The sequence below is a fragment of the Amycolatopsis sp. genome, assembly GCF_025464955.1.
Classification (GTDB): Bacteria; Actinomycetota; Actinomycetes; order Mycobacteriales; family Pseudonocardiaceae; genus Amycolatopsis.
The window spans coordinates 1-57,671 of sequence record NZ_JAODNM010000109.1; the positions used below are offsets into that span (position 1 = coordinate 1).

At 67.5% G+C, this 57,671-nt stretch carries 45 protein-coding genes (1 of these 45 running past the window's edge); 20 read left to right on the forward strand and 25 right to left on the reverse strand.

Going from position 1 to position 57,671, the window contains the following annotated elements; genetic code table 11:
- The first annotated feature begins 231 nt into the window (after positions 1-231).
- Entirely contained in the window at positions 232-1,470 is a 1,239-nt protein-coding gene (locus tag JWQ81_RS25810) for an IS4 family transposase (protein ID WP_297545512.1), read from the forward strand.
- Between the two features lie 129 nt (positions 1,471-1,599).
- On the opposite strand, the gene JWQ81_RS25815 is transcribed toward JWQ81_RS25810, so the two are convergent.
- The 4 genes from JWQ81_RS25815 to JWQ81_RS25830 form a co-directional block, all read right to left on the reverse strand.
- Positions 1,600-2,883: an HNH endonuclease signature motif containing protein gene (locus JWQ81_RS25815; protein ID WP_297545403.1), complete on the reverse strand. Its 1,284-nt coding sequence runs from the start codon at positions 2,881-2,883 to the stop codon at positions 1,600-1,602.
- Positions 2,884-3,312: 429 nt separating this feature from the next.
- Positions 3,313-4,137 carry an alpha/beta fold hydrolase gene (locus JWQ81_RS25820; protein WP_297545405.1) on the reverse strand — a complete coding sequence of 275 codons (825 nt, stop codon included), beginning with the start codon at positions 4,135-4,137 and terminating at the stop codon, positions 3,313-3,315.
- Positions 4,134-5,438 (reverse strand): aminotransferase class I/II-fold pyridoxal phosphate-dependent enzyme, encoded by a 1,305-nt coding sequence (locus tag JWQ81_RS25825; RefSeq protein WP_297545406.1) that lies wholly within the window; start codon positions 5,436-5,438, stop codon positions 4,134-4,136. The genes JWQ81_RS25820 and JWQ81_RS25825 overlap by 4 nt, the downstream gene beginning before the upstream one ends.
- Positions 5,435-6,439: a 2-oxoglutarate and iron-dependent oxygenase domain-containing protein gene (locus JWQ81_RS25830; RefSeq protein WP_297545407.1), complete on the reverse strand. Its 1,005-nt coding sequence runs from the start codon at positions 6,437-6,439 to the stop codon at positions 5,435-5,437. The genes JWQ81_RS25825 and JWQ81_RS25830 overlap by 4 nt, the downstream gene beginning before the upstream one ends.
- 69 nt (positions 6,440-6,508) lie before the next feature.
- Here JWQ81_RS25830 and JWQ81_RS25835 point away from each other — a divergent pair, with 69 nt between their 5' ends.
- The gene (locus JWQ81_RS25835; protein ID WP_297545408.1) at positions 6,509-7,651 is read left to right on the forward strand and encodes a CapA family protein; all 1,143 of its coding nucleotides are present in this window, start codon (positions 6,509-6,511) and stop codon (positions 7,649-7,651) included.
- A gap of 21 nt (positions 7,652-7,672) precedes the next feature.
- On the opposite strand, the gene JWQ81_RS25840 is transcribed toward JWQ81_RS25835, so the two are convergent.
- The 3 genes from JWQ81_RS25840 to JWQ81_RS25850 are packed head-to-tail and all read right to left on the reverse strand — an operon-like array spanning position 7,673 to position 11,541.
- Positions 7,673-8,719, reverse strand: coding sequence for a family 2 encapsulin nanocompartment cargo protein polyprenyl transferase (locus tag JWQ81_RS25840; RefSeq protein WP_297545409.1), 1,047 nt, complete (start codon positions 8,717-8,719; stop codon positions 7,673-7,675).
- 13 nt (positions 8,720-8,732) lie between these two features.
- The gene (locus JWQ81_RS25845) at positions 8,733-10,127 is read right to left on the reverse strand and encodes a family 2B encapsulin nanocompartment shell protein (RefSeq protein WP_297545410.1); all 1,395 of its coding nucleotides are present in this window, start codon (positions 10,125-10,127) and stop codon (positions 8,733-8,735) included.
- A 1-nt stretch (position 10,128) separates the two neighbouring features.
- A complete protein-coding gene (locus tag JWQ81_RS25850) occupies positions 10,129-11,541 on the reverse strand; it encodes a family 2B encapsulin nanocompartment shell protein (protein WP_297545513.1) in 1,413 nt (470 codons plus the stop codon).
- Between the two features lie 588 nt (positions 11,542-12,129).
- On the opposite strand from JWQ81_RS25850, the gene JWQ81_RS25855 reads away from it, so the two are divergent.
- Complete coding sequence (locus tag JWQ81_RS25855) at positions 12,130-12,891, forward strand: DUF4239 domain-containing protein (RefSeq protein WP_297545411.1); 762 nt, start codon at positions 12,130-12,132, stop codon at positions 12,889-12,891.
- 2 nt (positions 12,892-12,893) lie between these two features.
- Entirely contained in the window at positions 12,894-14,156 is a 1,263-nt protein-coding gene (locus JWQ81_RS25860; protein WP_297545412.1) for a hypothetical protein, read from the forward strand.
- Between the two features lie 599 nt (positions 14,157-14,755).
- Here JWQ81_RS25860 and JWQ81_RS25865 read toward each other — a convergent pair.
- Positions 14,756-15,403 (reverse strand): DsbA family oxidoreductase, encoded by a 648-nt coding sequence (locus JWQ81_RS25865; RefSeq protein ID WP_297545413.1) that lies wholly within the window; start codon positions 15,401-15,403, stop codon positions 14,756-14,758.
- A 155-nt stretch (positions 15,404-15,558) separates the two neighbouring features.
- Between JWQ81_RS25865 and JWQ81_RS25870 the strand changes: the two genes are divergently transcribed.
- Positions 15,559-17,154 carry an esterase-like activity of phytase family protein gene (locus JWQ81_RS25870; RefSeq protein WP_297545414.1) on the forward strand — a complete coding sequence of 532 codons (1,596 nt, stop codon included), beginning with the start codon at positions 15,559-15,561 and terminating at the stop codon, positions 17,152-17,154.
- 73 nt (positions 17,155-17,227) lie between these two features.
- On the opposite strand, the gene JWQ81_RS25875 is transcribed toward JWQ81_RS25870, so the two are convergent.
- The 6 genes from JWQ81_RS25875 to JWQ81_RS25900 all read right to left on the reverse strand — a co-directional run bounded on the left by JWQ81_RS25875 (position 17,228) and on the right by JWQ81_RS25900 (position 26,292).
- Positions 17,228-18,241 carry an autoinducer 2 ABC transporter substrate-binding protein gene (locus JWQ81_RS25875; RefSeq protein WP_297545416.1) on the reverse strand — a complete coding sequence of 338 codons (1,014 nt, stop codon included), beginning with the start codon at positions 18,239-18,241 and terminating at the stop codon, positions 17,228-17,230.
- A 145-nt stretch (positions 18,242-18,386) separates the two neighbouring features.
- A complete protein-coding gene (locus JWQ81_RS25880; protein ID WP_297545417.1) occupies positions 18,387-18,668 on the reverse strand; it encodes a metal-sensitive transcriptional regulator in 282 nt (93 codons plus the stop codon).
- 62 nt (positions 18,669-18,730) lie between these two features.
- Positions 18,731-19,951 carry a glycoside hydrolase family 88 protein gene (locus JWQ81_RS25885; RefSeq protein ID WP_297545418.1) on the reverse strand — a complete coding sequence of 407 codons (1,221 nt, stop codon included), beginning with the start codon at positions 19,949-19,951 and terminating at the stop codon, positions 18,731-18,733.
- Between the two features lie 125 nt (positions 19,952-20,076).
- The gene (locus tag JWQ81_RS25890) at positions 20,077-21,477 is read right to left on the reverse strand and encodes an FAD-binding oxidoreductase (protein WP_297545419.1); all 1,401 of its coding nucleotides are present in this window, start codon (positions 21,475-21,477) and stop codon (positions 20,077-20,079) included.
- A 142-nt stretch (positions 21,478-21,619) separates the two neighbouring features.
- The gene (locus JWQ81_RS25895) at positions 21,620-22,849 is read right to left on the reverse strand and encodes a hypothetical protein (RefSeq protein WP_297545421.1); all 1,230 of its coding nucleotides are present in this window, start codon (positions 22,847-22,849) and stop codon (positions 21,620-21,622) included.
- A gap of 485 nt (positions 22,850-23,334) precedes the next feature.
- Positions 23,335-26,292, reverse strand: a complete 2,958-nt coding sequence (locus JWQ81_RS25900; protein ID WP_297545422.1) for a BTAD domain-containing putative transcriptional regulator — start codon at positions 26,290-26,292, stop codon at positions 23,335-23,337.
- A gap of 140 nt (positions 26,293-26,432) precedes the next feature.
- On the opposite strand from JWQ81_RS25900, the gene JWQ81_RS25905 reads away from it, so the two are divergent.
- The gene (locus JWQ81_RS25905) at positions 26,433-27,062 is read left to right on the forward strand and encodes a TetR family transcriptional regulator (RefSeq protein WP_297545423.1); all 630 of its coding nucleotides are present in this window, start codon (positions 26,433-26,435) and stop codon (positions 27,060-27,062) included.
- A gap of 280 nt (positions 27,063-27,342) precedes the next feature.
- On the opposite strand, the gene JWQ81_RS25910 is transcribed toward JWQ81_RS25905, so the two are convergent.
- Entirely contained in the window at positions 27,343-28,668 is a 1,326-nt protein-coding gene (locus JWQ81_RS25910; RefSeq protein ID WP_297545425.1) for a trehalase family glycosidase, read from the reverse strand.
- 123 nt (positions 28,669-28,791) lie between these two features.
- Between JWQ81_RS25910 and JWQ81_RS25915 the strand changes: the two genes are divergently transcribed.
- Complete coding sequence (locus JWQ81_RS25915) at positions 28,792-29,988, forward strand: ROK family transcriptional regulator (RefSeq protein ID WP_297545426.1); 1,197 nt, start codon at positions 28,792-28,794, stop codon at positions 29,986-29,988.
- A 292-nt stretch (positions 29,989-30,280) separates the two neighbouring features.
- Complete coding sequence (locus tag JWQ81_RS25920; RefSeq protein WP_297545428.1) at positions 30,281-32,245, forward strand: S53 family peptidase; 1,965 nt, start codon at positions 30,281-30,283, stop codon at positions 32,243-32,245.
- 76 nt (positions 32,246-32,321) lie between these two features.
- On the opposite strand, the gene JWQ81_RS25925 is transcribed toward JWQ81_RS25920, so the two are convergent.
- Together JWQ81_RS25925 and JWQ81_RS25930 are read right to left on the reverse strand one after the other, a co-directional pair.
- Positions 32,322-33,065, reverse strand: a complete 744-nt coding sequence (locus JWQ81_RS25925; protein ID WP_297545431.1) for a peptidylprolyl isomerase — start codon at positions 33,063-33,065, stop codon at positions 32,322-32,324.
- Between the two features lie 157 nt (positions 33,066-33,222).
- A complete protein-coding gene (locus JWQ81_RS25930) occupies positions 33,223-33,660 on the reverse strand; it encodes an SRPBCC family protein (RefSeq protein WP_297545432.1) in 438 nt (145 codons plus the stop codon).
- A 203-nt stretch (positions 33,661-33,863) separates the two neighbouring features.
- Here JWQ81_RS25930 and JWQ81_RS25935 point away from each other — a divergent pair, with 203 nt between their 5' ends.
- The 8 genes from JWQ81_RS25935 (at position 33,864) to JWQ81_RS25970 (ending at position 40,936) form a co-directional block, all read left to right on the forward strand.
- A complete protein-coding gene (locus JWQ81_RS25935) occupies positions 33,864-34,919 on the forward strand; it encodes an ABC transporter substrate-binding protein (protein WP_297545433.1) in 1,056 nt (351 codons plus the stop codon).
- 22 nt (positions 34,920-34,941) lie between these two features.
- Positions 34,942-35,733, forward strand: a complete 792-nt coding sequence (locus JWQ81_RS25940; RefSeq protein ID WP_297545434.1) for an ABC transporter ATP-binding protein — start codon at positions 34,942-34,944, stop codon at positions 35,731-35,733.
- The gene (locus tag JWQ81_RS25945) at positions 35,720-36,598 is read left to right on the forward strand and encodes an ABC transporter permease (RefSeq protein WP_297545435.1); all 879 of its coding nucleotides are present in this window, start codon (positions 35,720-35,722) and stop codon (positions 36,596-36,598) included. The genes JWQ81_RS25940 and JWQ81_RS25945 overlap by 14 nt, the downstream gene beginning before the upstream one ends.
- A gap of 106 nt (positions 36,599-36,704) precedes the next feature.
- A complete protein-coding gene (locus tag JWQ81_RS25950; protein WP_297545437.1) occupies positions 36,705-37,634 on the forward strand; it encodes an acyl-ACP desaturase in 930 nt (309 codons plus the stop codon).
- A gap of 38 nt (positions 37,635-37,672) precedes the next feature.
- On the forward strand, positions 37,673-38,077 hold the full coding sequence (locus JWQ81_RS25955; RefSeq protein ID WP_297545439.1) for a helix-turn-helix transcriptional regulator: 405 nt from the start codon (positions 37,673-37,675) through the stop codon (positions 38,075-38,077).
- A 52-nt stretch (positions 38,078-38,129) separates the two neighbouring features.
- Positions 38,130-38,534 (forward strand): VOC family protein, encoded by a 405-nt coding sequence (locus JWQ81_RS25960; RefSeq protein WP_297545441.1) that lies wholly within the window; start codon positions 38,130-38,132, stop codon positions 38,532-38,534.
- Between the two features lie 269 nt (positions 38,535-38,803).
- Positions 38,804-39,727, forward strand: coding sequence for a LysR family transcriptional regulator (locus JWQ81_RS25965; protein ID WP_297545442.1), 924 nt, complete (start codon positions 38,804-38,806; stop codon positions 39,725-39,727).
- A 45-nt stretch (positions 39,728-39,772) separates the two neighbouring features.
- A complete protein-coding gene (locus JWQ81_RS25970) occupies positions 39,773-40,936 on the forward strand; it encodes an alpha/beta fold hydrolase (RefSeq protein ID WP_297545443.1) in 1,164 nt (387 codons plus the stop codon).
- A gap of 45 nt (positions 40,937-40,981) precedes the next feature.
- On the opposite strand, the gene JWQ81_RS25975 is transcribed toward JWQ81_RS25970, so the two are convergent.
- Both JWQ81_RS25975 and JWQ81_RS25980 read right to left on the reverse strand, forming a co-directional pair.
- Entirely contained in the window at positions 40,982-41,590 is a 609-nt protein-coding gene (locus JWQ81_RS25975; RefSeq protein WP_297545444.1) for a hypothetical protein, read from the reverse strand.
- 193 nt (positions 41,591-41,783) lie between these two features.
- Positions 41,784-43,394 carry a DEAD/DEAH box helicase gene (locus JWQ81_RS25980; protein WP_297545446.1) on the reverse strand — a complete coding sequence of 537 codons (1,611 nt, stop codon included), beginning with the start codon at positions 43,392-43,394 and terminating at the stop codon, positions 41,784-41,786.
- Positions 43,395-43,635: 241 nt separating this feature from the next.
- Between JWQ81_RS25980 and JWQ81_RS25985 the strand changes: the two genes are divergently transcribed.
- The gene (locus JWQ81_RS25985; protein WP_297545448.1) at positions 43,636-45,366 is read left to right on the forward strand and encodes an acyl-CoA dehydrogenase; all 1,731 of its coding nucleotides are present in this window, start codon (positions 43,636-43,638) and stop codon (positions 45,364-45,366) included.
- A gap of 213 nt (positions 45,367-45,579) precedes the next feature.
- Here JWQ81_RS25985 and JWQ81_RS25990 read toward each other — a convergent pair whose 3' ends face one another.
- Both JWQ81_RS25990 and JWQ81_RS25995 read right to left on the reverse strand, forming a co-directional pair.
- On the reverse strand, positions 45,580-46,356 hold the full coding sequence (locus JWQ81_RS25990; RefSeq protein ID WP_297545450.1) for an alpha/beta hydrolase: 777 nt from the start codon (positions 46,354-46,356) through the stop codon (positions 45,580-45,582).
- 11 nt (positions 46,357-46,367) lie between these two features.
- Positions 46,368-47,243: an NAD-dependent epimerase/dehydratase family protein gene (locus JWQ81_RS25995; protein WP_297545452.1), complete on the reverse strand. Its 876-nt coding sequence runs from the start codon at positions 47,241-47,243 to the stop codon at positions 46,368-46,370.
- Between the two features lie 338 nt (positions 47,244-47,581).
- On the opposite strand from JWQ81_RS25995, the gene JWQ81_RS26000 reads away from it, so the two are divergent.
- Complete coding sequence (locus JWQ81_RS26000; RefSeq protein WP_297545453.1) at positions 47,582-48,355, forward strand: fumarylacetoacetate hydrolase family protein; 774 nt, start codon at positions 47,582-47,584, stop codon at positions 48,353-48,355.
- Positions 48,356-48,418: 63 nt separating this feature from the next.
- Here the strand turns inward: JWQ81_RS26000 and JWQ81_RS26005 are convergent, their stop codons facing one another.
- A complete protein-coding gene (locus JWQ81_RS26005) occupies positions 48,419-50,776 on the reverse strand; it encodes a Tex family protein (protein WP_297545455.1) in 2,358 nt (785 codons plus the stop codon).
- A gap of 154 nt (positions 50,777-50,930) precedes the next feature.
- Between JWQ81_RS26005 and JWQ81_RS26010 the strand changes: the two genes are divergently transcribed.
- Positions 50,931-52,427 (forward strand): glycosyl hydrolase family 18 protein, encoded by a 1,497-nt coding sequence (locus JWQ81_RS26010; protein WP_297545457.1) that lies wholly within the window; start codon positions 50,931-50,933, stop codon positions 52,425-52,427.
- Between the two features lie 113 nt (positions 52,428-52,540).
- Positions 52,541-53,023, forward strand: a complete 483-nt coding sequence (locus tag JWQ81_RS26015) for a cupin domain-containing protein (RefSeq protein WP_297545459.1) — start codon at positions 52,541-52,543, stop codon at positions 53,021-53,023.
- An 8-nt stretch (positions 53,024-53,031) separates the two neighbouring features.
- On the opposite strand, the gene JWQ81_RS26020 is transcribed toward JWQ81_RS26015, so the two are convergent.
- The 3 genes in view from JWQ81_RS26020 to JWQ81_RS26030 are tightly spaced (at most 23 nt apart) and all read right to left on the reverse strand, a layout consistent with a single transcriptional unit that may run on beyond the window.
- The gene (locus tag JWQ81_RS26020) at positions 53,032-55,881 is read right to left on the reverse strand and encodes a glycoside hydrolase family 2 TIM barrel-domain containing protein (RefSeq protein WP_297545461.1); all 2,850 of its coding nucleotides are present in this window, start codon (positions 55,879-55,881) and stop codon (positions 53,032-53,034) included.
- 21 nt (positions 55,882-55,902) lie between these two features.
- Positions 55,903-56,703 carry a carbohydrate ABC transporter permease gene (locus JWQ81_RS26025; protein ID WP_297545463.1) on the reverse strand — a complete coding sequence of 267 codons (801 nt, stop codon included), beginning with the start codon at positions 56,701-56,703 and terminating at the stop codon, positions 55,903-55,905.
- Between the two features lie 23 nt (positions 56,704-56,726).
- A protein-coding gene (locus JWQ81_RS26030; RefSeq protein WP_297545465.1) for a carbohydrate ABC transporter permease crosses the window boundary here: on the reverse strand, positions 56,727-57,671 show its 3' portion. It continues 15 nt past the right edge of the window; the window shows 945 of its 960 coding nt (coding positions 16-960); its start codon lies beyond the right edge, outside the window; its stop codon occupies positions 56,727-56,729.

The window sequence follows — 57,671 nt, forward strand, 5'->3', positions numbered from 1 at the left end:
GGGGAATGCAGTCAGGGCTCGTCAGTGTCGCGGCCGGGTGATCCGGTCGCGGCACTCACGAGCCCTGGAGTGGGTCGGTATTCTGTTACAGGTGAACGGTGTTGCGCCTGGGTCTTCGAAGCGGATCAAGATCAATGCCGCTAACTTAAGAAATTAGATAACAATTCTTCACGCAAGAAGTGTGTCGATTTGACATTCGTGCCATTTGCCACATCGCATACGATGCTTTAAATTGAGACGGTGAGAGAAGCAAGCAGGAGTCATGAACGCCGTTTCGCGGATGGTGTGTCCATTGGTGTCCTGACTCGAATCTTCCATAGAGACTTGGTCGACGAGGTTCTCGCTGACACGGATCGCGTAGAGCGACGCTCGCGGTTACTGCCGGCTCGAGTGGTCGTTTACTACGTGCTGGCGTTGTGCCTGTTCTGCGAAGACGCCTACGAAGAAGTGATGCGAAAACTGGTCAACGGCCTGCGATTTCTCGGGACCTGGACCGACGACTGGCACGTGCCGACGACCAGCGCGATATCGCAAGCTCGCCAGCGGCTTGGCGAGGCACCGCTGCGAGAACTCTTCGACAGGGTTGCTCGGCCGCTGGCTGTTCCGGGGACGCCGGGAGCGTGGTTTCATGGTCTGAGGGTTATGGCAGTCGACGGAGTAATCCTCGACACCCCGGACACCCCTGGAAACCTTGAGGCGTTCACCAAAAAATCTCATGGTAGCGGCGAAAGCCCGTTCCCTCAGGTGCGGGTTGTAGGCCTGGGAGAATGTGGAACCCATGCGATTGTCGCGGCAGAAATCGACTCCTGGAAAGTCTACGAACGCGAGATGCTCGGACGCCTGCTGCCTGCTTTCGAACCCGGCACAATCGTGTTGGCCGACCGTGGCTTCTTCGGGTACGACCTCTGGTCGGCTGCACGCGACACCGGTGCTGATCTGCTCTGGCGCCTGTCTGCCACGGTCGATGTGCCAGTGTTGGAGTCCTTGTCGGACGGCTCCTACAGGTCAGAATTGGTACCCAAGAACATGAAAGCAGATTTCAAACGCGGCAAACGGCGTAGTATACCGACTGAGGTTAGGATTCCCATCCGCGTTGTGGAGTACACGATCACGAACCGTGGCGATGAGGCGGAGACCGTCCGGTTGATCACAACCCTGATGGATCACGAACTTGCCCCGGCTATCGAGTTGGCCGCCTTATATCGAGAACGATGGGAATTCGAGCTTACGCTCGACGAGATCGAAACCCATCAAATGGCGCAGTCCAGAGTTCTCCGCTCCAAATCTCCCGAGCTTGTCCGCCAGGAGATATGGGCACTCCTACTCACTCACTACGCCGTCCGATCTTTCATGCGAGACGCCGCAGACGATGGTGACGACCCGCTTGACGTCGACCGGCTGTCGTTCACCCGCAGCCTTCACGTCATCCGCCGTCAGGTCACTGGCCAGGCGGGTTTTCCCCCCTCGTAGACTTCAGCAAGCAATCCACGAAACCTTGACTGAGATCCGGGAACGTCGCCTCCCGCTGCGTCGAAAACGAACCTACCCTCGAGTTATCAAGCGCTGCCGCTCCGGTGAAAAGGTAATCAAAAGAAGCTTTCACGCGCAACGTCGATACCACGACGAGCCAGCAATACGCATCTTCGTGCGGCCCGCTAAGTAAGCGGCATTGGGATCGAGATAAGCGGGCGGGATGAAGTCCGGTCTCCCGTCACCACCCATGCGTACTTCCCAACCACCACAATGCACCAACCTATGGTGCCGTTCACACAGGAGGGTCAAGTTGTTCAGGTCGGTTGGCCCACCGAGGATCCAAAAAATAATGTGGTGACCCTCGGTGTGTTTGGCGTGTTTGTTGCAACCGGGAAAGGCGCATCCGCGGTCTCTCATGACGAGTCGTCGCCGTTGTCCGGTGGTGATGATTCGCTTGGACCGCCCCAGATCCATCTGCTCGCTCTCGGTGCCGAGAACAGCGGGGATCACCTTGCAGTCACAGGCGAGCATCCGTGCTTCGGCGGCGGTGATGACGCCGCCGTAGTCGAGCATCGCGGTCCCGATCCCGGACTTCAGTGTCTCGTAGTCCACGGTGATCGCCACATGGACACGGTCACCGCCGTGGGTCGGGATCTCGTCGACGGTCATGGCGAGGCGGACGAGGTCGACGAGGGCGTCGGCGTGGCGTTCCCATTGACTGCGGGTGTCGCGGCCTTCCTCTTTCGTCGAGTGCGGCTTCGCCAACGGATCGAGGGCTGCGCGGAGTTGAGCGTAGGACAGGTTGTCCAGCTTGCCTTTCAGTGTGGCGGAGCCGTCGCGGTGTTCCTGGAACGACAGCTCCCGCTCCGGTCGCTCCGGCGGGTCCTTCGGCTCCGGCCCATCCGGGTCGAGGGTGTCGAGGATCCGGTCGCCGGCTTTCTTCACCTCAACCGGGGACGCGGCACGGGCCACACCGATGAGGATTTTCTCCGCCGCCACCCGATCCTCCTCCGACACCGTCGCGGGCATGGCCGTCATCGCTTTTACGATCACGTCGACGTGGGCGGGGGTGAGGGCACCGGCCAGTGCGGCGAGACCGGTCAGGGGTGCGACGGCGGGGACCTCTGTCCCGTCGATGGTGTAGGCGGAGTTGGTGCCGCGGGCGCGGACGACGATCTGGCGTGCGGCGGGCTCGGTCATCCCCGTCGTATGCATCAGCCAGTGCACCGCGGAGGTGTACTGGTGGGTGGTCTTGATGCCGTCGGTCTCGGTTTTGGTGACCACGAGCCCCAGCAGTGCGGTGTAACGGTTCATTTCCCGGGTGATCGCCCGGGCGTAGTCGACCAGCGTCGCCGGATCGGCACGGCGGATATCGGCGGGATCGGGGAGGGTGGTCGTTACGCTGGGCACTCCTTTATTCTACTACGGATCGAACGTTTATTCGGAACACGTTCAGGTGATAGGAGTTACTGCGGAACGTGATCATCGATAGATCGCGAAATCCACTTTCACGGCGAATTACGTTACGAGAAGCGGATTTCGCGACAACTGCTCGCAAAGCGTGTCACTCACTCATGCATCAGCCTTGCGAGGTCGTTGCTTAACGTGAGTGGCGAAGCGCGAACGGCGTTATCCGTGCGTTCACCGCAAGGAAAATCCCTTTCGGCCACTCGCGAAACGCAATCACCAAGGCAACAGAACAGGCCTTCGGGATCCGGGCCTCGCCTACCTTCGCCCCAGTCTTTGCTGCAGTAGGCCGACACGACCCACCGCAACTCGACGGCGACTTGCGGTCTCTTGGAAACTAAGAGACCGCACAAAAGCGCAAAAGTGCGACGCCTACGGGACTTCCGCCGTAGCCGAGCGGACGAAGTCCACGAGGACGGTGTAGACCGCGTCCCGGTCGATTTCGTTCAGGATGTTGTGCCGGTCCAGGGGGAAGATCACCGCCCGCGCGTTCGGCAGTAGGTTCGCCGCTTGTCGCGCGTCTTCGGCCGGCGCCAGGTCGTCTTCTTCCCCGTGCAGGAGAAGTACCGGCAGGGTAAGGGCGCCCGATTCGACGACGGCTTCCAATCGTGCGCGCCCTTCGGTCAGTGCGGTGATTGTCTCGAGGCGGATGCCGCCGTCCCAGGTCAGCGGGTCTTCGCGGATCTGCCGGGCGTAGGCCTCGTCGCGGGTCAGCTCGATCGGATCCTTGCGCAACTCCATCAGGTCGATGCCGCTGGCGATCACCTTGGCCAGTCCGCCTGCCGCGTCGACCGGCATCAGCGACGAGCCCGCGAGCACCAGGCCGGCCGGGGTGAAACCGTTGGGCAGCAGGCGTTCGGCGGTCAGCATGGTCACCACGGCGGAGCCGAGTGAATGGCCGGCGAGGATCACCGGCAGGTCCGGATGTGCCGCTCGCGCGAGACGCAGCAGGTGTTCGGCGTCGTCGACGAGGTCGTCGACCCGGTTGATCAGGACGCGGACCCCTTCACTGAGTCCGTGTCCTAAGTGGTCGGACGCCCACAACGCGAAACCGGCCGCGTTCAGGGTTTCGGCGAGCGGCCGGTAGGAGCCGATGTGCTCACCGAGGCCGTGGAAGAAGACGACAAGCGCCAGTGGTTCCTCGGGCTCCCAATGGTCGTAGTGGATCTTGCCTGTCGCGCCGTCGAACTCGCTCATCCGCTGCTTCCGTTCGCCAGGCCGAGTGAGAGATCGGCTATCAAGTCCCCGACGCCTTCCAGTCCAACGGAAAGCCGGATCAGGCCGGGGGTCACACCGCTCGCGCGCTGCTGTTCGGAGTCGAGTTGGGCGTGGGTGGTGGACGCCGGGTGGATCACCAAGCTGCGGACGTCCCCGATGTTCGCGAGGTGGCTGAACAGGCGCACACCGTCGACGAACCGCCGCCCCGCGTCGAGACCGCCCTTGATCTCGAACGCCAGCACAGCGCCGACGCCGTTCGGCAGGTACTGCTTCGCCGCCGCGTGCCACGGGCTCGCGGGCAGCCCGGCGTAGTGCACGTGCTCGACCTGCGGTTGCGCGTCGAGCCACTCTGCAACGGCCTGCGCGTTGGACACGTGCCGTTCCATCCGCAATGACAGCGTCTCGATCCCTTGTAGCAGAAGGAAGCTGTTGAACGGCGACACCGCGGGACCCAGATCCCGCACCAGTTTCGTCCGCAGCCGCAGCGCGTAGCCGAGCGCGCCGAACTCCTCACCGAACACCAGACCGTGGTAGCTCGGGTCCGGTTTGGTCAGTTGCGGCCAGCGGTCCGGTTCGGCCTGGAAGTCGAACTTCCCGCCGTCGACGACCATTCCGCCGATCGCTGTCCCATGCCCGGCCAGGAACTTCGTCGTCGAGTGCACGACGATGTCGGCGCCGTGGTCGAGCGGACGCAGCAGGTACGGCGTCGGCACGGTGTTGTCGACGACCAGCGGGACACCGGCGTCGTGCGCGATCCCCGCGACCATGGCGAGGTCGAGGACCGAGCCGCCGGGATTTCCCACGGACTCGGCGTAGAGCGCTTTCGTGCCAGGACGCAACGCCGCCCGCCAGGCGTCCGGGTTGTCGGTGTCCGTGACGAAGTCGACGGTGATCCCGAAGTCCGCGAACGTGTACGCGAACAGGTTGTATGTTCCGCCGTACAGCGTCGCGGCCGAGACGATGTGGTCGCCCGCCCGCGCGATGTTCAGCAACGCCAGCGCGGACGCCGCTTGTCCACTTGCGACAGCGACGGCGGCCAACCCGTTTTCGAGGTCCGCCAGCCGTTCCTCGACGACCGATGTGGTCGGATTGGACAGCCGCGTGTAAGCATGGCTTTCCAGGTCGCGTAGGGCGAAGGCGTCTGCCGCGTGGTCGGCGTCACGGAACGTGTACGAGCTGCTCTGGTAGATCGGCGTCGCGCGCGCCCCGGTGGCCGGATCCGGGCTCGCGCCCGCATGGATCTGCCGGGTTTCGAACGACCTGCGTGGGGGTTCGGTCACTCCGCCACGTCCGACCACCAGCGCGCGGCGACCCGCGGATGCGAGCGCAGCCACCCGACGAGCGCGTTCTCGCCGAACGCGGCGAGCAGCGGGTTGCCTTTCTCCTGACTGACCCCGCGTGACGCCGCCGCGAGCTCCGGCGGCAGTTGGAGCGGTTCGACGACGGCGTCGAGCCGCGGCCCGAGGAAGAACGGCACCGACAGCCGCTTGACGCCGACCGGCGGGCTGACCACCCGGTGCCGGGTCGCGGTGAGGTAGCCCTGCGTGGCGATCTCCAGCATCTCGCCGATGTTGAACACGAACGCCCCCGGCACCGGTTTCGCGTCGATCCAGCTGCCGTCGGACGCTTGGACCTGCAGCCCGCCGACGTCGTCCTGCTGCAGCAGCGCGAGGTACCCGTAGTCCTTGTGGACGCCGACGCCCTGATCCGAGTTTTCGTCCGGTCGGCCCGGGTACTGGACGATCTTCACGTGCGTGGACGCCTCGGCGTCGAACCACGTGTCGAAGTAGTCCTCGCCCTGGCCCAGCGCCGCGGCGAGCGCGCGCAGGACCTCGCGGCTGACCCGCAGCGCCTCGGCCTGCCAGGCCAACGTCGTTTCCCGCAGCTCAGGCAGCGCCGCGGGCCACTGGTTCGGCCCGATGAGCCCGGTCCAGGCGGGATCGCCGGGCTCGAGCCGTCGCGCGGCGCGTTCCGGTCCGATGTCGATCTGCTCGCGCCAGTCCGGCGAGCCGCCGGTGTGCTCGGTGCCGACCCGGGTGTACCCCCGGAACTGCGGCGAGCTCACGTTCTCGATGGCGAGCCGCTGACCGAGCGGCAGCGCGAAGAAGTCGCGGGCGACGTCGAACATCGACGTCATCAGGTTTTTGGGCACCCCGTGCCCCACGACGTAGAAGAACCCCACGTCATGGGCCGCGTGGCGGAGTTCGGCGAGGAACTCGGCCCGGGCACCGGAAACTCGGAAGCGCGAGATGTCGATCAGGGGAAGCGTCGTCTCACTCACCCTCTCGAGCATAGGACGTCCTGGTGGGTTCATCCCATCCTGCGGACGTCATGAGGCAGGATGGCCCGGGTGGCCGGAACCAAGAAACTGTGGACTGGGGTTCTACTCGCGACTGTGCTGCTCGCCGGGGCCTGCACCAGCACCCCGTCACCGGCTCCACCTGCTTCCGCGCCCGCTCCGGCGAGTTCTTCCACGAAGGCCCCGGACAACGGGTTCACCGTGGTCGCCGCGGGGGACATCCTGATCCACCCGGCGCTGACCGACCAGGCCACCGCAGACGCCCAGGCGGGCGGGGGCGGCGCGCTCGACTACCGCCCGATCCTGGCCGGGTTGAAACCGATCATTTCCCAGGCTGACCTGGCGATCTGTCATCTCGAGACGCCGCTAGCGCCGGAGGGCGGGCCGTACAGCGGGTACCCGTCGTTCAGCGCGCCGCCCGAGATCGCCGACGCGCTCAAGGACACCGGGTACGACACCTGCTCGACGGCGTCGAACCACACACTGGACCAGGGCGCCGCCGGAATCACGAGGACGCTCGACAAGCTCGACGCGGTCGGCATCAAGCACACCGGGTCCGCGCGGTCGGCGCCGGAGGCCGCCACCCCGAACATCCTCGACGTACACGGGGTCAAGGTCGCGCAGCTGTCCTACGCGTTCGGGTTCAACGGCATCAAGGTGCCCAGTGGCAAGCCGTGGCTGGCGAACCTGATCGACGGCAACAAGATCATCGCCGCGGCCAAGGCGGCCCGCGCTGCCGGCGCCGAAGTGGTCATCGTCAGCCTGCACTGGGGCATCGAATACCAGCACGACGTGACGCCGGACCAGAGCGCGCTGGCGAAGAAACTGCTGGCGGACCCGTCGATCGACCTCATCGTCGGCCACCACGCGCACGTCGTGCAGCCGATCGAGAAGATCGGCGACAAGTGGGTCGCCTACGGCATGGGCAACCAGATCGCCCGCCACGATGAGCCCAAGGGTGACACCGAAGAGGGCATCATCACGCGCTTCCACTTCGCCAAGACGGCCGGCGGGTGGAAGGTCGACAAGGCCGAGTACCTGCCGACCCTGATCCAGCTCGGGCCGCCCATCCGGCTGATCGACCTGACCTACGGCACCCCTGGCGCGCGCGGTCAGGAGGCGTTGACCGCGACCGACAAGATCGTCCTCAGCCGGGGCGCCGCAGCCGACGGGCTGACTCGGCCCGGCAGCTGACGGCTCGGCTCGCACCCACCCTCAGCGGTCCCGGTGGGTGGCGAGTTCGGCGAGTGCCCGCAGTTCGGCGGTGACCTGCGGGCCCGAGTTCGCCGCAGCCAGGTGGGCGAGCGCGGCGGCCAGCAGGCTGTCGCCCTGCGCCTGGCTCCACGTCCGCCCGCCCGCCAGGTCGATCAGCTCGGCGGCACGGACCAGTTGGACGTCGGACAGCGACTGTTCCTGCTGGTAGAGCTTGCCCAGCTCGTTGCCGGCAGCGGTCCCCGAGGTGAGCGCGGCGACCACCGGGAGCGACTTCTTGCGGTTCTGGAGGTCCGAGTAGATCGGCTTGCCCGTCACCGCGGAGTCGCCCCAGATACCGAGCAGGTCGTCGACGTGCTGGAAGGCGAGCCCGAAGTTCTCGCCGAACGCCGTGAACCGCTCGACCTGTTCGGCGCTTCCACCGCCGAACAGCGCCCCGAGCCCGCACGCGGCACCCAGGAGCGCCCCGGTCTTGCCCCGGGCCATCTCGACGCACTCGGCCAGGGCGACCTCATCCCGGTCCTCGAACGCCACGTCCGCGCTCTGGCCTTCCAGCAGACGCAGCACCGCCATGCTGAGTGCCTGCATGGCCCGCTGCGCGTTCGGGTGCCCGCTGGCGGCGAGCACGTCGTACGCGAGGGTCAGCAGCGCGTCCCCGGCGAGGATCGCAGGCCCGGTGCCGAACACCGACCACGCCGTCCGGCGGTGACGCCGGGTCAGGTCACCGTCCATGACGTCGTCGTGCAGCAACGAGAAGTCGTGGACGAGTTCCACCGCCGCGGCCGCGGGGACGGCCAGCGCCGGGTCGGCGCCGCACGCCTTCGCGGCGAGCAGCACCAACGCCGGCCGGATCGCCTTGCCACCATCGCTGTCGATGCGGGCGCCGTGCTCGTCCCACCAGCCGTAGTGGTAACCGGTGATATGCCGCATCGAACCGGGCAGCCGGTCGGCCGCCTCCCGCAGCGCCGGGTCGATGGCCGCCCGGCTCCAGCTCAGCACCTCGCGCGCGGGCCGCGCGCCGGCAGTCGCCGGCAGGTCGATGGTGGTCATTCTCGGGCCTCCTTTATCGGCCGATTTCGACGTTCTCGAGCACACCGAGCGCGTCCGGGACGAGCACGGCGGCCGAGTAGTACGTGCTGACCAGGTACGAGATGACGGCACGGTTGTTGACGCCCATGAACCGGACGTTCAGCCCCGGCCGGTACTCGTCGGGCAGCCCCGTCTGGTGCAGCCCGATCACCCCGTGATCTTCCTCGCCGGTACGCATCGCCAATATCGAGCTCATCCCGGTCTCGCTGATCCGGATCTTGTCGCACGGCAGCAGCGGTACCCCGCGCCACGACGTGGCCCGCTTGCCGTTGACCTGCGTTTCCCCCGGGTAGAGGCCCCGGTTGGTGCACTCCCGGCCGAACGCCGCGATCGTTTTGGGGTGGGCCAGGAAGAACCTGGTCTTGCGGCGACGGCAGAGCAGTTCGTCGAGGTCGTCGGGGGTCGGCGGACCGGTGCGGGTCGAGATGCGCTGCTGGAGGTCGGCGTTGTGCAGCAGGCCGAACTCGCGGTTGTTGACGAGGTCGTCCTCCTGGCGTTCCCGCAGGGCTTCGATGGTCAACCGCAACTGCTGGTCGAGCTGGCTCATCGGCTGGTTGTACAGATCGACGACCCGGCTGTGGACGCGCAACATCGTCTGCGCGACGTTGAGTTCGTACTCACGCGGGGCAAGTTCGTAGTCGACGAAGGTGCCCGGCAGCGACGGCTCTCCGTCGTGGCCGGAAGCGAGGTCGATGGTCGCCTCGCCGCTCTTGTTCCGCGGTTTGTCCGGGGAGGCCAGGAGGTCCCGGATATGCGCCCGCACCGGGTCGGACTGGCCGTTCATCTCCTGGAAAGCCTGCCACCGCAAGGAAAGCACGGTGACCGGCGTGACGGCCTTGACGGTGAACTCCCAGTTCGAGCTCGACCCGGCGAGTACCTGGTCGCCGAAGTAGTCCCCGTCGGAGAGCACCCCGAGTTCGATCTGCGTGCCGTACTCGCCTGTGCCGAGCTTGGCGACTTTCCCGTGCGCGATCAGGAACACCTGATCCGCGCCCGCGCCGGACTCGACGATCACGTCGCCGGCGGCGAACTCCTGCTGGACGAACCGATCGGCCAGCGCACCCAGCGCGGCTTCGTCGTCGAACCCGCGCAGCAGTGGCAGTTCACCGAGCTCGGCCGGGACGACCTTGACCGCCGCACCGATGTTGGTGAACGTCACGCGGCCGTCGCCGACGGTGTAGCTGAGCCGGCGGTTGACGCGGTACGCACCGCCGCTCGCTTCGACCCACGGCAGCATCTGCAGCAGCCAGCGCGGGGTGATTCCCTGCATCTGCGGGACGGATTTGGTCGTCGTGGACAGGTTGCGCGCCGCCGCGGTGCTGAGACTCAGCCGCGCATCGGCTTCCATCCCGGAATCGGTGACGGTCATGTCAGCCCTCCCGGCCGATCTCGGCGTTCTCGAGGATCGCCAGCGCGTCGGGCACGAGGACGGCTGCCGAGTAGTAGGTGCTCACGAGGTAGGAAATGACCGCCTTCTCGTTGAGACCCATGAACCGCACGTTGAGGCCGGGTTCGTACTCGTCGGGCAGGGCGGTCTGGCGCAGGCCGATGACGCCCTGGTTCTCCTCGCCGGTCCGCATCAGCAGTATTGAGCTGGTGCGGGTGCTGGTGACCGGGATCTTGTTGCAGGGGAAGATCGGCACGCTGCGCCAGGCCGGGATGAGGTGCCCGTTCACGTCGATGCTGTTCGGGTAGATCCCGCGGCGGCTGCACTCGCGGCCGAACGCGGCGATCGTCTTGGGGTGCGCCAGAAAGAACCCGGCGTCCTTCCACACCAGCGAAAGCAGGTCGTCGAGGTCGTCGGGGGTGGGCGGGCCGGTGCGGGTGTGGACGCGCTGGGAGAAGTCCGCGTTGGTGAGCAGGCCGAAGTCGGAGTTGTTGATCAGCTCGTGTTCCTGGCGTTCGCGCAGGGCTTCGATGGTCAGCCGCAACTGCTGCTCGATCTGGTCCATCGGCTGGTTGTAGAGATCGGCGACGCGGCTGTGCACCTGGAGCACGGTCTGGGCGACGCTCAGCTCGTACTCGCGCGGTTTGGCTTCGTAGTCGACGAACGTGCCTGGCAGCCGGGGTTCTCCGTCGTGCCCGGAGGCGACGTCGATCGCGGCTTCACCGCTGCTGTTCTGCGACTGGTCGCCGTCGGCCTGCGCGTTCTCGAGGTGGCCGCGCAGTGCGTCGGACTGGCCGAGTACCTCGTCGAAAGCCTGACGCGGCATGGCAAGCACGGTGCACCCGGTGACCGCCTTCGCGGTGAACTCCCAGATCGAGTCGGCGTCGGCGAGCACCTGGTCGCCGAAGTAGTCGCCGTCGGCGAGGACTCCGAGGACGGTCTGGTCGCCGTACTCTCCGGCGCCCACCTTGTTGATCTTCCCGTGCGCGATCAGGAACACCTGGTCGGCCTGGTGGCCGAATTCGACGATGACGTCGCCGGCGGAGAACTCGCGCTGGACGAACCGGCCGGCGAGCGCTTCGAGCGTCAACTCGTCGTCGAAGCCACGTAACAGCGGTAATTCGCCCAATTCCGGCGGGATGACCCGGACCTCGGAACCGGTCGTGGTGAAGGTGATGCGGCCGTCGCCGACGGCGTAGCTCAGCCGGCGGTTGACGCGGTACGCACCGCCGCCCGCTTCGACCCAGGGCAGCAGCTTCAGCAGCCAGCGGGAGGAGATCGCCTGCATCTGCGGGACGGACTTGGTCGTGGTGGCGAGGTTCCGCGCGGCGGCGCGGCTCAGGCTGAGCAGCGGGGATTCTCCCGAAACTTCCGGATCCGGTGAGGCCGACGACAATGGCTCCGTCACAGTCACTGCGAAAACCGCCAATCGCTAGTTCTTGGTGAGCAGATAACTTGATTGCCGCTATCCGGAAAATAAATTTCCCGATCCGCCAATTCGGCCCGCGAAGCCGCGAAAACAAGATAGCAACTGGTCGGGGCCGCACAATCACTCAAAAGTGTTCCGGCTGGCACAATCACCTGAACGCCAGTCGTCGGACGATTGACTCGGTGCCAATAGTTTTGACGGTGAATTCAGGTAACGGAGAATGATCATGACTGTGTCACTTCGAGTTACACCCGTTTGCTCGTTTGGACCAGTCGCTGTACCAAAGGGTTCCTCGCGGTGACGACGAATCCGGTGCTTGCGTGCCTAGACCTGGGGATCTGGTCCGATTTGGCGACCATTCGGGGTCCTGCAAAGCCGCATGGATGAATTGTGCGGCCCGGTCTTGTTGATGTGATCTTCACTGGCTAGCTTGATCGGGGGCTTCGGCGGCGGCCGGATTCCCCCGGGGGTGAATTCCCCACGGGGCCGATTCGCCACTGGCGTGTACTCCGCCGGGCACGAATTTCTCATAGCACAGTATCCGGAGGAAAATGAATGAACATCTACCTGGCCGGAATCCTCTGGGTCGCCGGTGCGGCGGCGACCGGGGCGCTCATCGGGTATCTGGTGAGGCGGTTCGGCTGGGATGAGGGCCGTCGGGACAACAACGACGCGGCGGGCCAGGTCTTCACCATTGTCGGCGGACTGAACGCGGTCCTTGTCGCGTTTGTCCTTATTTCGCTGTTCGACTCGGTCAGTACCGCACGCGACAGTTCGTACACGGAGGCGGACAGCCTGGTCGCGGCATCCTGGGCCGCGGATTCCCTGCCTGCCGCCACCGCCGGCCAGGTCAAGCAGCTGAGCCAGGCATACGCCGCCACGGTCGCCAAGGAGGAATGGCCGCAGATGCAGACCGGGGGAACGATCCCGGACACCGGCTGGACGCAGCTGGACCAGCTGCGCAAGGCTGTCGCCGGGGCAGACACCCAAAGCGACTGGGCGAACGAGCGCAAAACCGAGGCCACGAACCAGCTTTGGCAGGTCTACCAGTCGCGGCAGGCCAGGTTGACTGCCGCGGCCAGCAATGGGGTCGGCGGGGTTGTGTGGTTCGCTCTGATCCTTGGCGGCTTCATCTCGGTGCTGCTGCCGAACCTGTTCGGTGGGACCAGGCTGGGCGCGCACATCATCATTGTGTCCACTTTGGCCGGCACGATGGCACTGCTACTCTTCGCCATCTTCCAGCTACAGGACCCGTTCAGCGGGGGAGCGAAGATCGGGCCGGACGCGTTCACCTCGGTGCTCGCCCGGTTGTCCTGATCGTGAAGCTCGGCGCGCGCAAGGCGCGGTGGTACATTGCCTGCCTGGTCGCGCTTCTGGCCGGGATGACCGTCCTGTTCGGACTGCTCCCGTCGTCGCCTCCGGCGTCGGGGGCGAACGGCGGAGTGTGTCAGGTACTCGAAGTGGCCAATGTCCGTCCTGGCGCGTCGTCGTCGCTGACGCTGCGGGAGCTCCCCGGCACCACGGTCACCCAGCTCGGTAACGTCGGATACTGGCTCAACGCGCTCGGGTACTCCAGTGCGCAACACCTGGGCTACGCCGTCGCCGATGGAAACGCGCAGGGCCGGTTTCATGACGGCGCCCACGCGGTGACCGTCGCGGAGGACGGGACGGTCGCCGATCTCGGGCCGATCCGGCGCCAGGGCGCGAGAAGGGTCCCGTGGAGTCTCGTCACCGGCGCCACTGCCGGCGCGATCTCCGGGAACAGTTGGTACATCAGGAAAGACAGCGATCTGTACACAGTGGACGTCGACCCGGCGAGTCCGGACTACCTCAGTGTCGTCAGCCGGGTCCCGCTGCGGCTCACGTCGCTCGCGGTCGGGGTCGACGACTTCGACTTCGATCCCGCGGACGGGTTGCTGTACGGCGTGTCGACTTCGTGGCGTGGCAACGGATCCGTGGTCACGATCGATCCGACGACCGGCTGGGTGCAGGTCGTGCCCGGGCCGCGGGTGCCACGCGGCGGTGCGGTCGGTTCGGTGACGATCGGCGGCGACGGCGCGCTGTACGTCACCGCGAACGAGGACGGGCACCACAGCGTCAGCTATCGGGTACCGCGGGACGGTTCCGGTCCGGTGACAAAGCTCGGTACAGGCCCGGCGCTGGTTAGCTCCGACTCGGCGGGCTGCTTCTCGCCAGCGCCACCGCCCCCGTCGCCCACTACGTCAACTCCTCCGCCGACGACGTCAAGCAGCCCGACCCCCACGCCGACTCCGACACCCAGGTCGGTCCCGGTCCCGACCCCGACACCCACGCCTACCCCGACGCCTCCGCCGCCTCCGGCGCCGCTGCCGATCGAGTCACCCCCGCCCGCGCCGACGACTCCCGTTGTCACGCCTACGGTCACCCCGTCGCCGACGCCTCCACCACCGGCCCCGACGTCCAAACGGCCTCCGACCCCGCAGTTCGTCGCGGCGGTCAAGAAAGATCAACAGACCGCCGTCAAACGCCGCTGGAGTCTCACCGTGCTCATCCTCGTCCTCGGCAGCGGTGCCGCCATGCACTCCCTCCGCCGCCACCGCTGACCCCGCTGCGCCAGCAACTCGCCGTCGAGTTGTGGTAGTTCGCGTCCGCAACCATCGCAACTCGCCGTCGAGTTGCGATGGCGACCGCTGCCCACCCGACACCCCAAGGGCACTTTTGGACAAGAGTGCTGTGGACTGGCTGCGTTTTACCGCAGCAAGGGCCGGGTCGTGTCCGGTGTATGGCGAATGCCGGTGTCCGGAGCTGGGTGTGGGACTCGCCGGTCTGAGTGTGGGACTCGCCCTCGCTGAGTGTGGGACTCGCAGAGCGCGTCGGCGAGTCCCACACTCCGGCCCGGCGAGTCCCACGTTCACGCCGACGAGTCCCACATTCACCGACAGCCGACCACACCCACTGACCTCAGGAACCTCACCAGCCACACCGACACCACCCAGCCACCCCAACCGGCCTTCAGAATCCCTTCCCCACGCCACCCGCCCCTACCGCGGTAAAACGGAGCCAGCACCCAGCACCCGGCACCCACTGAGGCGTCGCGGACCCACACATACGACACAAGCGCCACAAAAGCAACCTCGTTGCGGACGCCGAATACCCGCGTGTGCAACGACCCCGCAAAAGCGCAAAAGTGGGAGAGTGCGGGCTAGGCGGAGGCGTGGGTGTCGGACCAGGCGCGGTCGAGGGCTTGCGCGAAGAGTTCCGTCGGCTGGGCGCCGGAGACGCCGTAGCGCTCGTCGAGCACGAAGAACGGCACACCATTGGCCCCCAGCGAACGCGCCTGCTGGCCATCGGCTTCCACCGCGGCCGCATACGTGCCCTCGGTGAGGACGCGCCGAGCCTCCTCAGCGTCGAGACCGGCGTCCGCGGCCAGTTCGACGAGCGAGTCGTGGTCGAACAGCGACCGGCCCTCGGTGAAGTGCGCGCGATACAGGCGCTCCATGACAGTGTCGGCGATGCCGTGTTCGGCGCCCAGGTGGACGAGCTGGTGCGCGTCGACGGTGTTGCCCATCCGCAGCCCCGCCATGGTGTACTCGAGACCGTCCGCGGCCGCGCGCTCCTCCATCTCGACGCCCGACTTCTTCGCCTGCTCCGGCGTCATGCCGTACTTCTCGATCAGCACTTCGTTGGTGTCGCGGACTTCGCCGCGAGGGAACGTCGGATCGAGTTGGAACGAGTGATGCACGACCTCGACCTCGTCGGCGTGCTCGAACTCCGCCAGCGCGCGCTCGAACCGCCGCTTGCCGAGATAGCACCAGGGGCACACCAGATCGGCCCAGACATCCACGCGCACGAAATCACTCCTCGCCAAGACGAAACACATCGAGCACCCCTGTCACGAAGGTGCTCATCAGTTAACGGCCTGTCCGCCTGGAAGATTCCGCCTGGCCATCCCGATGGCGGACACTCCGGCGGGCGTGTCAAGCGACCGCCGCACAAGGAGGACGCATGGCTCGCTCGAAGTTCGTACTGCTTGCCGGGATTCTGCTGTTTCCGCTGGTCATGGCCGGAACCGCGGACGCGCACCCCGCGCCGCTCAAGGCCCGTGACGACGATTACCGCATCCCGGCCGGACAGGTACTCAGCGTGACAGGCGACGGTCTGCTGGACAACGACCGGGGCAGACCTACCGCGCTCGTGGCGCACACCGCGCCGTCGCACGGCTCGCTGGACGTCGGCGCGTCCGGTTCGTTCCGCTACACGCCGGCGGCGGGGTTCACAGGCACCGACTCGTTCACCTACACCGTCAGCGACGCCGTCCGCCTCTACTCGACCCACCTCCCACCGCTCGCGACGATCGGCGGGGTACCGGTCACCGCCGCCGCCTACGGATCGAGCCTCGCGCCCGTGCCTGGCTCGCCCGGCGAGTACTACGGGCTGACCGACCGTGGCCCCAACGTCGGCGGGCCGGACGGCGAGAAGGTCGAGCCGCTGCCCGCGTTCGACCCGGCGATCGGAAAATTCCGCCTGTCCGGCCCGAACGCGGTGCTGGAAAAGGTGATCCCGCTGCGCGCGGGCGACGGCACACCGTACTCGGGCCGGGTGACCGTGCAGGCGAACACCGGCGAGAAGATCGTCGACCTCAACGGGAACACCCTCGCCCCTGACGTGAACGGTTACGACTCCGAAGGTCTGGTCGCCCTGCGCGACGGCAGCTTCTGGGTGTCCGACGAATACGGCCCGTACATCACGCACTTCGCCCCGAACGGCCGCGCGATCCAGCGCCTGTCGCCGTTCGACGGCTCGCTGCCCGCCGAACTCGCCAACCGCGTGCCCAACAAGGGGATGGAAGGGCTGACCGTCACCCCGGACGGCCGGACGCTGGTCGGGATGATGCAGTCGGCGCTGCAGCAGCCGGACCTGACCAAGAAGCCGGGCAACGTCACCACGTTGCGGATCGTCACCTACGACCTGCGAACGCACGCCACGCACGAGTACCTGTACCTGCTCGACGACCCGAAGGCGACCAGCACCGCGGTCAGCGAGATCACCGCGCTGTCGGACTCGACCTTCGTCGTCGACGAGCGTGACGGGAAACTGGAACCGGGCGCGAACAAGAAGCTCTACAAGATCGACCTGACCGGCGCGACCGACGTCGGTCCGAAATCGGCGGTGGCGGGCGCGACCTACGACGCCGCCAAAGGCGGGCTGCTCCTCGGCGGCCGTTCGATCGAAGCCACCGTCGGTACCGACGACACCGTGACCTCGATCGCCGACCTTGCCGCGGCCGGCGTCAAGACCGTGTCGAAGAAGCTGGACGTCGACGTCGGCGGCCTCCTGACCAGCCTCGATCCGACCGGCGGGTTCTTCGGTCATGACAAGGTCGAGGGTGTCGCCACCACCGACGGCGGCCGGACGTTGCTGCTCAGCAACGACAGCGACTTCGGCATCGACGGCATCACGAACTCCGCCCCGCCGTTCCAGCTGCACGAAAAGCTGACGCCGTCCGGTAAGCAGGACGACGGCGAGTACCTGGCGATCGACACCACCAAGCTGGCCGACGGCACGAGCACGGCGACCGTCACCATCACCGTCCGCAGCTAGCCCGTTCAGCAACTCGCCGTCGACTTGCGGTAGTTGACGATCGCAACGATCGCAACTCGACGGCGAGTTGCGCTCAGTACTTGAACTGGTCGACGTTGGCGCTGGTGATCTGCAGAGGATCGCCCAGCAGCAACGTTCGCGTGTCCGGGTTGTAGCGCACGGCCGGCAGTTCCCCGCTGACCTTGTTGACCTGTGCGAGGGGCTTGCCGGTCGCGAGCTGGTCGGCGGCCCAGGCGGTGAGGTACCCGAGCGATTCGACGTTCCACAGCACGGACGCCGAGGAGGAGCCGTCGCTGAGGTACGGCTTGATCGCCTGCGGGGTGCCGACGCCGACGGTGTACACCTGCCCGATGTTCTGTGTGTCACGGACGGCTTGGGCGACCCCCGGCGCGGACGTCGTGCACTCGCCGACGAGGCCGGTCAGGTCCGGGTGGGCGGCCATCAGCGACTTGGCCATCTCGGTCGCCTTCGCGGGATCCTCGCCGGCGTAGACGGTGTCGACGAGCTGAGCCTTCGGGTACTTCACCGCGGCATACGCCTTCTGCGCGGTGATCCAGGAGTTGAGGTTCTCCGCGGATTCGCCGCAGGACACGATCGCGTACTTGCCGGCGCCGCCCATCTTGGCCATCAGCGCGTCGGTGAGGGCTACGCCGACGCCTTCCGCGGTCGCCTGGTTCACGAACAGCTCACGCTGTGACGCGGGGGCGTCGGTGTCCGAGGTCATCACGTGGATGCCTTTGCTTCGCGCCTCGGCGAGCACGGGCGCCACCGCGGCGGGGTCGTTGGGCGCGACGACGATGACGTCGACGTGCTGGGCGATGTACCCGCGGATGATGGCGACCTGCGCGCCCGGATCCACCGTCGGCGGGCCCTGGGACATCCAGTCGACGCCGAGTTGCTGGGCGGCTTCCTCGCCGCCGGTGTCCATCGCCTGGAAGTACGGCAGGTCCCGGACCTTCGGCACGAACGCGATCCGGATGGGCGCCGGTGGGCGCGCCGATTCCTTGCCGGCGCAGCTGGCGAGGCCGATGATCGCGAAGAGCACCACCACGATACCCATCACGAGCATCTTCGTCGGCCCTCGCATCCCACCATTCCTTCAGCGCTCGTTTCCGGCGAAGGTAGGGGAAGCTGATCTCCAAGGTCAACGGAACCGGGGAATGGTTGCCGAAGCGATTTCATGCAGGACTGTGCATGCTTCCGGGTCGCCGGCGACTCGGGGTGAAAAATGACTAACTACGGACGAGCCGGGCGATCGCCTCCGAGGCTTCGCGGACCTTGTCCTCGGCCTCCTGGCCGCCCGCGGCGGCCGCGTCCACCACGCAGGTGGACAGGTGCTCGTCGAGCAGTTCGAGGGAGAACGACTGCAGTGCCTTGGTAGCGGCGGACACCTGGGTCAGGATGTCGATGCAGTACTTGTCCTGCTCGACCATCCGCTGCAGGCCGCGGATCTGCCCTTCGATCCGGCGAAGACGCTTGAGGTACGCCTCTTTGTCCCCGCTGTAGCTCGCCATGGCACGTCCGTCCTCTCGATTCCGGTACCCCCAGCATACGGGGTATCGGTATACGACGGCGCCTACAGCGCGAGGGCCTTGGCCACCTCCGCCGGCTTCATCAGCCGCATGAGTCCTTCGAGCAGGTAGTAGTCGGCGTACGGGAGCGAGACCTCGATCCCGTCCTCCGCCGGCCGGTTGCGGGTGCAGCGCGCGACGATGGCGTCGGCGCGGGTGGACTTCGTGGTCAGGCACGTCTTGGACAGGCCGGTGAGTATCCGCACCGCGGCGTCGGAGTAGTCCGGGCGCCGAGCGACCTTGGCGAGGTCGAGCAGGCCGCATGCCATCACCGCGCCCGCCGAGGCGTCCTTGATGTCGTTCGGAGCCTGCGGGGCGCGGTAGTCCCAGACCGGCACGTGGTCCGGGGTGAGCACGCTGAGCGCGAAGTCGGCCAGCCGCTTCGCCGTGGTCAGGAACAGTGGGTTCTTCGTGCGCCGGTAGATCGTGGTGAAGCCGTAGATGCCCCACGCCTGCCCGCGCGACCACGCCGAGGTCGGGCTGTACCCCTGGACGGTGTTCGGCCCGATCGGCGCGCCGGTGACCGGGTCGAAGTCGAACACGTGCGGGGTCGAGCCGTCCGGCCGGACGAAGTTCTGCTGGCACGTGGTCGCGTGTTCGACGGCGATCTGGAGGAACTTCGGGTCCCCGGTCTGCTCGGTGGCGAACGCGAGCAGGTCGAGGTTCATCATCGTGTCCATGATCGCCCGGCCCGCCTGGTTCGGGTCGTTCAGCGCGCCCCACGCCCGGATGAAGCGACCGGCCGGGTTGTACCGCTGGATCAGCGACCGGGCCGCCTGTATCGCGCCGTCACGCCAGACCGGGTCGCCGGTGAACCGCCACGCCGTCACCCACGACGGTGAGAAAAGGAAACCGAGATCGTGCGTGGTGGTGTCATTCTGCCGCGGTGCGAGTTTCTGCGCCGACGCGAGCGCGAGGTTCTTGAATTGATCATCGCCGCTGTAGATCCACGCCATCCACAATGTGCCCGGCCAGAATCCGCCGACCCAGTCGCCGTTCGCCGCAAAGACCCACTTCTCGAACTTGGTGGCGGTGGGAAATGAGGTGACCGCCGGCGCGACCGCGCGCAGCTTGGTGACCGCATAGTCCGCGGTGCTGCGGAAAGTCCGTGATACGTCGGCATTGTCAGTAGCAGCCAGTGCCGTACCGGGCAACGAAACGGCGGCGCCACCGAGCACCGCGGCGCCGGCCGCGGTGCTCAGCAAGGTTCGTCGGGAAATGCTCACGAAACGACCATCCTCTTTGATGGGGAACGGCCGGGGAATGCCCCGCAAAGCCTGCCCCTTTTCTACACCACCGATCTCCGCCCTGTATACAACGTTCATGGTTGTGAATAACAGAATGGATCGGGTTACCGGAGAGTGGGACGAATGTTGGGGTTGCGGTGGAAAACGTTCTCCGGGTCGTAGACGTCCTTGATCAGGGCGAGGCGGTCGTACTTTTCCTTCCCGTACGCCGCGCGGACGCGGTCCTCTTCGTAGTCGGCCATGAAGTTGACGTAGCTCCCGGAGTTCGTCGCGTGGGGGAGCAGCGCGTTCCAGAACGAACGCACCCAGGCGCGGTCGACTTCGAGGAGGTCCGGGGCCGGCGCGAGGGCGACGACGCCGAAGGCCAGCCCCGCGCGGCGCGAGCCGCCGAACGCGGTCGCGTCGTCGTCGACGTCGGCGAACGCGCCGCCCATGACCGTCACCGGCATCGTGGACATCGGCGAGGACTTCAGCGGCAAGTACTCGGTGATCACGTCGATCACCTCGTCGGTGAGCGAGTCGAGGTAGAGCGCCTTCTCGTAGGCCAGGCTGCCCCAGGGCGCGCTGTCGTCGATGAGCTTCTGCAGCATGGTGTACGGCATCGGCGAGACGAAGTCGAACAGCGGCGGCACGGTGTCGCGGATGTGCTGCGCAATCCGTGCGTGCCTGTCGGTGTCCCCGAAGCCGGCCACGACCAGCGCGTAACCCGGCGCGAACTGGTGCTCGGCCGGGACGAACGGCGCCGGCGGGGCGTTCATGCCGACGAGCATCGCGTGCGTCCCGTTGTCGAGCCCGTCGATGACGTCCCTGACCAGCTTTAGTGCCTCGGTGCCCTGGTCCAGCGGCCAGAAGTAGAAGCCGACGTCGACCAGCGGCCCGACCGGATGCAGCGCGAACTCGAATTCGGTGACCACGCCGAAGTTGCCGCCACCGCCACGCAGCGCCCAGAACAGGTCGGGCTCCTCGGCCGCCGACGCGCGGAGCACACGGCCGTCGGCGGTGACGATTTCGGCGGAGATGAGGTTGTCGATGGTCAGTCCGTGCTTCGAGGTCAACCAGCCGAAGCCCCCGCCGAGCGTCAGCCCTCCGACGCCGGTGTGGCTGACGGTGCCGGCGGGGACGGCCAGGCCGTGTTCCTGCGTCGCGGCGTCGAGCTGGGCCAGGGTGGCGCCGCCTCCGCAGCGCGCGGTGCGGGCGGCAGGGTCGACGGCGACGCTGTCCAGCGAGCTCAGGTTGATCGCCAGGCCGCCCTCGCAGACCGCGGCGCCGCCGGGGTTGTGCCCGCCGCCGCGGACCGAGATCTCCAGCCTGCGCTCACGGGCGAACGCCAGCGCCGTGACGATGTCGGCCGGGCCCGCGACCACCGCAACCACGGCCGGGCGGCGGTCGATCTCGCCGTTCCAGACCGAACGCGCTTTGTCGTATCCCGGGTCGCCCTCAACCAGCGCCGCGCCCGTGAGCTCGGCGCGGAAGGAGACCAAATCCCTGTCGGCGATGAATGTCATGCTGAAACCCCTCGGTAGTCCGAGGTTTCAGTGTCACCCGCCGGCCGTCGTGCTCGAGGCCGAAAAGGACGGACGTTCGGGCGCTTCCGTTAGCCCTTTCGGGTGGCGGTAATTCCCGAACGCCCGCCCAGTTCAGCAGTGTTCAGCAGACCGGTGCCACCGGGCTGTCCGAGCCGGTCTTCACGTAGGCGTCGGAGACGAAGTTCCCCGGGCCGATCCGGTCCCAGATCTTGCTCGTACCGAAGGTACCCGTCACGGAGTCCCCTTGGACATAACATTCGATGAGGACCTTGGCGTAGTTCGCGGCCAGCCCCTTGATCGCGGCGGAGGTGTGGCCGCTCGCGCGGACGTTCATCGGGTCGCCCGCGGTGGTGACCACCCCGGTCGGCCCGGAGCCGGTCCACAGGTAGGTCACGTTCACGTAGCCGTTGTCGGAAAGGCCGACACCGGCGGAAAACGTGCCGTCGGCGAGGTCGATACCCGACGGGTTCTGCACCTTGCGGCCGGTGTCGTCCTTACCGCCGTTGTACCCGTTCAGGTACGCGGCTTGCGCTTCCGGCTTGCCCTGCGCAACGTCCTTCCACATCTGGCGGCTCGCCGCGGGGTTCCAGTAGTCGTCCTTTTCGTTCCAGGGTCCCACTTCCCACACCGGGTCGTACTCGCAGCGGCTGCCGTCGGTGCGGCAGACCCGAGCCGAGTAGTTACCGGTTCCCTTGGGGGACAAGGATTTTCCCGAGGGGAACGAGACGAAGTGGTCGTTGCTGGTGATCACGTGGCCGTTCGCCGTGGTGCCGCCGACCAGACCTTCGCGGGTGGCGTACACCTTGTACGTCCGCGCCGCCGTGAACGCGGCCGCTTGCGCGCTGGCCACGTTGTCGGCGGTGAGCTCGACACCTGTGACGTCGGCGCTGACTCCGCGGTCGGCGTCCGTCCGCAGGGCGATCCGTACCTGGACCGACGTCGCCGGGTGCGCGAACGTGGCCGCGCCGGTGTCGGCCGGTTGCCATTCGCTCCAGTCGTCACCCGACTTCCCGCGTACGTCGACCTCCACCTCGGCGCCCGCGGTGGTGTCGGCGGAGACCGCGGCGGTGACCCGATTGGACGGTGTGGCGAGCGCGTGTTCAGGCAGCAGAAGGTATCCCTCGCTGCCGGCGGTCTGCGCGGCCGTCCGGTGCCAGGCCGGGTCGGCCAGCGCGAGCACCCCGGATGCCGCGTGCACGTTGACGTCGTCGTTGTCTACTGTGGACAGATCGGCCCACCAGCTCGTGCCGGTCGACGCTTGCGCCGGGGTGGCGGTGACCAGGGCGCCTACGGCCCCCGCGGCCGCTACCGTCGCCATCAAACGACGGGTATACCTCGTAGTCCGGACCATTCCGGTCTCCCTTCCGCTGACGTGGCCGTCTCCGGCACGCGGCGGAAGTCTTCGGCACCCCCGTACACGATCGATACAACCCGGCACTTTTCCACAAAAGCGCCCTGGTTGAGCTCTCAACCAGGGCACAAAAGTACAAAAGTGGTTCTTGTGTCGTATGTGTGGGTCCGCGACGCCTCCGTGGCTGGTGAGGTTCTTGAGGTCAGCGGGTGTGGTCGGCTGGTGGCGACTGTGGGACTCGTCGGCGTGAACGTGGGACTCGCCGGGCCGGAGTGTGGGACTCGCCGATGTGCTGTGCGAGTCCCACATTCAGCGAGGGCGAGTCCCACACTCAGACCGACGAGTCCCACACCCAGCTCCGGACACCGGCATTCGCCGTACACCGACACGACACGACCAGGCCCTTGCTGCGGTAAAACGCTGCCAGTCCACAGCAACCAGCACCCACACAGACGACCGAAGAGCCACAAAAGTGCCCTCCTTGGTTACGCGGAGGCGATGTGGCGGCGGGGGCGGTGGTGGGGTTCGGGGGGCTCGACGACTTCGGCCAGCCGGTTCGTCAATGCGGTCTCCTGTGGCACCGCGCCGAGCTCATGCCAGAGCGCCAGCGCGCGTTCCGAGTACGCGCGGGACCGTTCTGGCTGCTTGAGGGCCTGGTGCAGCTTGCCCAGCAGCTCCGACACCTCGGCCTCCGACCGCCGGTCGCCGTTGCGCCGATGCACGCTCAGCGAGTTGACCAGCAGCAGCTGGGCGTGTGCGAGATCCCCGCTGTGCAGACACAACTCGCCCAGGTGCTGGTTGGCATAACCGACGCAGTGGTCGTCTCCGAGTTCGTCGAAGATGCCGATCGCCCGGTTGACGTGCTCGCGCGCGGCCGCGAGGTTGCCGCGGCGCTGATGCAGCAGGCCGAGCCGTTTGAGCGCGTGCGCCTCGCGGTGGCGGTCGCCGATCTCGGCGGCCAGCGTGTGCGCGTCGGCGAACCAACGCCCGGCCGTGGTGTAGCAGCCCCAGGCGAGCCAGATCGCGCCGGTGGCGATCTTGGCGACCGCCTCGCCGTGCCTGTCGCCCGCTTTGTCGAACAACGCCAGCGCCTCGTGGCAGTGGTCCAGCGCTCGTTCGTTCTCGCCCTGGACGCGCAGCACGGTGCCGAGGCCGGACAGCGCGATCGCGGCTCCCTGGTCGTCGCCGATCCGCTCGAACAGCCGCCGGGACTCCTCGAACGACTCCCGGGATTCAGCGTAAGTGTCCTGGTAGAGCTGGATTTGGCCGACGTTGCGCAGCATCATCGCCTGCCCGCGGACATCGCCGGAGCGTCGTGCGGCGGCGAGCCCGATCGTGTTCGTCCGGTCCCAGTCGTCCTGGTGGCCGCGCAGGTCGAAATACGGCGTCAACGCCGCCGCGAGCCGCCACACCAGGTCGTCGAGGCCCTGCGACACGGCCAGCGACACGGCGGCGACCGCCGTCTGGAATTCCGCCTCGAACCACGCCGTCGGTTCCGCGATCAGCTGTTCGGCGTCGTTCGGGGACCAGGCACCGGACGTCGTACTGGCCCGGTAGATCCCGAAGAAGTGGATCGGCATGCGGTCCACCGCGTCGACGGCCAGCGAAAGGTAGCCCTCGAGCACCCGGCGTACGGCCGCCTGGAGGTCGCGCTCGTCATCGGACTCGGCGGCCCGCTCGACGGCGTAGACCCGCAGCAAGTCGTGCAGCCGGTATCGGGGCGCGCCGGTGACGTCCGAACCGACGAGTTCGACCAGGTGCGCGTCGACCAGCACGTCCAGCACGTCTTCGGCATCGCTCCGGTCGAGCAGGGCGGCGACGACCCAGCCGGGGAACACCAGCGGACCCAACGTCGCGAGCCGGCGGAACGCCCCGGCGGCGTCCTCGGGCAGCAGGTCATAACTCAACGTGACACTGGCGCGGACGGCGAGATCGCCGACACGCAGCTCGTCGAGCCGTCGGCGCTCGTCCCGCAACCTGTTCGCGTACATGTCGAGCGTCCACGCGGGCCGGTGGGTGAGCTTGGCGCCGGCGACCCGGATGGCCAGCGGGAGATGACCGCAGTGCCGCACGATCGCGGCCGCGCCCTCGGGCTCGGCCGCGGTCCTGGTCGCCCCGATGATGCCGGTGAGCAGATGCCCGGCCTCGCGCTCGGAGAGCAGGTCCACTTCGACGGCGGCCGCTCCGGCCAGGTCGGGCATCCGCGCGCGACTGGTGATCACGACCGCGCAGGTCCCGCTGCCGGGCAGCAGCGACCGCACCTGGGCGGCACTGCCCGCGTCGTCGAGCACCACGCAAAGGCGTGCGCCGGACAGCCGCGACCGCAGGAGCGCGGACCGTTCGGCCGCCGCCCGCGGCATGCCGGTGTCCGTTACGCCGAGTGCGCGCAGCAACTCGGCCAGCACGGACATCGGCGTGCGCGGCTCGGCGGACGTGCCGGCGAGGTCGAGGTGGAGCTGGCCGTCGGGGAACTCCGCACGCAGCGCGTGCGCGACCCGGACGGCAATGGTCGACTTGCCGACACCGGGCGCCCCCGACAGCACGACCACCGCCGGCGCTCCGTGCGCGCGTTTGGCGCGGACCAGGTCGACCAGCTCGTCGACGAGGGTCGCCCGGCCGGTGAAGTCGGGAAGGTCCAATGGCAGTTGGCAGACCGGGAAACGGGACGCGGGCCGAGGCGCCGCGGATGGCGGTTCCTTCGGCAGCAGCGCTTGGACCTGACGCAGGCGCGGGCCGGGGACAGCGCCGAGTTCCTCCCGCAGCACGCGCTCTACCTCGGTGTACGCCTGTCTCGCTTCGGCCTTGCGGCCGACGGCCGTCAGCGCCATGATCAGCTGTTGCCAGAGTTCTTCGCGCAGGGGATGTTCGGCCACCAGCCCGCGAAGTTCGGCGATGGCCTGCGCGGACTGACCGAGCTCGATGCGGACGTTGAGGCGGTGCTCCCGCACGGAAAGCCGCAGCTCGGTGAGCCGCGCGACGGTCGAACCCCAGCTGTGGTCGTGCGGCAGCCCCTCGAGGATCTCGCCACGCCACAGCCCGTCGGCGAGGTCGAACAGTTCGAGCGCGGTTTCCGGCTCACCCCGGTGCAGCGCCCGCTCGGCGGCGGCCGCGCGGCGCTCGAACAGGACGAGGTCGATTTCGTCCGGCGCGGCGGTCAGGATGTAGCCCGACGCCCGGCTCTGGATCCGTTCGGCCAGGTCGGCGCCGCTTTCGGCAAGACGTCTTCGCAGCGTGTGGACGTACGTGCGGACATTGGCCGCGGCCGAGCGCGGTGCTGTCGACGGCCACAGGATGTCGATCAGGAGCTCGGTCGAGACCACGACGTTCGGTTGCAGCACCAAGGCCGCGAGCAGCAGCCGAGGCTTCGGACCACCCAGTGGCAGCGGCCGCCCGGCAGCCTCGACCTCAAGTGGTCCCAGAACGCGAAAAGAAATTGAATTCATGTACACCGCCCGTAAGGGAGGACCCCAGTTATTCCGGATCGTATGACGCGGTCGGCCGAATGGCTAGCTCCATTCGGATGGCCGGGCCGTGAACTGTTCGTGTGCGCGGGCGGGAGTTCCGGCGTTGTTAGGCTCGGCTGGTGAGCGACCAACCCGGATTGCGTGAGCGGAAGAAGCAGCGGACCCGCGAGACCATCTCGAGCACGGCGATCTCCCTGTTCCTCGAGACCGGTTTCGACCAGGTTTCGGTTGCGGAGGTCGCCGAAGCGGCCGAGGTGTCGAAGCGAACGCTGTTCGCCTACTTTCCGAGGAAAGAGGACCTGGTCATGCATCGCCTCGCGGACCACGAGACGGAAAGCGCCCGCGTGGTGCGGGAACGGCCCGCCCGCCAGGCGCCGTTGACGGCCCTGCGGAACCATTTCGCCGCCGGGCTTGGCGACCGCGATCCGATCACCGGCCTCAACGACCGGCCCGAGATCGTCGCCCTCGCGCAGATGGTGCTCACCACCCCGGCCCTGACCGTCCGGATGCTGCGGTTCAACGCGGGCGCCGAAGCCGCGCTGGCCGACGCGCTGCGTGCGACAGCGTGGGTCGATCCGGTGGTCGCCAGGCTCGTTTCCGCGCAGATCGTCGCCGTGCGTTACACGCTGTCGGTGGACAATTCGACCGCGATGGCCGGTGGGCTGAGCGCGGACGAGCGGTACCCGGCCGCCGTCGCCGCGGCCGACCAGGGCTTCGACATGTTGCGTGACGGCGTGAAACTCGGTTGAGGCGGACAAGAACGGCTTTCTTCTTGCCGTCCGTGTTCGTGCGCTCGTCGGGTTACCGCACCGCCGTCCGTAAATGCACAAAAAAATCCCGGCGCCACTGGGATCGGCCTTAAGGCTGCCCGGCGCCCAGGGCGGCGAGGCGGTATTCGGTGAGTTTCCAGGTTGTGAAAATGAGAAAGGCCGGGCCGGCGCGGCCGGAAACGGTTCTGTGAATGATTCGGTGCCATCGGAAAGGCGATCGCCGCGGCCGCGGCGGCCGGTGGCGGAACCGTGGATGGTTCTAAGTGGCCGGAACGCTCACGAGCAGGTCGACGGTGAGGGCAGCGGTCCAGCTGAACGACCGGGCGCCGTGGCCCTCACCGATAACCGGGTCGGAGTACTCCGCGAAGTCCGTGCGCCACGCGGAATCGAGCAGATCGGACCGCAGGCGGCGGGCCAGACCGGGTTCACCGTGGGCGAGCAGGCCACGGTGAACCAGCCAGCCGATGTTGGTCCACGCCGGGCCGCGCCAGTACTTCGCGGGGTCGAATCCGGCCGCGGTGAGGTCGTAACTCGGCACCCCGAGCGCGATGCCGAGGCCGAACCGTGGCCCGGTCGCGGTCGCCAGCAACTCGGCGGCGACAGGCAGTTCCGGCAGCAGCAGCGGCAGGAGTCCGGTGCAGGTGAACTCCTGCGACAGCTTGCCGGTGAGCACGTCGCGGGTAAAGAAGAAGCGGGACTCGGCGTCCCAGAGGTGTTCGACGAGGGCGTCCATGATGCGCGCGGCGGTCTCCGCGTGCCGCGACGGCAGGCCGAGCTCGGTGGCGATCTCGTCCAACGCCAGTTCCGACGCGGCGAGCAGCGCGTTGAATCCCGGGTCTTCGACGGCGAACCTGTTCTCGCCGTCGAGCCAGCGCGCGTCGGCGTAGCCGATGTCGCGGTACTCGGTGGCGAGGCGCACGTATCGGCCGTAGTCCTCGTCCGTCGGCCGGTCGGCGGCATGCCCGTGCTCGAGGTCGCGGCGGGTGAACGCGGCGGGGTCGATCGAGGTCACGGCCGACAGCGGGACGTCCCACGCCGGACTGTTGTCCATGCCCGATTCCCAGGGGTGCACGATCGAAACGAGGCCGTCCCCGCTGAAATCGCGCCGGGTGCGGAGGTAGGAGTGCCAGGCGACGAGCTTGGGGTACATCTCGGCCAGGAAGCCCGCGTGGTTCGAACCCGCGCGGTCGGCCCGGTGGACCTCCCAGACGGCGAGCGCGTGCACCGGCGGCTGCACGATGCCGGAGGTGGCGCCGGTCTGCCAGAAACCGGGGCCGGGGAAGTACGCCTCGGGCGGGGTGGCGAGGTCGAACAGGATGTGCGGAACCCGGCCGCCCGCCCACTGGCCGGTGAACAGGGTCCGCAGTTCACGCCGGGCTCGGCTGGGGGAAAGGTGCCGCATGCCCAGCGAGATGAACGCCGAGTCCCAGCTCCACTGGTGGGGGTACAGCGAACGCGAGGGAACCGTCGACGAGCCGAGCCAGTTCGCCGCGAGGACGTTCGTCGCGGCCGCCAGCAGCCAGCCCTCGGTATCTCCCGGCGCGCTTGCCGAGCCCGGCCGGGCGAGATGGGCGACACTGGGCATTCGAACCCCCGGCTCAACGGAATGTTTCGGTTATGTGTCCAACTTATCTCCTACTTATGTCTTGTCAATGGACAAAAGTGTCCGCGGGCATGACCTACACCACAGCGCGAGGGGTGTCCTGACGTGGCAGATGCCAACCTGACGCCCGCGACGAGCGCGGGCGAGCTGCTCCGGCTCGTGCGGACCGGGCAGGCGACGACGCGCAAGGCGCTGCAGAACCTCAGCGGGCTCTCGAGGTCGACGCTGACCAGCCGATTGGACGCCCTGCAGTCGGCAGGCTGGCTCACCGAGTCCGGCCAGGAGGACTCCACCGGCGGACGCCCGGCGCGGCAGCTGCGCTTTAACAACCGCCATGGCGTGCTGCTCACGGCCAGCATCGACACCATGCACGCCGAGGTCGCGGTCACCGACCTCGGCGGGCAACGGCTGGCCAGACGTGCGGGCGCGATGCGGGTCGCCGACGGCCCGGAGCCGGTGCTCGACCGTGTGCTCGGCTGGTTCCGCGGGTTGCTGGCCGACTGCGGGCACCGGCTCGACGAGGTCCGCGGTGTCGGGCTGTCGGTGCCGGGTCCGGTCGACCACCTTCTCGGCCGTCCGGTCCAGCCGCCGATCATGCCGGGCTGGGACGGGTTCGACATCCCCGGTTACGTCGGCGCGCGGGTGCCGGCGCCGGTGCTCGTCGACAACGACGCGAACGTGATGGCGCTCGGCGCCCAGCGTGCGGGGTTCGCCGACAGCCCGGCGTTCGTGCTGGTCAAGGTGTCGACCGGGATCGGCGCGGGGCTGATCGTCGGCGGCGAGGTCTACCGCGGGATCGACGGCGGCGCCGGCGACATCGGGCACATCCGGCTGCCGGGCTCGTCGGCCGCGCGCTGCATGTGCGGGTCCACCGGCTGCCTGGCCGCGGTCGCGAGCGGCGGGGCGCTCGCCGCGCGGCTGACCGAGCTGGGGCAGCCCACGGCGTCCGGTTCGGGTGTGCGGAAGCGGGTGCTCGACGGCGAGTCGGACGCGGTGCGGTTGACCCGCGTCGCCGGGCGGCAGGTCGGTGAGGTGCTCGCGACGCTCATCTGCGTGGTCAACCCCGGCGTGCTGGTGATCGCCGGCGACCTCGCCGAGCCGCATTTCGTGGCGGGGGTGCGGGAAACGCTCTACCAGCGGGCCCTGCCCAGGGCGACCCAGCGGCTCCGGATCGAGATCAGCGAGCCGGCCGAGGGCGTAGCGATCGCCGGAGCCTGTGCGATGGTGGTGGAATCGGTATTCGCGCCGGCCGAAGTGGACCGGCGGCTGGCCGTCCTTTCGTCGGTAACGACAAGTCGATAATCGCGTCCGGTTTTGAGAACCCGCCGAAAGTAGGTAGCGGACTCGGATATCAGGAGTCCGCCTTCGTCGGCGTTGCCTTCTGGCGTGCGCCAGCGGGGAAGGTTTCCCCAGGACGATTTTCCCAAAAGGGACTTTCCGTGGTCCATCCTTAATGGACACTCAAGTGGTAAATTTCTCCCCACTTCATAACATTCTCGTCTCTTGGAGGGTTTCCCACCCGGGCATGGCACCCGCGATCTATTCTCTGGCGTGGTCCGCCCATATCCCGGGCCGGCATCGAGAGGGAGTCCTAGTGCGAAGAACCCTTACCTTGTTCATGACCCTTGCGCTGGCGGGAGGAATCACCGCCGCGGTGGCCGCGCCTGCCGATGCCCAGGGGCGTTCGACCATTCCGCAGTCGCATCCGTTGTGGGCGAACCCGCAGACGAAGGTTGCCGACTCGGCGCCGGCGGCCAAGATGAGCTTCCGGGTCTACCTGAACCTGCGCGATGAGGCGGCCGCCGAGGCCGCGGCGCAGTCGGTGTCCTCTCCGGACAGTCCCAACTACCGCCACTACCTGAGCACCGACCAGGTTCGCGACCAGTTCGCGGCCAGCGACACCACGGTGTCCGCGGTGAAGAACTGGCTGTCCGGCAGCGGGTTCGCCATCGGCGACGTGCCTTCGAACAAGGCGTATGTCGAGGCGACCGGCACGACCGACCAGGTCCAGCACGCCTTCGACGTCAACCTCGCCAAGTACAAGGTGAAGGGCCAGACGCTCCGCGCGTCGAACAAGGACCTTTCGGTCCCGGCTTCGCTCGCCGGTGACGTCATCGGCGTCGTCGGTGTCGACCAGGCCACGTCGCTGTTCAAGCCCAACAACACCACCGGTGCGGCCACCGACAGCGCGGCGACTCCGACCGACGATCCGGTTCCGCCGCCGTCGAAGGGTTTCCGCAACGCCAGGCCGTGCAGCGCTTACTACGGCGAGAAGGTCGACACGACCGACCCGGCGTACAACGGCAAGCAGTTGCCCTACGCGCCGTGTGGGTACACCCCCGCCCAGCTGCGTTCGGCCTACGGGGTCGACAAGGTCGGCGCCAACGGCAAGGGCACCACGATCGCGATCGTGGACGCCTTCGCTTCGCCGACGATCTTCCAGGACGCGAGCCGGTACGCGAACACCAACGACCCGGCGAACCCGCTGAAGGCGTCGCAGTTCTCGCAGCACGTCTTTCCGGCCACCCCCGGCCAGTCGGCTCCGGACCAGTGTGACGCCTCCGGTTGGTACGGCGAGGAGACCCTCGACGTCGAGGCCGCACACGGCCTCGCGCCGGGCGCGAACATCCTCTACGTCGGCGGTGCGGACTGCCAGAACACCGGCCTCGACACCGCGCTGAACTACATCGTCGCCGGCCACAAGGCCGACATCATCTCGAACTCCTACGGCGACACCGGCGAGGACATCCCCGCCGACGAGGTGAAGGCGTTCAACCAGATCTCGCTGCAGGCCGTGCTCGAGGGCATCGGCGTGTACTTCTCCTCCGGTGACAACGGCGACGAGGTCGCCCGTCTCGGCACGCCTTCGCCGGACTACTCGGCTTCGGCGCCGTGGATCACCGCGGTCGGCGGCACCAGTCTCGCGGTCGGCAAGGACGGCAAGAAGGTGTTCGAAACCGGTTGGGAGACCGGCAAGAGCGTCCTGACCAACGGTGCCTACACCCCGGGCTTCCCGGGCGGGTACACCTCCGGTGCCGGCGGTGGCACGAGCCGCCTGTTCAAGCAGCCCTTCTACCAGAAGGGTGTCGTCCCGGACTCCCTGTCGACGCTGAACCAGACCGGTAACACCAAGGGCCGCGTGGTTCCGGACATCTCCGCCGTCGCGGACCCGAACACCGGCTTCCTGGTCGGCCAGACCCAGACCTTCCCCGAAGGTGTGAGCTACGACCAGTACCGCATCGGTGGCACCAGCCTCGCGTCGCCGGTCTTCGCGGGCATCATGGCCGTGGCCGACAGCTTCGACCACTTCCACCACGGGTTCATCAACCCGGTCATCTACCAGCTGACGTCGAAGACCTCGGCGATCAGCGACGTCAAGCACGTGGACGGTGCCGTCGAGCGCGTCGACTACGCCAACTCGGTGGATGCTTCCGCCGGGCTCATCACGTCGGCTCGCAACTTGGACTACCCGAACCTGACGATCCACACCACCAAGGGCTACGACACCACGACGGGCCTCGGCTCGCCGAACGGACTGTTGTTCCTCTTGCTCGTCTAGCTGGTTCCACGGAAAGGGCCGTTCCTCGCACCGAGTGCGAGGAACGGCCCTTTCGCTGTGTTCGAGTCCCTTTCGGCTACCAGGAGAGGCGGGCGTGGGCGATGTTCGTGGTGCGGACGGGCGCGCCGTCGACGGGGACGGTGCCGGGAGGGGCGGTGGGGTCGGGCGTGACGCCGCCGGCGGCCACCTTGTCCAGCGTCTTCAGGCCTTCGTTTCCGACGGTCCCGAAGATCGTGTAGTTCGGCCGCAGCGCGGAGTCTCCGAAGACGAGGAAAAACTGGCTGCCGTTGGTGTCCGGCCCGGCGTTGGCCATCGCCAGCACCCCGCGGGCGTACACCTTGCGCGCGCCGGTCGGGTCGGTCGGCGACGGCGGCAGGTTCGTCGGCAGCTCGTCCTTGAAGCTGTAGCCCGGCCCGCCTTCACCCGTACCCGTCGGGTCGCCGCACTGCAGGACCTTCAACGTCGAGTACGTCGTGAGCCGGTGGCACGTCGTGTGGTCGTAGAAACCGCTGAGCGTCAGGTGCAGGAAGCTCTGCACTGTGCACGGCGCCTCCGCGCGGTTCAGTTTGAGCGGGATGTCGCCCTGGTTCGTCTTCAGCTTGACGTCGACGCTGCCGTGGTCCGGCGTGTGCTTCGGGTCCCAGGGCAGGCCGACCGGCCGCGCGGCGGGGTCGTCCGGCGTCGTGGTGTAGCCGCAGGGGCCGTGGGTGCTCTTCGGTGGCGGCGGGGTGGTGCTCAGTGGGGCCGCCGACGCGGTCGCTGCCGGACCCGCCAGCAGGAAGCCGCCCACGGCCAGGACAGCGATCAAGGATTTGCGCACGGAAGACCTCCGGAGTCGGGGTGGAGAATCGCGAACCTACCAACTCCGGCGCTCCCCGCGCTGCCCCCGAAAGCCGGGCAACCATCGCAACTCGCCGGCGAGTTGCGATGGTTACGGATGCTAAGTACCGCAACTCGACGGCGAGTTGCGGTCGGGGTCAGCTGCGTTCGGCGAGTGCGACGAACTTCGCCAGGGAGGTTTTCAGGTCACCCTTGAGGGCGCGGCCCACGGCTGAGCCGATCGGGCCGAACAGGCCCGGTGCGGTGAACTCGGCGTCGATGGAAAAGGCGGACCCGCGCGCGTCGGGCCGGACGGTCAGGGCGAGCGACACCTTCACGCCGCCCTTGCCATCCCCCGCGAGGGTGATGAGGGTCGGCGGGTCGAACGTACGGACGGTCCAGTCGATCCGGTTGCGCAGGCCCTTGACCGAGACGACCGAGGTCAGTGTGGTGCCGGTGGTGATCTCGGCAGGCAGGTCACCGCGCCAGCCTTCGTGCAGGGACAGCCATTCGCCGAACCCGGACAGGTCGGACGCCGTCGCCCACGCGATGTCCGGCGTCACCGGCATGGTCGCTTCGACGCTCACCTTGGGCATCGGTCCTCCAGCTCGTTTCCAGTGTTCTCGGGGACCGTACTTGCCCAGGACGCGATTCGCTCGAGACAGGCCGAACAGGGCAGGCACGTCTTGTCAAGGTTTACCGGGATTTTCCCGCCATGCGGATGACGATGCAGCCGACGGGATGGACGTGGGATTCTCGGCCGGATAACTGGCATCTCCCTGCGAAAGGCCCTGCTCCCGTGCGCATCAACCCGAGACCCCGAATTCTGGCGGCCGTGCTCGCCGCGACCGCACTGGCCGCCGGGCTCGCCGCCTGCTCGCGGGCGGACAGCGCCACGGCGCCCGCCGCGAACCAGGGTGCCGCGAGCGAGGTCCGGGTCGGGTACTTCCCCAACGTGACGCACGCCCCCGCGCTGATCGGGGTCAAGAACGGCTACTTCACCCAGGAGCTCGGTACCACGAAGCTGAGCACGCAGACGTTCAACGCCGGCCCCGACGAGGTCAACGCGCTGCTCGGCAACTCGCTCGACGTCGCGTTCATCGGTTCCGGCCCGGCGATCAACGCCTTCACCAAGTCGAAGGGCACCATCCAGCTCGTCGCGGGCGCGGTGTCCGGCGGCGCACAGCTCGTGGTCAAGCCCGGCATCACCTCGCCCGACCAACTCAAGGGCAAGACGATCGCCACCCCGCAGCTCGGCAACACCCAGGATGTGTCGCTGAAGAAGTACCTCTCGCAGCAGAAGCTGACCGGCCAGGTCAACATCACCAACCTCGACAACGCGAAGACGCTCGCCGCGTTCACCAAGGGCGACGTCGACGGCGGCTGGCTGCCGGAGCCGTGGGCGTCCCGGCTCGTCGACGCCGGCGCGAAGGTGCTGGTCGACGAGAAGACGCTGTGGCCGAACGGGCAGTTCCCGAGCACCGTGGTGATCGTGCGCAGCGAGTTCCTCCAGCAGCACCCGGACACCGTGCGCGAGATCCTCGCCGGTGAGCAGAAGGCCATCGACTGGGCCATCGCCAACCCGGCCGACGCGAAGACCGCGGTCAACGCGGAGTTGAAGCAGCTGACCAACAGCTCACTGAGCCAGGGCGTACTGGACAGGGCGTTCTCCAACATCGCGCTCGGCCTCGACCCGATCGCCGCCGAGTACCCCCAGCTCGCCCAGGACTCGGTGACCGCCGGCGTGGTCAAGGACGTCGCAAACCTCAAAGGCTTCGCCGATTTCGGACCGCTGAACGAGGTACTGAAGGCAGCGGGTAAGCCCGCGGTCGAAGCGCCCGGTCTGACCAAATAGCTTCTGAGAGCAGAGGAACGCGATGAGCGCCACACTCGAAGACTCGCCACGGCTGGCTTCCACCGAGGTAGCGGTGAAGCTCGACGGCGTGCGCAAGGTGTACGGCCGCGGTGACCGCGCGGTCACCGCGCTGGACGGGCTGGATCTGCGGGTGGCGCCCGGCGAGTTCGTCTGCCTGCTCGGCGCGTCCGGCTGCGGCAAGAGCACTCTGCTGAACCTGGTCGCCGGGCTGGACAAGCCGTCGGCGGGTTCCATCGAGCTGAACACGTCCCGGCCTGCGGTGATGTTCCAGGAGGCCGCGTTGATGCCGTGGCTGACCGCCGCCCGCAACGTCGAACTGCCGTTGCGGCTGGCCGGGTTCGGGCGCGCGGACCGGCGTGCCAAGGCCGCTGAGCTGCTCGAGCTGGTTCGGCTCGGCGGTGTCGGCGCGAAGCGTCCGCACGAGCTTTCCGGCGGGATGCGGCAGCGGGTCGCGCTGGCCAGGGCACTCGCCGCGACGCTGCGCGTGGACGGCGCCGACGCACCGGCGCTGCTGCTGATGGACGAGCCGTTCGCCGCGCTCGACGCGATCACGCGCGACGTCATGCAGGGCGAGCTGCTGCGGATCTACCGAAGCACGGGCACAGCGGTCCTGTTCGTCACGCACGATGTGCGCGAGGCCGTCCGCTTGGGCCAGCGTGTCGTCCTGCTGTCGTCGCGGCCGGGCAAGGTCGTGCGGGAATGGGCCGGGTCGCCGGGGGTCGAGGACGCCGAACTGACCGACGAGATCACGGCACGCCTGCGAGAGGTGATCAGTTCCCATGCCGCAGGTTGACGGTTCGACCGATCTTTCCGCGGTCGAAGCGGGGCTCGACGCGCTCGACACACCGGAGGCCCGCGGGGAACGGCGGTCGAAGCGGTTCCTGCGGACCGCGGTGCCCCCGCTGGTCGCGATCGCGCTGCTGATCGTGGTGTGGCAGGTGCTGTGGGCGGCCGCGCTCTGGCCCGAGACCTCGCTCCCATCGCCGATTTCGGTGTGGGACGAGTTCGCCGGCACGGTGTCGAACGGCAAGGTCTTCGGGTTCGTCTGGACGTCGGTGCACCGTGCTGTCCTCGGGTTCCTCGCCGGTGTCGTGATCGGTGTCCCGCTCGGCCTGCTCGTGGCGAGGGTCCGTGTCGTGCGTGCGGCGATCGGGCCGCTGCTCGGCGGGCTGCAGAGCCTTCCTTCGGTCGCCTGGGTGCCCGCGGCGATCATCTGGTTCGGCCTCAACGACAGCGCGATCTACTTCGTCGTGCTGCTGGGCTCGGTCCCGTCGATCGCGAACGGGCTGATCTCGGGTATCGACCAGGTGCCGCCGATCCTGCCGCGCGTCGGCCAGGTCATGGGCGCCGGCAAGCTGGCGTCGGCGCGGCACATCCTGCTGCCCGCCGCGTTACCGGGCTTCCTCGCCGGGCTGAAGCAGGGCTGGGCGTTCACGTGGCGCTCGCTGATGGCCGCGGAACTGATCGCGAACTCGCCGAAACTGGGTGTGGGCCTCGGCACCTATCTCGAAGACGGGTCTTCGTTCAACAACATGCAGGGCGTGATCGCCGCGATCTTCCTGATCCTGCTGGTGGGCGTGGGTATCGAGCTGATCGTGTTCCGGCCGCTGGAGCGGTTCGTGCTGCGGTCGAGGGGGCTCACCGGGTCCTTCGCGTAGCCGGATACGGGAACGAATTCGTCACAATGTTCGTTCTCAGAACCTACGACTCCGTAAGTTACGGTCCCGTAGGTTGTTGTCGTGCTCCGCTGGAAGGATTGACCCGATGCCCTCGTTGGATACCACCGCCCTGATGCTCGAACTCGAGTCGACGGTGGAGGACAACCTCAATCGGCACCTGTCCATCGCCAAGGAATGGATGCCTCACGAGTACATCCCGTGGAGCGAGGGCAAGGACTTCGCCGACCTCGGCGGGGTGGCGTGGGACCCGGAGCAGTCGCGAGTGACGCCGACAGCGCGGGTCGCGCTCGAGGTCAACCTGCTCACCGAGGACAACCTCCCCAGCTACCACCGCGAGATCGAGCGCGCGTTCGGCCGCGACGGCGCCTGGGGCACCTGGGTGCACCGGTGGACCGCCGAGGAGGGCCGTCACGGGATCGCCATCCGCGACTACCTGCTGGTGACCAGGGCGATCGACCCCGTCGAGCTCGAGCGCAACCGCATGCTGACGATGGAAGCCGGTTACGACAGCGGGGACAAGCCGCTGCTGCACGTCTTCGCGTACGTGTCGTTCCAGGAGCTCGCGACCCGGATCTCGCATCGCAACACCGGTCGTTACACCGAGGACCCGTTGTGCGACAAGCTGCTGGCCAGGGTTTCCGCCGACGAGAACCTGCACATGATCTTCTACCGCAACCTTGTCACCGCGTCGCTCGAGGTTTCGCCGAACGAGATGATGCGCGCGATCACCGACGAGGTCGTCGGCTTCCAGATGCCCGGCAAGATCCTGCCCGGCTTCGTCCGCAAGGCCGCTGTGATGGCGAAGGCCGGGATCTACGACCTGGTCCTGCACCACGACGACGTCATCTGGCCGCTGCTGCGCTACTGGAAGATCTTCGAGCTCGAAGGCCTCAACGAGGAAGGCGAGAAGGCTCGCGAGGAGCTTTCGACGTTCCTCGGCGACCTCAAGACGCAGGCCAGCCGCTTCGAAGACCGCCGCACCACGCTGCTCGCCCGCGAAGCGGCCCGGGCGTAATCGGCGCGGTCGGGGTCGGGGTGGGCCACAATGGACCTATGAGCCCCGACCTCGACGAGTTGCGGCGGCTGCGACGGGCCCGCGACCAGATGGACCGCGAGTACGCGCAACCGCTCGACGTGCCTGCGCTCGCCCGCACGGCGCTGATGTCGGCAGGGCACTTCAGTCGCCGTTTCCGTGATACCTACGGCGAAACTCCGTACTCGTACCTCATGACGCGGCGCATCGAGCGGGCGAAGGCGCTCCTGCGTCGCGGCGATCTGAGCGTGACGGACGTCTGCTTCGCGGTCGGCTGTACGAGCCTGGGTTCGTTCAGCTCCCGCTTCACCGAACTGGTCGGGCAGACGCCGAGCGCGTATCGCGCCGGCGACCACGTCGACCTCCGTGTCCTGCCGGGTTGCCACGCGATGGTGCTGACCCGTCCGCGGCGCGGCCGCGAGTGACAGATCAGTTTCGGAGAAGCATCCGTCGCCGCGCCTGCCTAGTGTCACGGGTATGACCGTTTCAATCAGCCACGTCCACGTCCTCGTCGACGACCCCGACGCCGCCCTCTCCTTCTACCGCGACACGCTCGGCCTGACCGTGCGCAACGAGGTCGCCCAGGACGGCTTCCGCTGGATCACCCTCGTCACCGCCAGCCAGCCCGAGATCATGATCGTGCTCTCGCAGCCGCACGCCGGCCGCTCCAAGGAAGACGGCGACGCTCTCGCGGCCCTGCTCGCGAAGGGTGAACTGCGCACCGTCCAGTTCAGCGCCGACGACCTTGACGCGACCTTCGACAAGGTAGCTGCCTCGCCTGGCGCCGAGGTGCTGCAGGAACCGACCAGCCAGCCCTGGGGCGCCCGCGACGCCGCCGTGCGCGACCCCGCCGGCAACCTCGTCCGCATTCAACAGAGCTAGCCACCCTCGCCTGTCGCCCCCGTTGGCCGTTGCCGCCGCAACTCGCCGTCGAGTTGCGGTGGTGGTGGAACCGGATGTGGGACTCGGCTCTGTCGGCGTGGGACTCGCTGCCGGTGACTGTGGGACTCGCCGACATGGCCGGGTGCACGCCGCGAGTCCCGCACTCAGAAGTGCCCTCGCTAAGTACTAAGGCAGGGCACTTTTGCCAAGAGTGACTTGCGGGTTAGAGGTTGGATGACTGATGGGGCGGGTGGTGAGATGATCGGGTGATGATCAGCTCGCGTCAGCTCGAGTACTTCCAGGCCGTGGCCAGACAGCTCCACTTCACCCGCGCGGCCGAGACGCTGCATATCGCGCAGCCCGCGTTGTCGCAGCAGATCCGCAAGCTGGAACGGCAACTCGGGCTGACACTGTTCGAGCGCGACAACCACCGGGTGGCGATCACGCCGGCCGGGACCGCATTGCTCGCGCACGCCGAGCGGATCCTCTCCGAGCTCACCGCGGTCGAGGAGGAGATGCTTGGCTGGGCCGGCGGCACGCGCGGCCGGATCAGGTTGGGTACCGCCCGGGGCCTGGCCACGCAGCTGGCGCACCTGCTCGCCGCGTTCTGCGAGATCTACCCGGACGTCGACGTGGAGCTGCGGGAACAGAACACCGACGAGATGGTGGCGGGCCTGCACGACGGCGAGCTCGACGCGGCCACGGTCGCCGCAATGCCCGCGTTGGACGATGGTCGGCTGGAATCGCACTCGCTCGGGTGCGAACCGCTGGTCCTCGTCGCCGGGCTCACCTCGCCACTGGCGGGCGAACGGTCGCTGTCGCTCGCCGCGCTCGACGGCGTCGAGCTGGTGCTTTACAGCCCTGGGTCGGCGGTGCGGGAGATCATCGTGGCGGCATTGAAGACCGCCGACGCGACTCCGCGCGTCCGGTTCGAAACCCGCGGGTACGAGGCTGCCCGCATCCTGGCCAGTGTCGGTTTGGCGGCGGCCATCATGCCGCGGTCCATCGCCGAACTGCCCGGACCGCCCGTCCATGTCGCGCGTCTCGACCCCGAGCCGTCCTGGACGCCCTCGCTGGCGTGGTCCGCGTTACGGCGTCCGGCGCCCGCATTGGCCGCGTTCATCGAGTTCACGATCGCCCATCCTGAGCTCGGTTCCGTCGGTGATAATGCAAGTATCTCACCACTAGTCTGATCATGTCTTGGACTTCTTACCGCAGAATCGGCCATTGTTGAGGGCATGAACCGATACGACCGCGGACAACACGAGTACCTGGGCCTGATCGGCTCGACCCCCGACTCAAGCCTGGCGGCGGTCAAAGTCCGCTCGCCGCAGCTGTTCGAAACCCTGGTCGAGGTGGGTTTCGGCGGGCCGATGACCCACTCCGAACTGAGCCGACGCGATCGCGAGCTCGCCACTGTGGCGATGTTGTCGACGCTCGGTGGTGCCGAGCCGCAGCTCGCCGTCCACACAGCTGCCGCGCTCCGCAACGGCGTCAGCCCGTCCGAGCTGCTGGCGCTCTGCGAGCACGTCGCGCTGTACGCGGGCTTTCCTCGTGGGCTCAACGCGTTGGCGGCCGTAGACCAGGTGCTGACCGATGCCGGCTTCTCGAAGCCCGCCGCGCTGCAGCGCGTCCGCGTCGCCGACCACGAGACGCAGGTGGCGCAGCGCGGGGAGAGCGGGCCGGCCGTCGTGCTGCTGCACGCGCTCGGGCTGGACTGGCGGATGTGGGAACCCGTGATGGACCGGCTTTCGGTCGGCCGCCGGGTGTTCGCTTACGACCTTCGCGGGCACGGCTTCGCCGCCGGTTCGCCTACGCCGCGCAGCATGGATGACACCGCCGCCGACCTTTTCGGCGTGCTCGACGCGCTCGGTGTCGACAAGGCACACGTCGTCGGCCTGTCCTACGGCGGTGGGATCGCGCAGACCGCGACGGTGAGCCACCCCGAACGGGTGGAGTCGTTGTCGCTGCTGGCCACGACCGACCACGCTTTCGCCGCGTTCGAAGGCCGCGCCGTCTCGGCGGAGGCCGACGGCATGGACGCTCAGATCGTGCCCTCGCTGACACGCTGGTTCACGCCCGAAGCGCTGGCTGTCAACGACTGGGGCGTGCGGTATGCCCGTGAGCTCGTTCGTCGTGGGGTCGTCGCCGATTGGGCAGCCGCTTGGCGTGCTTTCAAAGACGTCGACGTGCAGGGCAAACTCGGGGACTTCGCGAGCCCGACGCTGGTTCTTGCCGGCGAACGCGACGTCTCCGCGACGCCCGAGATCATGAGGGGCATCGCCGAACGCATTCCTGGCTCGGTCTACCAGGAGCTTGCCGGCGCTCCGCACATGCTGACGCTCGAAAAGCCCGAACTGGTAGCCGAAGCGCTCGACCAGTTCCTGCCTTCCGACGAGTGAGAGCCTTCCCCGCTGTGGCTTTTCGCGGCCACAGCGGGGAAATCGCTAGGCGGCGGCCTCCCAGAGCGTCAGGAACGACGAAGCCTCGCTGCGGACCCACGGCTCCATCCGTGCCCGGTCACGGTTGGTCAGCGTGAACTCCTTGGCGCGCCGGACATCCACCACCAGCGCCGTCGCACCGGGGCGTAGGTCGTCCATGACCTGCTCCATGCTCCACAGCGCGAGATTCGCCCCGTTGCGGGTCAACGGCTCGTCCTTGAAGTACAGCCAGGTGACAAACTCCTGCCCGCTTGCCTTGCGCAGGCCCAGCTGCGGGGAGATGCGCGACTCGAACTGTTTGTGGCGCCAGCGGGATTGGCCGACTTCGACCACTTCCGGCTTGCGTCGCCCCAGATAACGCAGCCAGCCCTCGGCGACCGCGGTGTAGTGCGGCAACGAGACGGCGTTGGCCTGATCGACCAGCGCCATCATGGATTCCTTGTCCCGCCCCGATTCGCGCCCCTCCCGAATCGCGCTCGCGGCGCGGCGGTAGAAGTTGAACGCGGCCCGCTGCGGATCCTCGAACATGCGGCGGTACCGCCGGACGAACGACATACGCGCCGGGCCCGATCTGATGCTGTAACCAACAAACGTCGGCAGGGTGACATAAGCCATTGAGCTGCCTTTCCCAGTCCCCACGTCGCGCGCGACCACACGCGACACCCCAAACCCTACGGCCGCCCACCGACAAAAACGCGCCCATTCGGAGAGGTCTCCGGCTGGGGTTGCACCGCCGAAACGACTCAAGGGACCCCTGGTACGAATGATTCGTACCAAGGGTCCCCTGAGTCAGCTGGGCTGGAGTGAGCTACCTGCCGGTGCCGCCGCGACGGCCGCCGGCGCGGGTGCCGGAGGAGAACGCCGCGGCGCCGCCACGGCCGCCACCGGACTGGGTGCGGCCGGCGCCACCGGCCGCGCCCTGGTTCCGGCCGCCGGACTTCGGCTGGCCCTGCGTGCGTCCGCCGACGGGACCGCCGGTCGACGTCGTGTGCATCGGAGTGCTGCCGCCGCGCGTCGAAGCGCCGCCGCGGGCGCCGCCACCGGAGCGGCCGGAGCCGCCCTGGCCGGCGCCGGCTGCTGCCGGAGCACCGCCACGGCTCGATCCGGCGCGAGCCGCACCGCCGCCGCGTCCGCCCGCGTTGCCGCGTCCGGAACCGTTCTTGGGAGCGCCGGCGCGCGGGGCACCAGTGCGTCGGGGCTGCTTCGGGGGCGTGGCCGCGACGACCGGACGCGCCGAAGGAGCGGTGAACGTCCGCTCGCCCGGAGCCAGCTCGAGCAGCAGCGGGTGACCGGCGGCGAGCCGCGTGGTGGTCGGCTTGATGCCGGCCTTCTTGGTGAGGTCGCGGACGTCGCTGACCTGGTCGTCCGTCATCAGCGTGACGACCGTGCCGCTGTTGCCCGCGCGTGCCGTGCGGCCCGAGCGGTGCAGGTACGCCTTGTGCTCGACGGGCGGGTCGGCGTGGATGACCAGCGTGACGTCGTCGACGTGGATACCGCGCGCGGCGATGTCCGTGGCGACCAGCGTCTTCGCGCTGCCGTCGGAGAAGGCGAGCAGGTTGCGCGTCCGAGCGGTCTGCCCGAGGTTCCCGTGCAGTTCGACGGCCGGGATGCCGGACGCGTTGAGCTGCTTGGTGAGCTGCTTCGCGCGGTGCTTGGTGCGGGTGAAGACCAGCGTGCGGCCGGGGGCCGCGGTGAGGTCGACGAGCACCGGCAGCCGGCTCTCGTGCTGGACGTGCAGCACATGGTGCGTCATCGCCGAAACCGGCGACTGCGCCGAGTCGACGCTGTGCGTGACCGGGTCGCGCATGAAGCGCTTGACCAGCACGTCGACGCCCGCGTCGAGCGTCGCGGAGAACAGCAGCCGCTGCCCGGTGCGCGGGGTGAGGTCGAGCAGCTTCTTGACCTGCGGCAGGAAGCCCAGGTCGGCCATGTGGTCGGCCTCGTCGAGGATGGTGATCTCGATGCCGTCGAGCTTGGCGTGCCCGGTGGAGACGTGGTCGGCGAGCCGGCCGGGGCAGGCGACGATGATGTCGACCCCGCCGCGCAGCGCCGAGATCTGCGGGTTGGGGCTGACCCCGCCGAAGATCGTCGTAGTGTGCAGGGAGAGGGTCTTGGCCAGCGGCGCGATGGCGGCGTCGATCTGGGCGACGAGCTCACGCGTCGGCGCCAGGATCAGCGCGCGCGGCCGGTTGGCGCGGCGCTTGGCCGGGTTGGCGGCGAGCCTGGCCAGCATGGGCAGCACGAAGGCGTAAGTCTTGCCGGAGCCGGTGCGGCCGCGGCCGAGGACGTCGCGGCCCTCGAGCGAGTGCGGAAGCGTGGCTTCCTGGATCGGGAACGGGCTGTCGATTCCTTGGGCGGCCAGCGCGTTCACCAGTACTTCGGGCACGCCGAGAGCTGCGAAAGAAGGTGTGGAATTCATGATTAACGGGCGTGTGGACGCCCTGATTCTCCGTACGTGGAAGGGTTGTCCTGCCCGGCGCAGACCTCGACGGCCGCGGCGCGTGGTAGACGACAACGAGACACGGCCCGAGGCAGAACTGGGCGGGCCGCGCCTACGAGTATAGGGCATCGGGCGACGTGGCCCGTGTGACGTTGCCCGCCGCGCGCGTCCTTGTTAAGTTACCCGTGGGTAGTTTCGCGTTCGAGAGGGAGATCCGCAGATGAGCAAGGCGTCCACGGCGTTGTTGGTGAACCCGCACACCTACGACCCGGAGCGGTTCGACCCCGAGACCCGCCGCCTGCTGCGCGCGACCATCGACTGGTTCGAGGCCCGCGGCAAGCGCAAGCTCGTCGAGGACTACCACAACAAGGTCTTCTACGCGGATTTCCTGGAGTTCGCGGGCAAGGAAGGTCTGTTCGCCACCTTCTTCACCCCGGCGGGCAGCGCCGACGGCTCGCCCGACAAGCGCTGGGACACCAGCCGGATCGCCGCGCTGTCGGAGATTCTGGGGTTTTACGGGCTGAACTACTGGTATCCCATGCAGGTCACCGTGCTGGGCCTCGGACCGGTGTGGCAGAGCGAAAACGAGGTCGCCCGCAAGCGTGCCGCGGACGCGTTGGACGCCGGGGGAGTCGCCGCGTTCGGACTGTCCGAAAAGGATCACGGCGCGGACATCTACTCCTCGGACATGGTGCTCACCAAGGACGGTTCCGGCGGTTACCTGGCCAACGGTTCGAAGTACTACATCGGCAACGGCAACTGCGCGGGCACGGTGTCGGTGTTCGGCCGGATCGACGGCGTCGAAGGCCAGGACCAGTACGTCTTCTTCTACGCCGACTCGAACCACCCGAACTACCACGTCGTGAAGAACATCGTCCCGTCTCAGATGTACGTCGCCGAGTTCGCGCTCGAGGACTACCCCGTGCACGTCGAGGACATCCTCCACATCGGAGCGGACGCGTTCAGCGCGGCGCTCAACACGGTCAACATCGGCAAGTTCAACCTGTGCTTCGGCGGCATCGGCATGGCGACGCACTCGCTGTACGAGGCGATCACCCACGCGCACAACCGTGTCCTTTATGGAAACCTGGTGACGGACTTCCCGCACGTACGCCGTGAGTTCGTCGACGCGTACGCGCGTCTGCTCGCGATGAAGCTGTTTTCCGGCCGAGCGGTGGACTATTTCCGCTCGGCGAACGCGGACGACCGGCGTTACCTGCTGTTCAACCCGATCACCAAGATGAAAGTGACCACCGAGGCCCAGACCGTGATTACGCTGGCCGCGGATGTCGTGGCAGCCAAGGGTTTCGAAGCGGACAACTACCTCGCGATGGCGAAGGTCGACGTCGACGGCCTGCCGAAGCTCGAGGGCACGGTCGCGGTGAACCTGGCGCTGATCGCGAAGTTCATGCCCGCGTACCTGTTCGCGCCGGAGGAGTACGCGCCGGTCCCGACGCGCACCGACTCGGCCGACGACGAGTTCCTCTTCCGTCAGGGTCCCGCGCGCGGGCTATTGAAGATCCGGTTCCACAACTGGCGCGAGGCTTACACGAAGGCGTCGGCCATCCCGAACGTCGCGCGGTTCGTCGAGCAGGCGGACGGGCTGGTCAAGATCCTCACCGAGGCCACCCCGAACGAGGCCCAGCAGGCCGACCTCGACTTCGGGCTCGCGCTGACCGAGTTGTTCACGCTCGTGGTGTACGGCCAGCTCATCCTCGAACAAGCTGAGCTGATCGGCATCGAGAGTGACATCGTCGACCAGATCTTCGATGTCCTCGTCCGCGACTTCAGCGCCGCCGCCGTCGAGCTGCACGGCAAGTCCAGCTCGACGGAAGCCCAGCAGGCTCTCGCCGTCGCAGCCATCCGCAAGCCCGTTGTCGACGCCGACCGCTTCGACCGCGTCTGGTCCCAGGTCCGCGACCTCTCCGGCACCTACGAAATGCACCCCTGACGACACGAGTGTGCAGTCTGTGCACACGAGATCGCGATCCACGCACGCGTGTCCGCCGTGGGACTCGTGCACTTGAATGTGGGACTCGCCGGGCTCGGCTGTGGGACTCACCGTCCTGAACGTGGGACTCGCCGGCGGGCGCCCGACGCTGCGCGAGTCCCACGTTCGTCGTCGGCGAGTCCCACGTTCGACGGGGTGAGTCCCACGTTCGGGTCAGGCGGTGAAGGCGGCGACGGCTTGGAGGAGCAGGTCGGGGGACTCGAGCTGCGGCATGTGGCCGGTCTCGGCGAGGAGCTGGAACTGGGCACCGGGGATCGCCGCCGCGAACGCGGTGCCGTACTCGGGGTCGACGATCCGGTCGGCTTCGCCCCAGACGACCAGCGTCGGGACGGTGACGCCGGACAGCCGGCCGTGCAACGTCGGGTCGGCCATCGACGAGCCGTAGACCGACAGCGCGGCTCGGTTGCCTGCCATGACGGCCTGCTGCTCGGGGGTGAACTTCGACGGGTCGATCGCGAACTTCGCCGGGTCGTGGTAGCTGAGCTGGGCCACTTCGGCCATGGTGAGCGAGAAGAAGTCGGCCGCGGGATGCCCGTCGACCAGGATTCCGACGGCGTTGGCGAGCACGACGCGCCCGATCCGGGGCGAACCGAGCAACGCGATTTCGGCCGCGATCCAGCCGCCGATGGAGTTCCCGACCACGGTGACGTCGGTCAGGTCCAGCTCGTCGAGCAGCGCGACATACAACGCCGCCAGCTCGCGGACGCTCGTCAGCGCGTCCGGTCGCGGTGTGCTGCCGAATCCGGGGTGGACTGGCGTGAGAACCCGAGCGGATTCCTTGCTGGACAACAGATCGGCGAACCCGGCGACGGTCAGCGGGCCTCCGCCGCCGTGCAGTAGCAGTACGGGACGTCCTTCGCCGCTCTCGGTCACAGTGACCGGGACAGCTCCGACAGTGTCGACGTTCAGGGTGTAAGTGTTGGTGGGCATGGGGTTTCTCCTCAGAGTGTGTAAGAGCCGGTGGTGAATTCGTCGAGCAGCGAGGGTCCGTTGGGACGCCAACCCAGCGCTCGGGCGTGTGTTGTGTCGAATTGTTGGTCGAGGAACACGGCGTCGGCGATCGGGCCGAGGCGGTTGCGCGAGGCTTCGACAGGCTCGGGCCGAATTCGGCCGTCGAGGCCGCGGATGCGGCTGGCGGCGGTCGCGATCTGGTCCATCGCCGGGCTGTGTTCGTTGGCTCCGAGCAGGTAGGAACCGGCCGGCGCGGTGGTCAACGCGAGGACGTACAGGGCGGCGATGTCGTCGACAAAAACGTTGCCGAAGTGCTGGTGGACGCCCGGGTAGAGCAGCGCGCCGTCCGCGATCGGTCCGGCCACTACCTTAGCGGGGATCCCGCCGGCGCGACCGTAGACATTCGCGGGCGCCACGACGGACGTCCGGATGCCGTGCTTCGCCGCCGCACGGATCCGCTCGACGACCCGGGGCCGCCACGCGACGATCGGCGGCGGGTCGGCGGGCGTCTGCTCGGTGATGCCCCGCCCGGAGCCGTGGATCCAGGTGCCGCCGGTGTGGACGTACGGCTTGTCGGTCCTGGCCAGTGCGGGAAGTACGGCGTCGAGCAGGCCGCTCTCGAACTCCGCGTTGGTCCGGTTGCCCGGGGATGCGGTGCTGATCACCCCGTCGACCGGCTCGACCTGCGTAATCATCCATTCGATGTCGGTCAGATCGCCCAGCGCCGGGCTGGCCCCGGCGTCGTCGAGAGCCTTCGCCGAGTCCTCGGTCCGTGCATGTGCGACGACGTCGTGGCCTTGTCGCACCAGCTCAGCCAGGACGGCGGAGCCGAGGTAGCCGGTGCCACCGGTCAAGAACACCTTCATGGCGTCCCCCTCTCACTCGTTGATGTAAATAACCTTATATCAACAAGCTGAGGTAAGCAAGCTTAGATTGGCGCGGGCCCCGAGGGGGCCCGGTGGTTGGCCGGATGTGGCTGGTGTGGCTGGTGTGGTGTTGTGACGTGTCGTGAAGGCCACCTTCATGGCGTAAGGCGTACTCAACTAGGCCTTGACGACGTCTCTGCCCTGCCGAAAGTGCCTTCCGGAGCCGCAACAGTCGTTCGCGTCGACGGACAGTGCGCTCGTCGCGTTCGGGGGCCACGGCGACGTCGAGCTCGTCTGGGTCGACCCGGAACGCGACGAACCGTGCCAGGATGAGGAAGATGGATGACCTTGGTGCGGCACGTTTCCTGTGGGACGCCTGGAGTTCCGGCGTAACGATCGACGCGCTGCCTGACGGGCTTCGTCCGCGTGACGCAGTCGAGGGCATGGCTGTGCAGGCGCGGCTGGAGGAACTTGCCGGGCCGGCGTTCGGCTGGAAGATCGGCGCGACGACGGCCGCGGGACAAGCGGCTGTCGGGGTGGACAGGGCGTTCCCGGGTCGGATGTTCACCCGGTTCCGACACGCCGAAGGCAAGATCATCCCGACGGACTCGTCCATGGCCGTCGTGGAACCCGAGTTCGCCTTCCGGCTGGGCACAGACCTCGATCCCGACGTCGAACACACCCTGGACGCCGTGCTGGACGCGGTCGACACGATGTTTCTCGCGCTGGAGATGCCGGACTCGCGGTTCAGCGACTTCACCAGCGTCGGCTATGCGTGTCTGCTGGCCGATTCGGCGTTGTGCGGCCGGTTCGTCGGCGGCTGCGAGGTGCCGGGCTGGCGGGATCTCGACCTCGCCGCGCAACCGGTGATCCTGCGGCTCGACGGCGTCGAGTTCGCGCGCGGCACCGGCGCGGAGGTCATGGGCGACCCGCGGCTCGCGCTGCACTGGCTCGCGTTGGAGCTGCCGAGGCTGGGACGTCGACTGCGCGCGGGCGAAGTCGTCACGACTGGCACGGCCACGAAACCCGCTCCCGTGACACCGGGCGCACACGTCTTCGCCGACTTCGGCGACCTCGGCACCATCGAAGGTCGCTTCGGCCATGTCTCGTGAAAGGACGTGAAGGCCACCTTCACGACCGCTAGGTACATGAAGGTGGCCTTCACGAACAGCCGCTTACTTCCCGAAACCGGCTTTGCGCAGGGCGTCGGCCAGTGAGCCGGTGGGCGCGGGGGCAGCGCTGCTGCGGGAGCCGGCCCCGCGGCCCTGACCTTGCGGTTTGCGCTGGCCGCCCTGCTGCGGACGTCCACCGCCGGACTGGCCACCGCCCGTGCGGGGCTGCGCGGCACCAGGCTCGTCGTCGAGGCGCAAGGTCAGCGAGATCCGCTTGCGCACGGTGTCGACCTCGAGGACCTTCACCTTCACGATGTCGCCGGGCTTGACGACCTCACGCGGGTCCTTGACGAAGTTCTTCGACAGCGCCGACACGTGCGCGAGCCCGTCCTGGTGCACGCCGACGTCGATGAACGCGCCGAACGCGGCGACGTTGGTGACGACGCCTTCCAGCCGCATGCCGGGCTTGAGGTCACCGATCTTGTCGACACCCTCGGCGAACGTCGCGGTCTTGAACGCCGGACGCGGGTCGCGGCCCGGCTTCTCCAGCTCGGCCAGGATGTCCGTGACGGTCGGCAGGCCGAACTTGTCGTCGACGAACTGATCCGGCTTGACAGTCTGCAGCGCGCGCGAGTTGCCGATGAGGCCGGGCAGGTCCGTGCCGATCGCGGTCATGATCCGCCGCACCACCGGGTACGCCTCGGGGTGCACGCTGGACGAGTCGAGCGGGTCGTCGCCGCCGGGGATGCGCAGGAAGCCCGCGCACTGCTCGAACGCCTTCGGTCCGAGCCGCGCGACCTCCTTCAGCGCCGTCCGCGAGCGGAACGGGCCGTGCTCGTCACGGTGCCCGACGATGTTCTCGGCGAGCCCGGTCGTGATGCCGGAAACCCTGGTCAGCAGGGGAGCGGACGCCGTGTTGACGTCGACGCCGACCGCGTTCACGCAGTCTTCGACGACCGCGTCGAGCGAGCGTGACAGCGACACCTCGGACAGGTCGTGCTGGTACTGGCCGACGCCGATGGACTTCGGGTCGATCTTCACCAGCTCCGCCAGCGGGTCCTGCAGCCGCCGCGCGATCGACACCGCGCCGCGCAGGGAGACGTCCATGTCCGGCAGCTCGGCCGAAGCGAACGCCGACGCCGAATACACCGAAGCGCCGGCCTCGGACACGATCGTCTTGGTGAGCTTGAGGTCCGGCAGCGCCTTGATCAGGTCGATGGCGAGCTTGTCCGTCTCGCGCGACGCCGTGCCGTTGCCGATCGAGATCAGGTCGACCTTGTGCTCGGCGGCGAGCTTGCCCAGCACGGCGAGCGAGCGGTCCCACTGGTTCTGCGGCTGGTGCGGGTAGATGACCTCGGTCGCGACGACCTTGCCGGTCGCGTCGACCACGGCGACCTTGACCCCGGTGCGGAAGCCCGGGTCGAGGCCCATCGTGGCGCGGGTGCCGGCGGGCGCGGCGAGCAGCAGGTCGCGCAGGTTGGACGCGAACACGCGCACGGCCTCGTCCTCGGCGGACTGGCGCAAGCGCATGCGGAGGTCGATCCCGAGGTGCAGCAGGATCTTCGTGCGCCACGCCCAGCGGACGGTGTCGGTCAGCCATTTGTCGCCGGGACGGCCCTTGGCGGCGATACCGAACTTGTGCGCGATGCGGACTTCGTAGTCGCTCGGGCCGACCTGAGGTTCGTCGGAAGGTTCTTCCGCTTCGATCGTGATGTCGAGGATGTCCTCTTTCTCCCCGCGGAACATCGCGAGGATCCGGTGCGAGGGCATCTTCGTGAACGGCTCGGAGAACTCGAAGTAGTCGGAGAACTTGGCGCCGTCGACGTCCTTGCCGGCACGGACCTTCGACGCGAGGCGGCCCTGGCCCCACATCTTCTCGCGCAGCTCGCCGATGAGGTCGGCGTCCTCGGCGAAGCGTTCGACGAGGATCGAGCGCGCGCCATCGAGCGCGGCCTGCGCGTCCGCGACGCCCTTCTCGGCATCGACGAACACGGCAGCGGCGGCGAGCGGCTCGGTGTTCGGGTCGTTGAACAGGCCGTCGGCCAGCGGTTCGAGGCCTGCTTCGCGCGCGATCTGCGCCTTCGTGCGGCGCTTCTGCTTGAACGGCAGGTAGATGTCCTCGAGCCGCGACTTCGTGTCGGCGGCGAGGACCTGCGCTTCGAGGGCCTCGGTGAGTTTGCCCTGGTTGCGAATCGATTCCAGCACGGCCGCGCGCCGCTCGGTGAGTTCGCGCAGGTAGCGCAGGCGCTCCTCGAGCGTGCGCAGCTGCGCGTCGTCGAGCATGCCGGTGACTTCCTTGCGGTACCGCGCGATGAACGGCACGGTCGAACCCTCGTCGAGCAGGGTGACGGCGGCCTTCACCTGCCCTTCACGCACACCCAGTTCTTCGGCGATCTTCTGCTCGACCGACTGCAAGCCCACTTGTCACGATCCCTTCGGTTAAGTCAGACGGCCATTGTGCCGCTCGGGGGATCACGACTTTCGTATGGGCCTCCCCAAGCATCCCCTTGACATCTGGATTGGTCTAGTCCATTTTGTGAGTGTCCGGCATCATCTTGTTCAGCGGGAGGCAACCGTGAAGATCAAGGCTCGACATGCAATGGCCGCATTGTTCTCCGCGCTGGCGGTGTGCGCCGGACTGCTGATGGTCGTCACCGGGAGCGCGGGTGCCGCCAACATCCTGAGCAACGCCGGGTTCGAATCCGGCAACCTGGGCGGCTGGACCTGCACCGGCGCCTCCGTGGTCCACAGCCCGACGCACTCCGGGACGTCGGCGGTGTCCGGCACACCCGCAGGTCAGGACAACGCGCAGTGCTCGCAGGTGGTCTCGGTCAAGGCGAACACGGCGTACAAGCTGACGGCGTGGGTCCAGGGCAGTTACGTCTACCTCGGCGTCACGGGCAGCGGCACGACGGATTCCAACACGTGGACGCCGAGTGCCACGTCGTGGACACAGCTGGCCTACAACTTCACCACCGGCGCCTCCACCAGCAACGTCACGGTGTACCTCCACGGCTGGTACGGCCAGCCGACGTACTTCGCCGACGACGTCAGCCTTGACGGCCCCGGCGGCACGACCCCGCCGCCGACCACTCCCACGACGCCTACTACGCCGACCACGCCCACTACGCCGTCCACCACCCCCACCACGCCGACGACTGTGCCGCCCTCGAGCGGTTCGCTGCCGAAGCACGTCCTCACCGGCTACTGGCAGAACTTCAACAACGGCGCGAAGGTGTTGAAGCTCAGCGACGTCCCGTCGAGCTACAACCTCATCGCCGTGGCGTTTGCCGACACCGACGCGAGCAAGCCGGGTGCCGTGACGTTCACGCTCGACTCCGGCCTGTCCAGCGCGCTCGGCGGCTACACCGACGCGCAGTTCAAGGCCGATATCGCGACGCTGCACGGCCGCGGCCAGAAGGTCATCATCTCCGTCGGTGGCCAGAACGGCACGATCAGTGTTGCCGATTCGACGTCCGCGACGAACTTCGCGAACAGCATCGGCACACTGATCCAGCAGTACGGCTTCGACGGGGTCGACATCGACCTCGAGAACGGCATCAACGCCACGTACATGGGCCAGGCGCTGCGCAGCATCAACGCCAAGGGCGGGACCGTCATCACGATGGCACCGCAGACGATCGACATGCAGTCGACCTCGGGCGGGTACTTCCAGCTCGCGCTCGGCATCAAGGACATCCTGACGATCGTCAACATGCAGTACTACAACTCCGGCACGATGAACGGCTGCAACGGCCAGGTCTACGGGCAGGGCGGCGTCGACTTCCTGACCGCGCTGGCGTGCATCCAGCTGCAGGGCGGCCTGCGTCCCGACCAGGTCGCGCTCGGCCTGCCGGCGTCGCCTTCGGGCGCGGGTAGTGGCTATGTGTCGCCGAGCGTCGTCAACGCGGGGCTCGACTGCCTCGCGAAGGGGACGAGCTGCGGCTCCTTCAAGCCGTCGACGACGTACCCGGCGATCCGCGGCGCGATGGACTGGTCGATCAACTGGGACGCGTCGAACGGCTACGCGTTCGCGAACTCTGTCGGCGGTCACCTGGCCGGCATGCCGTAGGTCCGGCGCGGGCCTGCCCCTCAAGGCCACTTTGAGTGCGTTCACCGCGCTCAGGGTGGCCTTGAGGGGTCTCCAGAGGTAGCTTGCCTACCTACTACCTGGGGAGGCAGCTCATGACACTGGTCCACGAAGCCGTGCTCATCCGCGGCGAGGAAGCCGAAACGCTCGCCAGCGAGACGAGCGCCATCCGCCTGCTCGTCGACTCCAGTTCCACCGGCGGAGCGCTCAGCACGCAGCGCGTCACCCTCGCGGCTGGTGCGAACGGCGCTGTTCCACACCACCACACGGCGTCGACCGAGTTCTTCTACATCTTGAACGGCACGGTCCAGGTGTTGGCGGGGGACAAGGTTCTTGTTCTGGGGCAAGGCGATGTGGCCGTCGTCCCGCCGAACATGCCGCACGCCTTCGCGGCCGCGCCAGACTGCGAGGCGGACCTGCTGATCGTCATCACGCCCGGAATCGAGCGTTTCGAGTACTTCCGGCTGCTGGCCAAGGTGCGCTCGGGCGAAGCGACGCTGCAAGACCTGCTCGACAGCCAGGAGCTCTACGACACCCACTTCCTCGACAGCCCCGTCTGGACCCAGGAACGCTCCTGACTGGTCTCCTACGGGACCACCAACGCGAAGGTGACGGTCAGGCTCGCTTTTTGCGGGTGGAGGCGGTGTTGGGGGAGGACGCCGGGGCCGCAGGCGGCGGTGCCGAGGCCGTTCTGCGCGAGGTCCAGGTTGAGGTGGACCAGGTCGTCCGCGTGCAGGTCGGTGGTGTGGGCGGCGGCGTCGAGGGCTTCGGTGGTCCAGCGGCGTGCCGTCAGGTCGAAGGTGGGCGATCCCGAGATGCGTAAGCCGTCGCCGGTGTCCGCGATGAGGCGCGCCCAGCGGACGTCGGCTCGGTTGCCGTTCTCCTGTGGGAAGACGTACGGCGTTTGGAGGTCGTCGACGCGCTGGGCGAAGCGGCCGATCCTGGCGGCTTGCCTGCTATCGGCGTACGCCTCGCCGGGGCCCGCGCCGAACCACTCAACGTGGTCGAGCGTGCCGGGGACGGACATCCGCAGGCCGAGTCGCGGGAGCGTGCACGGCCATTCGCCGTCGGGCTCGATGTCCACTCGCAGGGTCAGCGTGGTGTCGTCGGACGTCCAGTGGTAGTCCGCGAGTATCCCGAAGTCGTGTGCGGGCGGCGCGACGCGGGTGCGGACGATGAGTCCGTCACCGACGACGTCCACATCGGACACACGGTGCTGAAGGCGGTGCAGGCCCGCTTTGCGCCAGGCCTGTTCGTCGGGCTCGTGCCCGCCGCGGTCGTTCTCGGTCGGCGCTCGCCAGAGGTCGAGGCTGGGACCGGTGACCGAGTACTGCCCCAGCGCGGTCAGCTTTCCCGTATACGGCTGGAATTCGCCGATGCCGAGGGTGAGCCTGTTGGAACGCCGTGAAACCAGGAAACCGGCCGAGGGAGCGGGAGGCTCTTTGGGTGGAGCCAGCTGCGACTGTCCCCATGCGACCACGTGACCCGCGTCCGCCCACGTCGTGTCGGCGCGTAGTTCCGCTCGGACGGTAAGCCAGGTTTCGCTTTCGGTCGCGGCCGTCTTCGGCAGCGAGACCTCGACGCTCTGTCCTGGTTGGACGTCCGGCACGTCCAGGATTCCACCGGTGACCGGAGTTCCTTCCTCTTCGAGCACCCAGGTGAAGATGAGATGCCTCAGCGATTGGAAGGTGTGGTGGTTTTCGATCCGGAACCCGTCGGCGATATCGGTGATACGGACCGGTTCCATGACCTTCGCGTATTCGATCAGCCCCGGCGACGGAGTCCGATCGGGAAAGACCAAACCGTCGATGATGAAGGTTCCGTCGTGGATGGACTCGCCGAAGTCGCCGCCGTAGGCGAAAAACTCCTGACCCTCCTCGTCGTGTCGGGTGATGCCGTGGTCGATCCACTCCCAGATGAACCCGCCCTGACACTGGGGATAGCGCTCGAAGAGTTCGCGGTATTCGAGGAGCCCGCCGGGGCCGTTTCCCATGGCGTGGCCGTATTCGCAGAGCAGGAAAGGCATCTCCCGGCGTCGGAGGTTGTCGTCGTCCTGACGGCCGATGCGGTCCACCTCGGCGTGGTCGGCATACATCCGGCTGTGGATGTCGACGTAAGCGCAGTCGAAGTCGCCTTCGTAGTGGATGGGCCGGGAGTCGTCGCGTTCACGGACCCAGTCCGCCATTCGTGCCAGGTTCTGACCGGTGTATGCCTCGTTGCCCAGCGACCACAGGATGACGCTGGGGCGGTTCTTGTCCCGTTCGACCGTGCGGCGGATCCGGTCCAGATAGGCGTCTGTCCACCGTGGATCGTCGCTGGGATTTCCTGCCCAGCCGAGTTCGCCGAAACCGTGGGTTTCGAGATCGCACTCGTCGACCACCCAGAGACCGTATTCGTCGCAGAGTTCGAGGAAGTACGGGTCCGGCGGGTAGTGGCTGGTACGGACGGCGTTGACGTTGTGCTGTTTCATCAGTTTCACGTCGGCGAGCGCGGTTTCGGCCGGGACGGCCCGACCGAACCGCGGATGGTGTTCGTGCCGGTTGACGCCCCGGAACAGGATCCGCTGCCCGTTCACTTTCAGCTGGCCGTGCTCGATCGCCACCGTGCGGAAACCGATCCGGACCCGAACCCGTTCGGCGTCGGTGAACAGTGTTCCGTGATAAAGGCGCGGTGTTTCCGCGCTCCACGGCTCGACGGCGTCGATGACGATCGGCCGATCGACCGGCTCGTTCTCGATACCCAATTCCGGCACGCTGAGCCGGGCGCCGGAAGTCGTCTCGACGCACATTGTGCCTTGGCCGCTGACGTGGTCGTAGTCAGCACGAATCCAGTAGTCCCCGATGCCACCGGAAGGGCGCGCGAGCAGCGTGACATTGCGGAAGATGCCCGACAGCCACCACATGTCCTGGTCTTCGAGGTAGCTGCCGGCAGACCACTGGTGTACGCGGACGGCCAGCAGGTTACCGCCGACACGCAGTAGCGGGCCGACGTCGAATTCCGACGGGAGCCGACTTCCCTTGGTCACGCCGAGTTCGTGGCCGTTCAGCCAGATCTTCGCGCAGGAGTCGATCCCGTCGAAACGCAGGACTGCCGGTTCGTCGAGCCATTCCGCGGTCAGTTCGAAGCGCAGCCGGTAGTCGCCGGTCGGGTTGTCCGACGGTACCTCGGGTGGCTTGACCGGAAACGGATAGACGACGTTGGTATAGGCCGGTTTGCCGTGTCCGTGTAGCTGCCAGTTGGCCGGAACCGGCAGTTCGGACCACGCCGAGTCGTCGAAGTCCTCGTCCTCGATGTGCTCCGGCGCGGCGGGAATGCTCGGAGAGAGCAGGAAGGACCAGGTCCCGTTGAGGCTGAGCGATCTCGCGTCCGAGGTGAAGGCGGCTCGAGGGGACACGCTGCCGTGGCCGGGGGAGAAGTCTTCGACGTACGACGACATGGGGCCCTTTCTACTGTGGACTCAACCCTTGAGTGCGCCGGCAGCGATGTTCTTGATGAAGTGCCGAGCGCCGAACAAGAACACGATGATCAGCGGGATGATCGCGACCAGCGTGCCGGCCATGACCACGCTGTAGTCGGAGACGTAGAGGCCGTTCAACTGCGAAAGCGCGACCTGGAGCGTGACGTGGTTGGAGTCGATCAGGACGACGAGCGGCCACAGGTAGTCGTTCCAGGAGTTGACGAACGTGAAGATACCCAGGAAGGCGAGCGCCGGACGCAACACCGGGAGCGCGATCGTCCAATAAGTACGGAAGAAGCCGGCACCGTCCATTCTGGCCGCTTCGAGCAGCTCGTCGGGCAGCGCGCTCTGGCAATACTGCCGCATCCAGAAGATGCCGAACGCGTTGGCGGCGGCCGGGATGATCAGTGCTTTCAATGAGCCGACCCAGCCGAAGCTCGCCATGATGGAGAACTGCGGAATGGACGCGAGTTGGGCCGGCACCACGAAGGTGGCCAGCAGGATCCCGAACAGGATCGAGCTGCCGGGAAAGCGGTACTTGGCGAAGGTGAAGGCGGCGAGCGAGTCGAAGAAGAGCACGAGCACGGTGACCGCGACGGCCACGATCAGCGTGTTCAGCAGTGAACCGAAGAAATCGATCTTGGCGAAGACCTGGGAGATATTGCTGAAGAAGTGCCCGCCGAAGGTGAGGCGCGGCGGGGTGGCGTAGATGTCGGCCGTGGTGTTGGACGCCATGACGACGATCCAGTAGTAGGGGAACAGCAGGATGAGTGCGCCGATGGTGAGTGCGCCGTAGGTCATGAGTCGTCCGCGCCGGTTCGAAATCATCGGGAGACCCCCTTCCCGATCGTCCGGTCCGGTCGTTGGATCAGGCGCCAGTTGATGATCGCGAAGATGACCACGACCAGGAAGATGCCCCAGGCGATCGCCGCGCCGTAGCCGAAGTTGTTGTTGTAGAACGCCTCGTTGTAGAAGTACAGGACCATGGTGAGGCCGCCCTCGGACGGCCCGCCGCGGTTGCCGACCAACACCTGGGACTCGGTGAAGATCTGCATTCCGTTGATCGCCGACATCAGTACCGAGAACAGCAGAACCGGTCGTAGCAAAGGAAGAGTGACCCGGAAGAAGGTCTGGACCGCGTTGGCGCCGTCCAGTTTGGCCGCTTCGTAGACGTCGGCCGGAATGGCCTGCAGCCCGGCCAGGAAGATGATCGAGTTGTAGCCGACCCACCGCCAGATGATCATGATCGAGACGGCGGCTTTGATGCCCCAGGGGTTCGTCAGCCAGGGCACCCCGTGGATGCCGACCAACCCCAGCAGCCAGTTGAAGATCCCGAACTGCTCGCTGAAGATAGAACCGAACACCAGCGAAGCCGCGACCACCGACGTGACGTTCGGCAGGAAGTACGCGATGCGGTAGACGCCTTTGAAGCGGATAGACGAGTTGAGCCCGACCGCGATCACCAGTGCCAGCGCGGTCATCGGGACCGTCGACAGCACCCAGATGATCAGCGTGTTGCCGATCGAGTTCCAGAACGTCGTGTCGGTGAAGAGGAACCCGAAGTTGGCCAGCCCGACGAAGTGCATCGGCCCGACGCCGTCCCAGCGTTGCAGCGAAAGGAACAGCGAGTACAGGATCGGGTAGAGACCGAAGATGGCGAACAGGATGAAGAAGGGCGAAATCGCCAGGTAATAAGGAAGATAACGCCATCGCCGGGAGCCGTGGGTCGGCGGTGCCGAACGCAGCGGGGCGCGCAGGGTGTCGAGCGG

Coding starts and splice junctions, on each gene's coding strand:
- JWQ81_RS26025 (WP_297545463.1), bottom strand. CDS start 56,703: ATGACCTACGGCGCACTCACCATCGGCGCACTCATCCTGCTGTTCCCC.
- JWQ81_RS25875 (WP_297545416.1), bottom strand. CDS start 18,241: ATGCGAGGGCCGACGAAGATGCTCGTGATGGGTATCGTGGTGGTGCTC.
- JWQ81_RS25980 (WP_297545446.1), bottom strand. CDS start 43,394: ATGAATTCCACACCTTCTTTCGCAGCTCTCGGCGTGCCCGAAGTACTG.
- JWQ81_RS25975 (WP_297545444.1), bottom strand. CDS start 41,590: ATGGCTTATGTCACCCTGCCGACGTTTGTTGGTTACAGCATCAGATCG.
- JWQ81_RS25845 (WP_297545410.1), bottom strand. CDS start 10,127: ATGACCGTCACCGATTCCGGGATGGAAGCCGATGCGCGGCTGAGTCTC.
- JWQ81_RS25970 (WP_297545443.1), top strand. CDS start 39,773: ATGAACCGATACGACCGCGGACAACACGAGTACCTGGGCCTGATCGGC.
- JWQ81_RS25880 (WP_297545417.1), bottom strand. CDS start 18,668: ATGGCGAGCTACAGCGGGGACAAAGAGGCGTACCTCAAGCGTCTTCGC.
- JWQ81_RS25945 (WP_297545435.1), top strand. CDS start 35,720: ATGCCGCAGGTTGACGGTTCGACCGATCTTTCCGCGGTCGAAGCGGGG.
- JWQ81_RS25820 (WP_297545405.1), bottom strand. CDS start 4,137: ATGAGCGAGTTCGACGGCGCGACAGGCAAGATCCACTACGACCATTGG.
- JWQ81_RS26000 (WP_297545453.1), top strand. CDS start 47,582: ATGGATGACCTTGGTGCGGCACGTTTCCTGTGGGACGCCTGGAGTTCC.
- JWQ81_RS25840 (WP_297545409.1), bottom strand. CDS start 8,719: ATGACCACCATCGACCTGCCGGCGACTGCCGGCGCGCGGCCCGCGCGC.
- JWQ81_RS26020 (WP_297545461.1), bottom strand. CDS start 55,881: ATGTCGTCGTACGTCGAAGACTTCTCCCCCGGCCACGGCAGCGTGTCC.
- JWQ81_RS26015 (WP_297545459.1), top strand. CDS start 52,541: ATGACACTGGTCCACGAAGCCGTGCTCATCCGCGGCGAGGAAGCCGAA.
- JWQ81_RS25985 (WP_297545448.1), top strand. CDS start 43,636: ATGAGCAAGGCGTCCACGGCGTTGTTGGTGAACCCGCACACCTACGAC.
- JWQ81_RS25870 (WP_297545414.1), top strand. CDS start 15,559: ATGGCTCGCTCGAAGTTCGTACTGCTTGCCGGGATTCTGCTGTTTCCG.
- JWQ81_RS25955 (WP_297545439.1), top strand. CDS start 37,673: ATGAGCCCCGACCTCGACGAGTTGCGGCGGCTGCGACGGGCCCGCGAC.
- JWQ81_RS25895 (WP_297545421.1), bottom strand. CDS start 22,849: ATGGTCCGGACTACGAGGTATACCCGTCGTTTGATGGCGACGGTAGCG.
- JWQ81_RS25995 (WP_297545452.1), bottom strand. CDS start 47,243: ATGAAGGTGTTCTTGACCGGTGGCACCGGCTACCTCGGCTCCGCCGTC.
- JWQ81_RS25940 (WP_297545434.1), top strand. CDS start 34,942: ATGAGCGCCACACTCGAAGACTCGCCACGGCTGGCTTCCACCGAGGTA.
- JWQ81_RS25900 (WP_297545422.1), bottom strand. CDS start 26,292: ATGAATTCAATTTCTTTTCGCGTTCTGGGACCACTTGAGGTCGAGGCT.
- JWQ81_RS25965 (WP_297545442.1), top strand. CDS start 38,804: ATGATCAGCTCGCGTCAGCTCGAGTACTTCCAGGCCGTGGCCAGACAG.
- JWQ81_RS25910 (WP_297545425.1), bottom strand. CDS start 28,668: ATGCCCAGTGTCGCCCATCTCGCCCGGCCGGGCTCGGCAAGCGCGCCG.
- JWQ81_RS25855 (WP_297545411.1), top strand. CDS start 12,130: ATGAACATCTACCTGGCCGGAATCCTCTGGGTCGCCGGTGCGGCGGCG.
- JWQ81_RS25960 (WP_297545441.1), top strand. CDS start 38,130: ATGACCGTTTCAATCAGCCACGTCCACGTCCTCGTCGACGACCCCGAC.
- JWQ81_RS25930 (WP_297545432.1), bottom strand. CDS start 33,660: ATGCCCAAGGTGAGCGTCGAAGCGACCATGCCGGTGACGCCGGACATC.
- JWQ81_RS25950 (WP_297545437.1), top strand. CDS start 36,705: ATGCCCTCGTTGGATACCACCGCCCTGATGCTCGAACTCGAGTCGACG.
- JWQ81_RS25990 (WP_297545450.1), bottom strand. CDS start 46,356: ATGCCCACCAACACTTACACCCTGAACGTCGACACTGTCGGAGCTGTC.
- JWQ81_RS25890 (WP_297545419.1), bottom strand. CDS start 21,477: ATGACATTCATCGCCGACAGGGATTTGGTCTCCTTCCGCGCCGAGCTC.